Below are 56255 nucleotides of genomic sequence, written 5' to 3' on the forward strand. Positions count from 1 at the left end.
ACAGGAGGCGATCGAACGCATTCGAGAGCTGCGCTATGAAAAAGACGGACGCAATTATCTGTGGATCAACGACTTCAAGCCGGTCATGATCATGCATCCGTATGCCACACAGCTGAACGGGAAGTCGCTTACCGACTACAAAGATCCCGACGGAAAGCATCTGTTCATGGAGATGGTCGACGTCAGTAAACGAGACGGAGCCGGTTTCGTGAACTACCGATGGCAGTACTTCGATGAGAAAGATAATATCGTCCCCAAGGTCTCCTATGTAGAAACGTTCACACCCTGGGGATGGATTCTCGGATCGGGCATCTATGTGAATGACGTGCAGGCCGAGATCAACGAACTGAAGACCGTGATTACGCTCGGCTTCATCGCCGTCGCCGTCATAAGCTCCATTGCCGTTTTCTTCTTTTCGTCGCGCATCGTGCGCCCCATCCAGCAGCTGCGCATCGCCTCTCGTCTGGTCGCCGGCGGAGACCTGCGCTCCCCTGTTGCCGTCGACTCATCCGATGAGATGCTCGACCTTGCCACCGATTTCAATCAATTGATAGAATCCATGCGAGATGTTCTCGGCGTCATCGTGCGACATTCAACGGAGCTTGCGGCGTCAACGGAAGAGATGTCGGCTACATTGAATACGTTCACGTCGCAGGCTCAGAATCAATCGGCAAGCACAGAACAGATCGCCGCCACGACCGAAGAGCTCTCGGCCGGGATGGACAATGTGAAGAAAAGCACCGAACATCAGACGGCTTCGGTACTATCTCTGATTCAAACCGTTCGCGGCCTCTCGGACAGCATTGACGGCATGGCCCGCCTGATCGCCCAGGCGCAACAGGAAACGGGTCAGATCACGGGCCTTGCGCGCGAAGGCGAGGATTCGTTGCGGCATCTGAACGAATCGATGAACAACGTTCTGCAGAGTTCAAGCTCGGTTACCGGCATCGTTCAGATCATCAACGAAATATCGGATCGCATCAACCTGCTCTCCCTGAATGCCGCTATTGAAGCCGCACGAGCCGGCGATTCGGGGCGTGGCTTCGCCGTCGTCGCCGAAGAGGTAGGCAAGCTTGCCGAACGCACGTCGTCGAGCATCCGCGATATCTCGCAGCTTGTTGAGGTGAACAATCAGCAGCTTAAAGAAGGCATCGGCCAGCTGCAATCGACGACGCGATTTATCACCGAGATTCTCACCGGTATCGGGCGCATGAACGAACGCATGACCGATCTTAAAGGAACGATGACGGATCAGACTCGCGAAAACGAGGCCGTGCAGACTCAGCTTGAGAACGTCAGCAATCGCTCCGATGAGATCAAACATGCGATCGGCGAACAGAAGAACGCCGTTTCAGAGATCGCTCAATCGGTGTCGTCGATCAACGACGCCATTCAGAGCGTCGTTTCAGCGGCAGAGCAGATGACGGCGACCTCAGAACAGATAGCCGCCATGGCCGAATCCATGCGAGCGAAGGCTACGTTCTTCAAGGTGTAGGATCATCGACGCTGAAGCGGAAGTGACCGGCTTCACATCCGCTATAGGTACACGCTGTTAGTTGATTTGCCTCATTGCTCGACGCAGTAGAGGCGAAGACCTGTCGCATTGCATGCAAGCGTTCCAGAACGGATAAACTCACTATCCGTCAAACTGGCGTTGGCATATCCGCTACCATCCGCTTCAGCTGCCGTCCAGTTGTTGCAGGTATCATACGCTGAGATTGTGGTCCATGACGATGAGCCGAAACCGGTCCAGACGTACGTCGGATTGCTTCCGATCAATTGGGCGTTGAGCGTTCCAAATGCAAAGACTCCATTCCAGTTGGCAGTGAATAATACGTTACCATCAGGGTTTAAGTACGTAATGTTGGGCCGCAATACCCAATCACGATGCTCGGTGATGCCGCCGGTCGTGCAGTTTGCCGACGTGCATGCTCTACGGTCATTGTTGCTTGAAACAAGCATTGCCTTGAATCCTTCACCGCATTTAGTGTCGGCGCCGCTGATCCCCCCCAGGTTTCCGGTCCAGCCACTGGCAGTCAGTTTCACGATCTTATTCGGTTGCTGCACCAGGGCTTGAATCTCGGATTGCAGCAGTGCTCGCTCATAGATGCGAACATCCGATATACTTCCGAAAAACGCCTCGTCATTACTCTGATTCCGGCCTATAAAAACGCCTGAAACTGGAGTGTTTACCGTCGTAACACTGAAACTGCCGGCCGCCGCGCCGTTCACGTATAACTTCCAGATTGTCGGGGATTCGCTTACAAGCGTAACGTGCGTCCAGACGTTTAAAGGAATTGTGACAGTGGAGCAGAATGAATCAAAGCCGCTGATCAAGAAACAGAGCCTCTGTGACATTCCGTCGATATAAAGCTCATACCCTCCCGACGAGCTGTGACCATTCAAGACTATGGTATTGACTCCGACATTACCATAGTCTTTCGGAAAAATCCAGGCGCCCAGAGTAATACCGGCGGTTTGGTTCGTGGCGACTCCGGCATGATCCAGGCGACCGCCGCCAAACGCAATGGCCGAAGATAATCCGAAACGATCTACGCCTGGAATCACCGTACCCGATGATTGCAGATCTCGATGGAAGCCGCTCACATCCTTTCCAGGGGACTCGCCACCGTTACTTACAAGATCCCACCGGCCAACGAGACCATCAGGAACCTGCGTGGCCAGATATCTAATCTGACGGTCGGGCAATACGGCTGAGTAGATGCGCACATTGTCGAGCATTCCGGTGATTCCGCCGAGACCGCTAACCCATCCCGAGAGATAGAAATTTGCAACGTTCGTCGCCAGTGGCGCATCGCTTCGGTCCGCTGTGCCGATCAATGCGCCGTTCACATAAAAAAGCAGCTTCGTCTGGTCGCCGTCATAGACAACACAGATATGCGTCCAGGCATTGCGGTGGAAGGTATGCGGTATAAAATCGTCCCTGTCTGCGCCTCCGAAGAATCTCAGCTGCATACCACCCTGACGACGTATTCCGATCCCGAATGCTTTATCGGTCGTGTTGCTACCATACGAAACAAGATGCTTGTTCGTATTGTCGGGCGGTAGATCGGTCAGTCTGACCCACTGGCATACGGTGCGCGATTCGCCGAATGCCGGCAGGCCCGAAGCACTGGCCGAAAGGTATGATGCGCTGAAGCTCAGAGATCCGCCTGCGTCGCCGTCGGCCCCTGTCGCTGCCTGCACTGTTCCGGAAAGCGGGCTGCCCGCCCGCGACGAATCGGTCGAATTACCCGAGTTGTACCAGCGCACAAGCCGTCCTGTATTGAAGCCCGTCGTCGATTGATACGAGCCCGATGCATAGGCCATGGCCGTATTGCCCGCATCTACAACGGCGCTATTATTAATTCGTATCTTATACGTGGCCTCGTACCACATGTAATCCGGATGCGGCGCCACGGTAACAATGTTACCCGAAACGCTGACCGATTGCAGAGGAACACAGCTGACAAAGTTGTTGTGTACCGGAACCTCGGTTGTACTGCCGGTTTTCACCATGGAAATCTGAATGCCCTGCTGCGAACAATCCGTCGATGTGCCGGCCGCTGCTATGGTCGATGACATATCTTTATTGAATTTTATTTCGATCGGCCCTGCACCCATGTCGTATTTCAGCGTGGCGTCGTTATCATCAACGCTCGTCGACATGACGATGGGCGAACAGTCGAGCGACAGGGCGAGATTTGACGTGACCGTTCCCGCAATCAATGAAGGGTTCGACCACGTGCAGGTCTGGTTCGCCGGCGAAGGCGTGTTAAAGCTGTAGGTCTGGCCGGTCTTTACGGAGAAGTAGTAATCGCCGTTCGCCGTAACCGACGCAGACGGTCCACCTGTGCCGGGATTCAACGTAAAATTTCCGGCAGGCGAGATGCCGAAGCCGGTGACTGTTACGCGTATCGTCCGGTCAAGGGAGCAGCTGATAGAGACTCCCGATACGTTCGCCCCGGCCATCGTACCGCTGCCTCCGCTTACCGAGCAGTTCAGCGCCTCGTTATCAAGAACAGGGGGTTGTAGCAATGTTACGCCGTAAGACGTACCGCTTGCCACAGGCGTCACAAACACAAAAGACGTCGAGCCCGGCTCAATCGTCAGCGTCTCTGCGCCGTTCTGTAATTGAAGCTTTTGCGTATAGGTGCCGGCCGCATAACCCGTGACGGCGCCGCCGACCGTAAACGTGTTCGTCACACATTCGATCTCAATGCCTGAAATGGCCGATCCCAGATGCATCGAGGCGTCTGTGAGTCGATCATCCCATGTCTGTCCCATGGCGTCGACAGCGCCGCTTGATACGATCGATCCGTTGGAATTGCCTTCGTCGACAATCGAGCATGTCTGCCATTTATTCTGCGGATTCGTAAGAATACGCATTTCAAAGGCGGACCCGTAAGGGATCGCCGTCGATGTGAACGTGCCTCCCGTCGAATAGTTGATCGTCTGCGACGTGCCATTCGCCGTTATCCGAATTCGTAGCGGAGTGCTGCCTTCATAGCCAGTGACCTCGCCCGTAATCGGATAAGAGTTCGTCGCACAATTCACCGGAACGACGATATCATAAGATGTGACCGAAGCGGACGGTGTGCCGATGGTGCAGTTCTGCCCCGTCGCCTGAGTATCAATGGCCAGAGCATAACTATCGCCGCTACGGATCTTCGTCGCAAACGGCGCCGAGATTCCGTTCGCCGTCACTGCAATCGTCTCACTGCCTGCCGACGTCGCCGGATAACTCTCAAGCCCCGTCTCGGCCGGATAGGTTCCAAAATCGCTTTTGATTACGAGCGTGTTTCCGCTTTTCAAACCGGTAACATTCACTCTGATTGCATAGCGGTTCGTAATGCACGATACGGATGGCGTAATGATCTCTCCCGGAAAGCCTCCTGAATATGTATCCGCTCCGTCCGTGACGCTGCATGTTTGATGAGGATTCACCGGCTGTGTGCCGACCGTGACCGCATACACTGGATCGGTAGCGACGACAGGCGTGCGAAAGGCGAAGCGAGTGGGCGCCAGTATCTCTCCGTTGATAGTCAGCGGATCGGCTCCCCGATTGAGAAGGACCATACCCGTGCCTATCAGCCCCGGCTGGACGTTTACCAATAGAGTGACCGCATCGGAACAATTGACATGCACGCCGCTCACATCTCCGTTGCCGATCGTTCCAGACCCGCCGGCGACGGTGCAATACTGGCTGCCGTCCTCCTCGTTTCGCGGGTAGGCGGACACAACAATGTTGTAAGCAGTATCAGTGCGTAACTTTCGATTAAACACAAATTCGCTGGCTGGCGAGTTCAGCTCCACGCTATCGCCGGAGTTTGAGAGCACCAGGCCGTTCATCGCAAGACCGCTGACGGCTCCTGAGATGCTGTAGAGAGGCGGGTTGATGGCGTCAAATAGGAAGAATTCGGGGATTCTATCGGATATCGCTCTGGTACACGATACACTGAACAACAGAACAATGCCTGCGAGAAACGTCAGAGGCCCGTATCCTGTGTATGCGCACGACTTCATTGCTTCGATAGTACTACCTGTTCAATTCGCATAACCCGATTCCATTATCTGGGAACAGCCCGGGCTTCCATCTTAACAATCAAGACTCAGCGGAAAAGGAATCACGGGAAGCTGTCGCTTAAAAAGGCTTCAGATACAAAATATGTCAATTTTTTTTCTATAGCAGACAGGAATGAGGCGTGCAGGTACATACGTTTTATATAAGAAGGCTTGCACATTTGCATAACATGAAACAATGCAAGAATTAATTGCTTGAATGTGGGATACGAGTTATCCACCCGTCAATCTCAAAGACAGGTCGCATTTGAGATTGACGGGCCTTCGCTTACATGCTCAATGCTGTCGAGAGTCCCGCTCCTTCATTTCGACGGTTTTGTCCAGTCAAGAGGATGATCGATCTTCTTTGCAAGCGTCTCGATACCGGCATTGTCATGGAATTCCAGCCCGGCCTCTTCCTTTTTCACGCTCTCGCCTTCTTTCACAAAGCGAATGGCGCTATGCTCCGCCGCAGTTACGGCCTCTTCGGCGATTCCATCGGCATGAAAGTGCACAGTACCATTGCATGTGCAAGCATATGTCGACGTTTCACTCTCCACCTTCATGCAGAGCGACGTTCCACGAACCGCCGCCACGGCAGTCGGAGTAACCACCTCAAGCTTCTGCTCGTTTGCATTCTTAACAGCGGCAAACCAGCCTTTATTCAGTTGAACCTGTGAGGCCTGTAGATCGAGAACCGCCTTCGTGTTTGCGCCGAGACGCATGATGAGGCCCTTAGCAAAAACGATCTCTGCCGATGAGGCATCCCCCGTTTCAATCTGATCGCCCTGCTTAACAGTGGCGTCAACGGCAAGGGGCTCGCCGTTACGTGTAACCGCTCCGGTCAGAAGAAGCACACGCCCATCAGTCAGCCCTACCGGTGCGGTGGGCTTCTCGCATTGGATGAGAAGGGAAACCAGGAAAAATCCCAGAAAAATAGAAATCTGTTTTCGTTGCATCCATGCAAAAAGCACAGGATGAGACGAAGTATCAACTATTTTTTTGATCATTCTTTTTCATTCCTCCGAGCCAACGGGATTTCAGCTGCAAGAAGCGGAATAACATACAGGCATGATACGGTGAGCAATAGATAACGCACTGCATGCCAGACATCGCCGCCCCATCCCCCTACTGTTAGAATCGCGCCCGTGCCTGCATACAGCAGCCCGAGTAACCCTGTGCTCGCACTGAGCAGGGTCAGGCGCGCATACAGTGAAGCTGACGGGGCAGGCACAGCAGGCAGGATCAGCGACACCGCCGCGCCGGTGAGCAGACCGACGCTTCATTCTCCACTCACGCCGCCAGAATCGCAGCCTATGCCCTCCGTCGAACTCGTTCAAGGATCAATGGGTAAACGTAAAGCCCCGTAAAAACGACGAGCCCGTACCGCAGAATACGCAGGAAACCGCCCTCAATTCCATCTCTGGGAAAGATGGCCGACAGCGATAGATACACTACAAAGATGAGAGCGAGACCGGGAAGCAAAACAAACAGGCGATTGCGAAAGAGCACGGGCATCGTATAACCCGGATCCTTGAGCGATAGAGAGGCATAAAGACCGAACAGACATCCGGCGACGTTCAAGAAAGAAGTCAGCTTGAGTGGATGCAGATCCTTGAAGCGCACCCCGCTATGCGGCGTCGATGCGATACTCAGACGAGCCGTTTCATTCCACTCGGAAAGCACAGGCAGATGCAGCGTGGTGGCAAGCAGGGCCCCCATCTCCAGGAGCATGACGGCGATCATTGCAGTTACAAAAAATCGGCCACCGTGAGTCAGGTTCGCGAAAAACACGCGAACGTTCGTTTCATAATGGATCACGGCATAAAGCAACGCACAACCGATGGCCCAGCCGAGAATGGTATCTTGAATAAAATGAACGCCCAGCGCTATACGCGAAATACCGATCAGGAAAACCCACAGAGCGGTGAGCGCTATGACGGGAAAAGCATGCAGGCGCTTCTGCTTTATAAAGAAAAAAGCGAGATACCCCCAGACAACGACGGCATTCTGAGCATGACCTGAGGGAAGTCCGAACGTATCTTCAAAGGCGAAGACGTTCATGAGCGTTACCCAGAACGGTCGCGGTTCATGAAAAGCCAGCTTCAATAGCACGTTGATGGAATGAGTGAAAAGCTGTGCCACAAGCAGAGTGACCCCGGCCCGGCGATTGATCGTGTAGAAAACAAAAGGAATCAGTATCAGATAAAACAGCTCATCGCCGGCGAAGGTAACCGGAAGAAGCCATCGCGGATCACCGAGTACCGATTGCAGCCAGAGGTTGACCTGGCCGGAGGAGTCCCATATCCAGAAAGGCATGAAGAGATTCTGAAAAAGGCGGCCAGTCTGTCAATAATATGGCGGATCAAAAGAAGCGCCGCCGCAAGATCGCTATTGCACAAACAGGCAGGCATGCGAGAAAAAAGAGCGGAAAAAAAAGCAGAACATGATATACTGTCTGGATTCACGCCTCTGGCATAACGATTCAGAGGCGCACTCTTCTGTGAGGTTCAAAATATGGATAAGATACTTGGAAAATTCGACGGAATCATCTACTCCGCCTTTCGCGCGGTCGCAGGTTTTCTGTTCATGCAGCACGGTATTCAAAAGATCTTCGGAGGCCTGGGCGGTACGATGGCTCAATCGTACGCCAGCATGATGGGGCTTGCCGGCTTCATCGAACTGATTGCCGGAATCCTTATTATGGTCGGTCTGTTTACCTCGATCGCAGCATTTCTCTCAAGCGGTCTGATGGCGGCAGCCTACTTCCTGGCGCATGTGCCGAAGGGCTTCTGGCCGGTGCTGAACGGCGGTGAACTGGCGGCTCTGTTCTGCTTCGCCTTCCTGTATATGGCCGCTCGCGGCGACGGGACGATCAGCCTGGGCAGAACCATCCGCCGGGGATAACCAATTCCAGTAGCGCGACAGGCACTGCCAGCAGTGCCTGTCGGGAGCGATTGCCGTTACTCGTCGTTAATCTGAAAGCTGGCCACATGGCCGAGCATCTCACGTGCAAGAGCGTCCATCGCCCGAGCCTGTTCGTACATCTCCTGCGCTCTTCGAGCCTCTTCGTCCATGATCGTGCCGACGGTATTGATCTCTCGCGCCACCTCGTCGACGGCGACAAGGTTCTGCTGTATGCTCTTTGAGATTTCCTGCGAAGCGATGGATTGCTCCTGAATCGAAGATCCGATCGAGGCCGTGATCTCGTTCAACTTATGGATCATCGTGTCGACTCGACCGATGCTATCCGTGGTAGCCTTTGAATTTCCCTGAATCTCCTGCACGCGGTCGCGCACATCCTGGGCGTCTGACGACGTGCGACCGGCCAGCTCCTTCACCTCAGAGGCGACGACGGCAAAGCCCTTGCCCGCCTCGCCGGCTGCGGCCGCTTCGATCGACGCATTGAGCGCAAGCAGGTTCGTCTGTTTCGCAATACCCGAAATGGACTCGATCACGGCTTCGACCTTTTCGGCAGAGGCGGCCATTCCACGGGCAGCTTCGGCGGCCTGGTTGGATAACTTTCCGGATTCGCGATGCACCGTTACCGCCTCTTCCGCCTGGCGAGCGATCTCGCTGATCGTCGTCGACATCTCGGTAACGGAGCTTGCAGTGTTTTGAAGATTCTGGCTCATCTCTTCGGCTGCGGCGGCGATGGTCGATGACTTCTCATTCAAGGCTCCGATATCGGATTTCATCTTTTCGCTCGACGACGTCAGGTGGCCGGAACTCTCTTCCATACTGCGAGCGGCGACGACGATGCGACGGATCAGTCCGACCTGCGTTTTCACAAGTACGCCGATATCTTCTTTCAGCGAAGAGATCTCATCTTCGCCGTCTTTTGCCATCTCAATCGTAAGATTCCCGCGAGCGATCTCGGGAAGGACGACGTTGATGTCGAGAATACGACGTACGATGTTGCGCCCGATGCGCGTACCGCCGATGATCGATCCGACAGAAAGAACGGTCACCAGCACGACAAGCGTGATAAAGATCGTCAGGGCGATACGCTTCTCTGATGCCGCGCCTTCGATCAGGGCGGTGCTTAACGCCTTCTCGGCCTTGAAAAACAGATCGATGCGCGCGGTGGCCGCATCGAACCATCGCTCCGCTGAAACGCCCTTATCGTCGAACTCATTCGAGATGGCAATATTGCGATAGCGCTGAACGTCGGCTTCGTCTTCATCTTTCACGTTCGCGCGAAAGATGCTCTCGGCTTCGACGCCCCCGGCTTTATAAAAAAGCTCTCTGTAGGCGTTCTGTCTTGAGATGACGTCAAAAAACGCCACCTGCATGCCCGGACCGAATCCGCCGCGGCTGAACGTATTGTTCAGGATGGCGCGCTCCTTCCCTGCATTCTCCTTCATCGAGAGAAAAGCATGAAAGGCGATCACTTTCAGAGAATACTCGCCGGAGCGCACTTCACGATCCGACTCGAGGATGCCGTCGAGGAAAATCGCAATCGTATCGGTGTAGTATTTAACGACGTCGCTTCCGCCGATCTTCAAACCGTCTACGGAGGCGCGCATTGTATCAAGCCGTCCAAGAGCATCGACTCCTTTTTCGATGGCTCGTTTCATGTCGGCCGATTCGGTTTCAAAGCCCGATAAGAAGTTCTCGAGATTGCGTCGCTTCTCGTCCGTATCCTTTCGCTGTGATGTGAGTTCCGAACGGAAAGATTTGCCTTCACTGCCGAGAAAACCCGATGACAGGCCTCGTTCTTTTTGCAGCTCATGAATCAATTCGCTGGAATAGGAGGCAAACTCGATAATCGAGTTCAGTCGATTCATGTCGCGGATGACGCTCCATTCCGAGATAAGAAGATAGGCCGATAAAACGAGAAGTCCGCCGACGGCGGGCGCCAGACTGAGAAGAAACTTCTTCCTTATATTGATGCGCGATAGAAAACCCATGAACTCCCTCGATGGCCGCAAAACGGCCTTTTTGTAGTATCGACTCTTCAACTGACGATCTGCAGAAGAAAATGTCGCAGGTTTTTTTAACCTTCGAGGCTACGGAAACCCACGCCTCTCCTGCGCTCTATTTAGCCCGACTTCGCAGGCGTCTTTGCAGGCCCTTGCGACCCGGCAAAAAGATGCCCTCTTCTGAAAGGCGGACGTCTTCGACGGAATAGAACGCCCCCGGATTATGCAGGCCGATCAACTGCACCACTTCGGGCAGACGACTGCGATCAATCACACTGAAAAGAATCTGTACAGGGCCGCGAGCCCCCCGCCCCGTCACGATCGTTACGCCAAACCCTGCCTCTCTCAAGGCGTCGGGCAATCCCGTTTTTTCGCGTTTCGTGATGATACGCACAACCTGACGACCGATGGCCAGACGCGATTCGATATAAACGCCGGTCAGATTGCCCATCGTAAAGCCTGCGGCATAACCGACGTAGATCGTCCACGGCGGATCGCCGATCAGCACCTGACGGACGGCGATAAGCCAGATAAGAACCTCGAAGAATCCGAAAAGCGGCGCCAGAAAGCGACTTCCGCGAGCGATAAAGACGATGCGTAAGGTGCCGGCTGATACATCGAGCACCCTGGCAAAGAAAATCAGAAGCGGTATAACAACGTATTCGTAGACTTCAGAAGACATCACTGCTCTCCAGATTCGCTATGCGGATAGAATGCGCGGCAAACGACAGAGGTTTCAAGCCGGATTAAGAGCCTCCGGGTAAGAGCTCTTATTGGAAACTCTTAATGCGCCTCGTCCCAGTTTGCTCCGCGGCCGCCATCGACACGAAGCGGCACCTTAAGCTTCATGGCCGACTCCATCTCGCCGCGGGCAAGCGCCTCGACGGCGTCGGCCTCATCGGGCGGAACGTCGAAGAGCAGTTCATCATGCACCTGCAAGATCATGCGTCCTTTATAAGAGGCCGATTTCATCTTCTCATGAATGCGGATCATAGCGATCTTGATGATGTCGGCGCTTGTTCCCTGTACCGGAGTGTTCACCGCGATGCGGGCCGCTCCCTCTTTACGAAAGCGATTCGTCGAGTTAATGTCAAGCACCTGACGCCGACGGCCGCTCAGCGTCTGAACATAGCCGTGCTTCTCGGCATAGGCCGTCATCTCATCCATATATCGCCTCACTCCAGGATAACCCTCGAAGAAACGATCTATATACGCCTGAGCGACGTCGCGCGGAACTCCGAGATTCTGAGAAAGGCCGAAAGCGGTGACACCGTAAATAATAGAGAAATTCACCGTCTTCGCCTGCGATCTCATATCGGGCGTCACCGATTCTTCAGAAACGCCGAACAGAGCGGCCGCCGTCCGTCTGTGAATATCAAGGTCGTGAGCGAAGGCGTCGATCAACGCCTTATCGCCGGCGTAGTGCGCCATGATGCGCAGCTCGATCTGCGAATAGTCAAGCGAGAGAAGCACGTTGCCCTTTACAGGAACAAAACCACGCCGGATGGCCCGTCCCGTCTCTTCGCGGATGGGAATGTTCTGTAGGTTCGGATCGTTTGACGACAGGCGCCCTGTGGCGGCGATCGTCTGCGAGAAGTTCGTATGTATTCGCCCCGTATTCGGGTTAAGCATAAGAGGCAGGGCGTCGACATACGTGCTTTTCAGCTTCGTGTACTTGCGATGATCGAGAAGATGATCGACGACGGGATGTAGCCCGCGAAGGCCTTCAAGCACGGATTGATCGGTCGAATAACCTGTTTTCGTCTTTTTTTCGGCGGGCAGCTTCATCTTATCGAAGAGTATGGTCTGTAGCTCTTTCGTCGACTGGATGTTGAACTCACTTCCCGTCTCTTCGTAGATCTTTTTCTCGAGGGATTTGATCTTCTTCTCGTAATCCTTTGACAGCTTCGCAAAATACGGAGCGTCGATGGCGACGCCGGCCATCTCCATATCAGACAGCACCTCGATCAGAGGGATCTCAATGTCATCGTGAACCTTATCAAGCTTTTCTTTCTTTAAACGAGGAGCAAGAACGTTATACAGGCGATAGGTGATATCGGCGTCTTCGCAGGAATACGTGCTGACGCTCTGCGGATCGACCTGATCGAGCGTCAGCTGTTTGCGTCCGCTTCCGGCGACGTCTTCGTATTTGATCGTATCGTAGTGCAGATGGGCGATGGCCATATCGTCCATGTTATGGCCGCGCACGTTCGGGTTCATGAGATACGATGCGATCATCGTATCGAATCCGATCGTCGGCATATGAATGCCGTGCCGCTTGAGAATGACATGATCGTATTTGATATTCTGCCCGAAATACATACGCTTCGGATCTTCAAGCATCTCTTTTAATAGAGGCAGGGCTTCAGCAAGAGAGATGCCCTTCTGCTGAAAAAGCGACTCTCCTGGAGGCAGGGCAATATAACGAGCCACATGCGGCTTCGGCGAAACGGCGATACCGACAAGATCGGCCTGCGTCGGTCGGATGCCTGTCGTCTCGGTATCGACGCAGAGCATCTTACAGGCCTTCATCTCTTTTACAAGGTCTTTCAGCTCATCCAGCGAATCGATAAGCCTGTAATCGACCTGCGCGGCATCAAAACGACTGAGCCCTTCTCTGGAACTGTCAGCAGCCTCCAGAGATTCAGGCTCCGCATTTTCAGACGACGCATCTGCAGACTCTTCCACGGATTTTTTCGCCGATGACTTCGCTGACTTCTTCGAAGATTGGCTGGAGGATTTCTTTGAACCTTTTGCCGCCCCTTTTCCTGTTAAACTATCGGTTGCCATTTCGGATGGCTTCGCGCTCGATTCGTCGCCCTTACGATAGGCCTTGAGAAGCTCCTGATAGATCTGTCGGTAGCCGCGCTGAAGAAAAAGCTGCAATACCCGTTCGCTAACGTAGTCGGGCGTCGTCAGCGAGGATTCGTCGAGCTTCGCGACAATATCGAGATCGGTGAGGATGGTGGCGAGCTTTCGCGAGAGAAAGACGTTCTCGCGGCTCTCTTCAAGCTTTTTGCGCAGTCCATCGGGTTTGATCGCATCAAGGTTCTTATAAATACCGTCAATATCGTCGTACTCTGAGATCAGCTTCTCGGCCGACTTCGGCCCGACGCCTTTCGCTCCCGGAATGTTGTCAGAGGTATCGCCGACAAGTCCCATATAATCGGGAATCTGCTTTACCGATACGCCAAGCTCTGACTTCACCCAGTCAGGGTCGATCTCGATGAACTCACTCACGCCCTTCGTTCCGCGAAGCATATGAACGTTCTTATTTAGTAATTGAAAACAATCCTTATCGCCTGTGAGCAGAAGGACACGATGCTTCTTTCCAAACCTGGCGGCCAGCGCCCCCATAATGTCGTCGGCTTCGTGGCCAGGCGAGATAAGAATAGAGAAACCCGCTTCTTTCAGCACCTCCTTGATCTCGTCGATCTGGAATCGCAGGTCTTCGGGCATGGGCGAACGATGCGCTTTGTACTCCGAATAAAGTTCGTTACGAAAGGTCAGGCCGGATGGGTCCCACGTTACGGCCGTCTTCGTCGGACGGTGGCTCTGCAGTAATTTGAAGAACATTCGAAAAAAACCGTGTATGGCGCCGGTGGGCTGGCCTTCGGCGTTTAGCAGGTTCTGGCCCGACATGGCATAATAGGCCCTGTAGGCGAGAGCATGGGCGTCGATAACGAGCAGGTCGGTCTTTTCGGACATGAGAACGGAATGCCGCGAACGGAGCGTCTGTCATTCAATATTCTTGACAGAATGCCGAAACCGGTTTTTTGTATCTCATCCGTCTTCGCATTGAAGCGATTTCCTGAAGAGGTGCAATCTTGTTAAAGAAAAAGAAGGTCGAAGACAGGCTCGTCGTTTATCTTGAGGGCCGGCTCGACGTAACGGTGGCCACCGAAGTGGAAGAGCAACTGATCAAACTCATCGACGACGAGGGCGAGAAGCATATCATTCTGAACCTGGAGCAGGTGGAGTATATGAGCTCGTCGGGCTTTCGCGCCTGCATCGCCATTTTACGAAAGCTGAAACAGCGCGACGGCTCGCTGAAACTCTGTAACATCCGCCCCTCCGTGAAAAGGATCTTCGACGTCATCGAGCTGACATCGCTGTTTGACATCTTCGATAGCGAAGACGCCGCTCTGCAATCCTGATATGGGTCTGCTGGACCGTATCGTCGCCACAAAGTCCGAAGAGCTGGAGCGGTTCATTGCCGGCCATACCGATCCTGACGCCTACAGGGATTCGGTGCGTGCCTCCCTTCTGCCGGCCGGCCGCTTCGCCTCGGCTCTTCGCGAGAAGAAGCTGCCCGCACACGGGCTTTCGGTCATCGCCGAATGCAAAAAGGCAAGCCCATCAAGCGGGCTTATCCGGCCGGATTATGATGCTCTGGCCATCGCGAAGACCTACAGCTCGCTTGGAGCGGCTGCCTGTTCGGTTCTGACCGATTCGCAGTATTTCCAGGGATCACTGGCCGACGCCGAAGGCGTGGCGAAGGCCGGTATCGTCACGCTTCGCAAGGATTTCGTGCTTTACGAAGAGCAGATCTTCGAAGCCGCTCGCATCGGCGCGGCGGCCGTTCTTCTCATCGTCCGTCTGCTTGACGACGTTACCCTTCGCTCGCTGCTCGATACGGCGCATTCTCTGAACCTTGACGTGCTTGTTGAAACGCATAACGGCGAAGAGGTGCGACGAGCCCTCGAAGCCGGAGCACAGATCATCGGCATCAATCATCGCGACCTCGACACGTTGAAGATCGACCTCTCGCTGACCGAGCAGTTCGCCCCGCTCATCCGGCGGCGCAACTCTGAGGCTTTGATCGTCGCCGAATCAGGAGTCGAAGATCCGGAGTATCTGAAACGCCTGCATGGTATCGCCGACGCCGTTCTCATCGGCACCTACTTCATGAAAGACGAGGATATCGGCGGCGCCTGGCGACGCCTGTTCGGATAACGTTAGCGTCGCGTATCTCCAGGCATGACCTCGATTTCTTTTCTCCAGATCGCCGGCTGCCCGAACGAACCTTCCAGCAGACCGACGTCATAGCAGCGCTGATACGATCGCTCGCAGGTAAACGCCACCGTGTCGTCGGGTTCTATCGTAAAGTAGGCATACGGCCGGCCCTCAGAGTGTAATTGTGCTTCAAGAGGGGCAAAAGGCGAGAACAGCCGTGAAAGAAAATTCCATGATGATTCGGTTTCTGAGAACATTAAACGAGACTTCATTCCCGTCGGCACGTGATTGATACAGAACGATCCATCTCTGTCGGTTTTCCCGTGACGTCTGAACATCTCATGCGCGCCGAGATAAATCTCGAACCGGCTGGATCTCGCATCCTTGATCTTCACACGGCCTCTGACGCAGACGGATGGATAACGCTTCAGCTTGAGCACGGGAATTACGACGCCGGCCTCAGGATTGAGCTGGCAGGATGATCCGCCTGTCGGCGTGGCCATCTCGGCGCTATAAGCATAGTATCCGTCAGAATCTGCAAAAAATGCGTTGAGATCGATAGCGGCGCCGGGCTTCACATCGATACAGCTTCCGGGAACGGCGACGGCTGGCTTGCTATATAGATCATAGGGGTAGCTGATTCCATTGTAATCTTTTCCCCGGCCGCTCATTGATGGAGTGAAAAGCTTTGTGCCCTTCTCATCTTCAAAGGACTGCACCCAGATGGCGACCTTGTTTCTGATCGGTTGATCGATATTCCACCAGGAGAAATGTTTGAGATCGGCGCGTCCCCAGTCCTTCCCGGACCGGCTTCCGATGACGACCGCACCCTGCTCTATCCACAGACCCGTTTTTGTATCGAAGCTCCACAGCGGTACGCTCTTGCCTTGCGGCTTGCCGTGCAACGGAACACGCACAGTCACAGACTTCACAGGCTGTAGCTCTTTTTCGTTGGAGCCGTCCTTTTCTTTTTCGAAGACGGCGATATTCCAGACGCCGAAGCTTTCAATCTGAGACGACCGGCCGGTTAACTCCCGGCCTGCGAACTCGCCCGGCATCGCTTCAAGCGCCGGCCCGCTTACGTCGACGCTGGCAAAGCGAATCGTCAGCTCTTTCTTCGACGTTTCGAAGGCATGGGCAGGGATCTCAATCTCGATGCCTTTTCCTGTAATCAGGTTCTTCTTATCGGGGCGAAACTCTCTTTGCTCGTAAGGCTGCATCATAACACGCGACGTTACGGTCTCATTGGTCTTGATTTCAAGCGTGCGATAAGAAGGCAGATAGCCCGGATGCATCACCTCAATCGTATAACGACCGACCGGAGCGCGATCCAGCATCGCCCATCCGCCATGATCCGTTTCGCGGCTGTGTCTCTTTACAGTGAGCCGTGCGCCCGAAAGAGGATGCCCGAATACGTCGATCACCTGTATAGAAACGCTGCCGGTCGGGCCGTCACACCCTGCGAAGAAGAGCAGGAGTGTTATAAGAGAGATTGTTGTATGGAGCCGCATGTTCATAAGACGCATGCGGCCTGCACGGGTTCACACAATGTTTTTTTGCGTTGCATCCGCAAAAAACAGGAACCTGATTCTATTTCTGCCATCAAAAATCAGAATATTCAGGTAACCTGAGTCTTGCGCACAATACGGGCAAGTATTCCCGGAGCGAAGCGGCTGAGCAATATTCCAAGGCTTTCTTTAGAGCCTGCAATGACGCTTTCGCGTTCTCCCTTTTCAATGGATTGCAGAATCCTTTGCGCCAGCTCAGCGGGTTCCATGCCGGCTGCCGTCGAAGAATCCATCGTTCCCTGAGCGCCGCCTGTGGCCGTCAGCGCATTCAGCGAAACGTTCGTGCGCACATATCCGGGTAGAATTACCGTCACTCCAATTCCTTCGTCATGCAGCTCGGCGCGAAGCGAATCGAAGTATCCATGAAGCGCATGCTTGGAAGCCGCGTAGCTGGAACGCAGGGGCGTGGCCACCTTGCCGACCACGCTGCTGATTACAACGATGCGCGAACCGGATTTCATCAGCGGTAACGCCTGTCGTGTCAGCTCGATCGTACCGAAAAAGTTTGTGTCAAAGATGCGGCGGCTGATCGAGAGATCGGTGTCTTTCGCAAGCGATCGCTGACTGATGCCACCGTTATTCACAAGCACATGCACGCCGCCCCATCGCTTTTGCACGGCCTCGATCGCCGCCGGAAAGGCCGAGGGATCAGCGAGATCCAGCGGCACAACGGCCGATCGGTCATCGGTTAGTGAGGCCTCACGACGCACGCGTTCCAGCTCATCCGCTCTGCGAGCCGAGAGCACCACGTTTGCATTGCGTCGGGCGAAGGCATGCACAAGCGCCTCGCCGATGCCCGACGATGCCCCCGTTATCCATACCGTTCTGTTTTCAAATGACATCTCTTTCCCCCTGTCTTTATGTTCACCGTCGATTCTGGCGATGCAGATCATTCTGCCGCCGCGCTCCATCGCCGACAAGCAAAAAGAAACGCTTGCCAGAGGCTCGAATAAGTATTCTTCTGCGACAGCGATCCGCAATTACGGACGCTGACGAAAAACAAAAAGAGGTTTCTATGCAAGAGAGTGTTCTGACAAAGCTATTCCTTCCTCTGTCGCTTGGCATCATCATGTTCGGTATGGGGCTCAGCCTGACCGTGCAGGATTTTCGCCGCGTCCTTCTTTATCCTAAGGCCGTTATGATCGGTCTCGTGAATCAGATCATCATACTGCCGCTTCTGGCCTTTGCCATAGCAAAGACCTTTCCGCTTTCGCCCGAACATGCCGTCGGCCTGATGATCCTGGCCGTATGTCCTGGCGGAGCGACGTCCAACCTGATCGCGCACCTTGCCCGCGGTAACGTCGCCCTTTCGATCACGCTGACAGCATTTTCGAGCACCATCACACTACTGACGATTCCCTTTCTTGTGAATTTCTCGCTCGACCACTTTCTCAGCCGTTCGCAATCGATCCACCTGCCCGTTCTTGAGACAATGGCGCAGATCTTTACCGTCACGCTTCTTCCCGTCGTGCTGGGCATGATCGTGCACAGGCGTTATCCGAAGCTGTCGCACCGGGCCGAGGCGACGGTGCGCCGCGTATCGACCGTTCTGCTTGCCGTTATCGTTCTGGCCGCCATCCTGAAAGAGCGGCATCATGTGGTACAATCGTTTCTCCAGGTGGGCCCGGCCTCGCTTGCATTGAATCTGGCAAGCCTGGCGATCGGTATGCTCTCGGCGAAGTTGCTGCTCGACGATCTCAAGCAGAGCATCTCCATCTCGATCGAATCGGGCATCCAGAACGGAACACTCGGCATCATGATAGCGGCGACGCTTCTGCAAGAACCGGCCATGGCCATTCCGCCGGCCATTTACAGCCTTGTCATGTTCCTCGTCGGCTTTGTCGCCATCGCCATCTTCAGTAGGATGGTGCAGCGCTCCGAACAGAATCAGCCGGCCGGAGCGTAATTTTTTTCTGCGCCTCGGCCGGAGTGTCCCCCTGTCGGAGTATAGATATACAATGCCTGCCTGTGAAACGAGTCTCAAACCGTCGTTTCAGGCAGGTCCATTCTATCACCACCAGAGGACACTATGCCTGTCGAAAATCTTCAAAAAGAGCTGCTGCGCGACTTTGTCGAAGAAACGCTTGAACGAATTCTCGGTTTTCTCGATCAGAAGGAGTCCGTATGGCAGGACTGAGCGCTGAAAATCCGTTTAAAGACGTTTTCAACCGACGCGTGCTTGAGGCGTTAGGTCGCCGGATTAAACGAGAGCATCCGGCCTTTGACGATACGCTATTCGTTCAGCTGAGCATGCACGGCCTGAAAGAACTCGGGCTCTTTGAAAGGTCGGATCATATCTGCGAATGTCTCAAGCAAACGTTACCCGACGAATTTCCGGAAGCCGTTCGCATACTCGTCGCCGCTCTTGACGATCCGCTGCCCGATCCCGGGAAGACGGACTGGGATTCATTCATCGTTATGCCGCAGACGCGCTTTGTAGCACGGTACGGTCAGGGCCATTACGATCTGTCGATGGCGGCGCTCTATCAGATGACGCAGCGCTTCACGGCAGAAAACGATCTGCGTACGTTTATCGAACTTGACTATCAGAGAACGATGAAGCTTTTACAAAAGTGGGCGAAAGATCCGTCGCATCATGTACGTCGTCTCGTCTCTGAGGGAACGCGCTGCAGATTGCCGATGACAGGTCGCATCCGCCGATTCATTGAAGATCCACGGCCCGTTTTCGAGCTGCTGGAATTGTTAAAAGACGACGGGTCGCTTTATGTGCGCCGATCCGTTGCGAACAACCTGAACGACATAAGTAAGGATAACCCGGATCTGATGCTCGATCTGCTTGAACGATGGTCGGTTGATGCAGGCGACGATCGTCGATGGCTCATTCGCCATGCGCTGCGTACTCTCATAAAGAAAGGCAACGCTCGCGCCTTGAAACTGGCGGGCGCCGACACGACGGCAAAGGCGTCGCTATCCACTTTACGAATGACGACGAAACGCATCAACATCGGCGAGACGGCTCGATTCGCATTTCGGATAACCTCCGAAGCGAAAAAAAAGGCCACCTATATCGTCGATTACGACCTCTTTTTCAAGAAGAAGGATGGATCGCTGAAACCGAAGCGCTTCAAGCTGCGACGCCTCACTCTGCAACCGGGTGAGAGCCGCCTCGTCGAAGCGCAGTTCCGCGCCGTTCACACCTCGGGCCGAACGATCTACCCGGGACGCCACGAGATCGAGGTACATGTTAACGGAGCAGGCTCCGGTCGACTGAGCTTCCAGATCGTCGAATGAATACAGCCTTGACATGATCGCCGATGTCGGGCATCGTTGCCGCATGAATCGCCCTCTTCTTGTTGCAACGATGCTTCTATCAACGACTGCGCTGCACGCCGCTCCGACGCTCTGCCAGAAGGATGAAGTCGTCGCCTTCTCGTGTCAGACCGACAGCAAGAACCGCATCGTATCGCTCTGCCTGTCAAAGGATTTTGGAGCGAAAAGCGGCTTTATCGTCTATCGCTTCGGACCGGCCGAGAAGCCCGAGCTTGTCTTCCCGAAATCGAAAACAGGCACGCAGAGCCAGTTCACCTACGACATCAGCATCAGCGCCGAGCATATACGCGAGGCCTCGACGTCCACCGTCACATTCAAGAACGGCGGAGCGACCTACACTATCTTTCGCGAGATATTCGACGCTACCGTTCAGTCAGAAGGTATACGAGTCCTCTTCAAAGGAAAAGAAACGATGATGGCATGTACATCCGAAGCTGAGGAAGATCTGAGCCGCCTTTCTGTTCTGTGGAAGATGGAGCGCCGCTGTGGCTGGATTGATAATCCGACGCCCGGGAACTGGTGGATCGAAGATAGCGAAGCAAGCTGGACGATCAGCGCCCAGGGAGGCTATCAGGCCGACGGTGAAATGCCCGACTTTGAATCCAGCTGGGTTCGCACGAACGGCTACCACGGCTATGGCTGTGCATGCATGACGGCCCAGGTCGATCATAAAAATAAGCAGATCAAACGCTATAAAGACGTGAAGGTATTGCCCTTACAGCGATGCAAGTCCGACAAAAAGTTAAAAAAACGCTGACCTTTTTTAACATCTTTCTTTGAACAGCAAGGCTGATTTTGCTTTTCTTAAAGCATGGCTGGTGTAGCGTGTCTGCATGGGCTGAATGCCTGCTCCGGTATTGGGCCCGTGGCCGAATCCGGAGTCGATCCTGCGTGGAGTCACCTTATGAAACGTCGCACTGTCCTTGCCCTTCTTTCAGGCCTCCTTTTGTCGCTCTCCGTAGCCGGCTACTCAGCGCTGCATTCCCGCCCGGCAGGTTCGCACGCCGATATCGTCTACAAGGTAGTCGGCGACCAGAAGATCCCTCTCGATATCTATCTGCCCGAAAAGGCGAACGGCAAAACGCCCGTCGTGGTTTTTATTCACGGTGGAAGCTGGATTCGCGGCGATAAGTCGATCCTCGGCCGACACTATTTCAAGACGCATCGCGATCGCTTTCTCGAAGAAGGCTTTGCCGTCGTCTCGATCAACTACCGCCTCAGCTCACCCGGCGGACCCCATTTTCCGGAGCCCATCGTCGATTGCAAGGATGCGGTGCGCTGGGTTCGAAAGAATGCCGATCTGTATAATTTCGATGCCGAAAAAATCGGCCTCTGGGGCGTTTCAGCGGGCGGACATCTTGCCATGATGGTCGCCTATTCCGACGAGCAGGATTATAAAGGAACGCCCGAGCTTGCGGCTTATTCATCAGAGGTGAACTACGTCATCAATCACTACGGTCCGACGCATCTGCCCACGCTTTTCGAGGTCGAGACCGGCAAGGAGCCCATCGGGTACGCACGGCATATCGTCTATTCGATCCTGGGGCCGAAGGCGACCGCTCCGCTTGACGAGCGAGCGCAGATCTTTACTCAATACTCACCCGTAACAAACGTACGCAAGAAGGTGCCGACGCTCACCTTTCACGGCAGCGCCGATCCTGTCGTTCCCGTTAACCAGGCCCACATTCTCGATTCCGCTCTGAAAAAAGTGGGAGTGCAGAGCGACCTGGTCATCTATGAAGGCGAAGGCCACGGCTTTATAACGATGGGCCAGGAAGGGCGCAGTGATCTTCTGCGTCGTGGCATTGAGTTCGCGAAGCAATATTCGAAGAACCATACGGCAACGGCTCTGTCTCGATAAAATACAGGTAAAGCGGAGGGCGTCAACCGGCCCTTCGCTCGACTCCGCAGCAACGGCAATGCTTTGCAAATTTGTACGTCGTCCCGCCACAGGAAGAACAGGGCTCCTGCTGCACGAATCCGCAGGAGGAGCATGCCGCATCACCATGCGGAAGTCTTTTACCGCAGTTCAGACAGCATCCTTTTGCAATGCGCCGCTCGATCAGTTTTTCGTGGCTAAAAAGCTTCTTCTGGAAGAAATACACAAGATAACCGGCCACGGCGACGACAACGAGGATAACGCCGTAATGCCAGAGCGCAACGAGGTTCCATGAGAGCAGCAGCTCCCATAGCTGCTTGAGCAGCCTCTTCGGCAGAATATCGTAGATCATCCAGAAAAGCTTCAGGGCGACGGGAATGGCTGTTACGACAAGCAGATGCGAAGAGATCAGCGTCTGAATGCCCCGCCCTTTCTTGAAGCTTCGGTTAAACCAGAAATAAAATCCTATGAGCAGCGGCAGCAAAAAGGAAAGCTGCATAAGCAGAACTTTGACCGGAAACCAGAAATGACCACTGCGCGAGGCCTCACGAATGGCCTCCTGATCGCTCTTGCCCAGCGCCCCGATATGAGAGCGAAAGGCGGCGATCTTCTCATTCTTATCCACGGCAGCATCCATTGTCTGGAGCTGCACGGTTAGATGGTTGAAGCGGTTCAATGTCGCTTCGTATTCCTGACGCACCTTCGCCACTTCAGCCGGGTTCTGTCCGCCTGCCTGCGTCGTATCATACGACACCTTTACATCATCGAGTTTGCCTTGCAGATCATCTCGTTCGTCGTCAAGACGATCGCGTGCGTCGACAAGCGCGAGCACCTCTTTATCTCCACCAAGAGATCGCAGCTCTTCGAGTAACGGAATACAGGCAGGATAGTGATCGGTCGGTCGCCCTGAGTCGCCGTAGTCCTGAGCGTTTCGCTCGCTCCGGATCAGCGAGGTGATCTTACTGCGCTCATTCGTGCTGTTCCAGTCTTCACGCAGCACCATCTCCCGACAGGATGACGGTATGTATTCTTCGGGCGATGTCAGCTGAGACGTATGGTCGTCAAGGCCTTGAAAAAGCGCCATCAGAATCAGAAAGTCGAGAAAGAGCACGATGATCAACGAGGCCTTTCCGATGGGCTCGTTTTCACCGGCATATGTAAGGTTCTGACGGGCGTTATTGGAAGCCCTCTGGATTATGGCGACAATACGACTCATACCTTCCTCGCGAATAGAATACGGTTTTATCAATATTGGACGTAGAGGCAGGAAAAAGGTTCGCTACGTCAGAAAAAAACGGTGCAGCGAACCGATTCCGACTGTGGCCGCTTCATCGATACCGGCCTCGCCTGCGAAGTAGTTCCACCTGCGCACGGCATCCTCCACCTGCCTTATGATATCGAGAGGCTTCTTTACATCGGCGGCACGAGACGCTGCGAGAAGATCATCCAGAACAAAGAGGTCTCGCTTTCCGTTACAGGACATCTGATGGCTGTCGATAAAGGGATTCCCTGGTTTATAGCTGAAACAAATATCATAAGCGGGTGAGATCTGCCACGACCCATCGCCATACATTAAGAAGGCATGGTTTTTCGCATGATCATCCTGGTTGCGAGCGCAGATGTTGAAAACCATGCGACGAAACATCTCATTCAGCTCGTCCTGCCCGAGACGCAGTTCACGCATGGTTTGGAACAGACGTTCGTAACCGCAACTGCCCGGCGGATCTCGATCGACATGCGCGATGCCGGCGAAGGTCGCTACGTGCACCTTCTGATTGCCATCGACACGATCGAATCGCTTCGTCATGAAATGCATTCGATTGCCGTCGGGAAGAAGTCTGCTTTCCATCACATTGATCCCGGCAGCAAAGGCCATCTCGTTGTAAGCGTATTCGATTCGCCCGATCTGATGAGACGTGGCCAGCTCTTCGTTATCCACTTCGTCGAATTTCAGTATCCAGTGCTCAAAGCCTGCCGGCACATCGCTCTGGCCAGACAGCACCTCACCCGTCGCATCATTGACGGCGATGATAGCCTTCGCCTTCGCACCACCGGCGCTGGTGCCGACGGAGATCAGAGAGGTTAACGCCTGATCCTGGATACGCGCTCTTTTTGTATTCTGATCGGCAAGCACAGACCGGGCCAGTTCGACAAGTTCACTGATCTCAACGGGAACGGAGCGCTTCTGAAAGTCCTCTGCCAGATCAGGCTCATATTCGAGTGCGCCCATCCCCCTGCTTCCAACGTAACAGAGCCTCTCCAGCGGATTCAGATCGTTCAACCGTTTGCCGTGCCGAACAAGATAGGCATCCAGCATACGATTACCGAATTTTTCGGGCAGACTATCTGCGATCACACCGGGCAGGCCCTGAAAGGTCTTCGTCCCTGCCAGCTCAGGGAAGCGAAAGATGCGCCTGGACAGCGGCATCATCAAAGGGCTGACCTCAAGACCACTTCGAATAAAGTCTTCGTCGTATTCGAAAGCAGCCTGGCCCCCTTCCTGCCACGCAAGAGCGCCCACTCGTTTTCCCCATAGAAAAACGGCAAGAGCCTTCATTTGCTGTTCTCTTGCTGACGGCCTTGCTTTCGGTGAGCCGGACGCTCCGCTTCGGGCCGCACTTTCTGGCGCCGACTTCGACGCCCGTCCTGTCTATTCGCGTCCAGAAGCTGCAGGGGAGACGGCTGCGGACGTTCAAGCAGAGGAAGCAACCAGTCCGTAAAACCGACGGCGCGGCTGAGCCGGATCAGCGTCGATAGCCGGACGTCTTTGCCGGCAAGGGCAGCACTGACTGTATTGCGATTGAGACCGGCCAGGGCGGCCAGTTCCTGCTGATCAAGGCCGCTCTGTCGGGCCCTCAACTTCAGATTCTCTGCCACCGCCTCAAGCAAAGATTCCATGGGAGCGTTTGGATTCGTTTGCATAATACTATAGGCAGAAAACTATATCTCCACCATATCTGCATAGTATATTATGCAGATAGAAGGTCAAGTAAATTCGGCAATCTCGAGCTCCTTTTTGCCTCCGGCCTGCCCTACGATCATCGTAAAAGGCCGTCGGCATGACCATCATCCGATTGCTGATCTGCGAGCAGTGGCCGAATAGCTGTATGCTTTGGTCACTCCCTCTTGATCGGAACAAAGCAGAACACAATCATCAGCAGAAACATCAGCGCGACGGCGATAGCGAAGATCTCGTTCAGCACCGACCGATAGACGAAGGCGGCCATACCAAGCGCCGCCGTAACGATCGAAGCAAAGGCGATGGATATGGCAAAGCGGCTTCCGTGAATCCAGTATGGAATCAGGCACAGAAACGAAAGGGCCAGGCCTCCCCATTTCTGCCAGGTGAAGATCTGAAGAAGGCCAAGCTCGCCCTGAATCTCTGCACTCTGATAGCTCTCGCTTCGCAGCTTCCCTGTAATAGAAAGCAGCTGGATGTTCTCGAGAAGATCGCCGAGCAGGACGACAACGCTGAGCAGCATGACGATATAGAGCATGCGAATGCCGCTCAGGCGATAGGCCGTCCATGCAAACCAGAAAAGGAATCCGGAATAGAGGATCATATAGACGAAATCGATTCTGTTGCCGAGATCCATGGCGGCGATGATGGCACCGGCATCGGGCCCGCTGAAAAGCGTCTCGACCTCAGCCGGAGTCTCGATAAACTCAAAGGCGATGACGGGCGTGATAAACCCTCGCGGCATCGGACCCGCCTTCGCCGGAAGTACAAGCATAAGCAGAACGCTTGTGAGCGCAACGGCGATACCGAGCCATCCGACGTTCTTGAAGGGCCTCGCGTTCATACATTGCCTCCGTTGGTTCTATTCGGGCGGCTCTTTCTGGACGGTTTTAACCGCCCGTCTTATCTCGATCGGCGACCTTTCGCGCCTCAAGCAAAAAAGCCAGGGCCTTATCTTTATCGCCCGAGAAAAGATGCAGCAAACTGAGATCGACAAGATCCTTCATGTCGTCTTTTGCAAGGCTTTTCTGCTGCCTTTTTTTTCGCTCTTCAATGCGGGCCTTGAGCCGTTCGGTGCGCTCTTTCAGACGATCAGAGACCTCTTCAAAGAAGGCCGAGGTTTCGCGATCCCGCTCTCCGCGAGCCTGCTTCAGGTGTTCTTCAAAAGACACGTACTTTTCATTCGATGACGTAACCTGCTTCAACTCTTCGAACGATTCCCGGTAACGACCGAGCTTCATCAACAGAGCTGCGTGCAGATTGAGCAGAGCGGCATCGTCGGCCTGTTGTTTGAGGTAGGCCTCGCAGATTTTGAGCGCCTCTTCGTTTCGATCCTGCTCGCCGAGAACGACGACCAGCCCGAGAGCGGCGATGCGACTGGAAGGGTTAAGCGTCAGAGCTCTCTGGAACGACTGCGCCGCTTCGACGTACTGCTCCTGACTTTCGTGTATATAGCCGAGCAGAAGAGCGGCGCGAAAGAAATCGGGCTTCAGCTGCAATGCGCGACGAAGATGCTGGATCGCCCCCGCATACTCTTTTTGCCTGAAAAGCTCGCTTCCCAGGTTAAACAGGATGGTATCGTCTTCGCGAAGGGCAAGGGCCTTGCGATAACAGGCTACGGCGCCGACGCGATCCTGCCTTTTTGAAAGAATGGCGCCGAGATTGATCCAGGCGGCGCGGTTCGTCGCGTCGGATTTCAAGAGGCTTTTATAGACGGCCATCGCCTCGTCTTCACGCCCCGCCTTCTGAGCGGCGACGGCCTTTCGAAAGAGCTCAGACATCAGCGCCGGATCTCCAGACTGAGATCCAGGAATCGCGTCGTATGCGTCAGGTAGCCCATACTGATGCCGATGCCCTTCAGACCGGCAAGCTCGGGGAAGCGTTCGGGCTTCCATCCGCCCGAGAGCTCGATAAAGGGGCGATCGTCGACGGGAAGCGTTTCAATTTGTTCGATGGCACGACGAATCTTCGCCGTGTCCATGTTATCAAGAAGCAGCACGCGAGGCCGGCATGAAAGCGCCTCGTCGAGCTGATCAAGTCGATCGATCTCGATCTCCAGCGGAACGGACGGATGTGCCGCCCGGATGCGTTCAACGGCCAGGGTTATGCTGCCGGCCGCCTCGACATGGTTATCCTTAATCATGGCCATATCAGAGAGATGAATACGATGGTTTGTTCCGCCTCCGCAATATACGGCATACTTCGCCGCACGTCGGTAACCGGGCAGCGTCTTTCGCGTATCAAGGATGGCGATGTCGGGGCCGGCCTTTGCGACGACGGCAGCCGTCGTCGAGGCGATGCCGCTTAAATACTGCAAGAAATTCAGAAGCGGGCGCTCGATGCGCAGAATACCGGGCAGCGATCCTTCCATAGAAAGAAGCGTATCGCCGGCAGAAAAGCGATCGCCGTCGCGCAGCGTCTGAACGATCATCAGATCGTAGCCCGTCATCTCGCGAAAAAGATCAAAAAGAAAACGACTGAGCGCCATACCGCAGAAGACGCCCTCTTCGCGAGAAACGATCGTTGCGAAGGCCGTCTCTTTTTTATCAAAGATGGATTCTGAGGTAACGTCGCCCTCAGGAGCATCCTCGGCGATGGCAAGTCGAATCAGCGTTTCGACGTCTTCGAGTCGAAGTTCGCGGGCCGGGTTCGTGTAATGCGGACGTCTATCCATCAGAACTGCTCTCCCTGCCGTCGGAATCGCTCGGGCATCGGTTCGAGGGTAACGCGCTTGAGAGCACGCCCACCATCCCGGCTCAGGACCTCGATTTCAACCTGCGTGCCCGGCTTCAAAGAAAGGATGCGTTCTTTGAGCGTATACGGGCCGATCACTGGATAGCCGTTCGCCGAAACGATCAGGTCATAGGGCCTTAATCCGGCTTTTTCTGCCGGCGAGTCAGGATAAACCTCTGAAACCATAACGCCGTCAAGGGTCTCCATATAGAGAATCCCCAGATACGCCGGGCCCTGGGCCTGCTCAGCGGCCGGGGCGGGCTTTTTCTGCTCAGAAGAACAGGCGAAAAGAAAGGCGACCGAGACGGTCATTGCGAAAACGAAAGGAAAGCGATACAGAATTCGATGCAGCCTCATACGATACCGATACCATCGGCCGATCTTCGCAATTCCTGAAGAATGCTGAGGCCTTACCGTCGACCGGATTTCTTCGATTTCTTAGCGCCCTTTTTTGCGGTCTTCTTCGCGGCGCCTTTCGCGCCTTTCTTTGACGATTTCTTGTTACCGCTTGCTTTTCCGCTCTGATCCCACAGCTTTCTGTAGGCCTGATCGGAGATCTGTTTGGGTTTTAATCCGTACTCTGCTCCGAGATCGACCGGCGATTTACCGGCGCGATACTTGCGTTCGATCTCGCGTTTCGCATTTTCAGGAAGGTCTGACCATCTTTGCATCGTCCGCCTCATGAGAATGATTTTACTTAAGAGCCTGTTCTGGAGCAGGCTCTTAGCTCTTCCAGACCGGACGGCAAAGCGGCACTCCGCATCTTTCGCGACCCGACCCTCCGTATATTTAGCAGCCCCCGAAGAAAAATCAAACTTTTTTTTCGTAATGATTCTTTTCGCGAAGTAAAAAAACGGTTGGAAGCGATACGTTCTACTCTTCCGTTACCCTGAACGTTCATACAACGGAGCAGCACAGTGACAGGACCAGCTAAGAAAGAATCATGGGGATCCATGCTTGGAGTCATCCTTGCCGTTATGGGAAGCGCCATCGGGCTCGGCAACTTCCTGCGATTCCCTGGCCTTGCCGCGAAATACGAAGGCGGCGCCTTCATGATTCCGTATTTTGTCGCCTTGCTTCTGCTGGGAATTCCCATCGCCTGGCTTGAATGGACGATGGGTCGCGCAGGCGGCCAGAAAGGATTTCATTCCACCCCCGGCATCTTTCGCGTTATCTGGCCTCATCGCGCATCCCCCTATGTCGGATTCCTCGGCCTCATCGTTCCCGTAGGCATATACATGTACTATGTGGTGATCGAGGCCTGGTGCCTCTATTATGCATATCAATACGCCATCGGCACCTTCCCTCTGCATGACGGAGCCACCGCATACCAGAGCTTCTTCGCCGACTTTACCGGCCAGAGCGCGAACGGCATCCTCTTCGGCTTCGAACATTCCAACTTCATCGTCTTTTTGCTCATCTGCTATGTACTTAACATGATCATCATCTATCGCGGACTTGCCGGCGGCATCGAGCTTGTAAGCATGATCGGCATTCCGGTGCTTTTCGTTTCGGCCGTTGCCATCCTGGTCCGGGTGCTGACCCTCGGAACGCCTGATCCGGCGTTGCCCGAACAGAACGTGTTGAACGGACTGGGCTTTATGTGGAACCCGCAAACGGAATCGAAGAGCTTTCTTGAAAGCCTTTCGAACGGCGAGATGTGGCTTGCGGCGGCCGGACAGATCTTCTTTACGCTTTCGGTCGGCTTCGGCGTTATCATCACGTATTCCAGCTATTTGAAGAAAGACGATGACGTCGTTCTTTCGGCGACGACGTCGGTGGCCGGTAACACCTTTGCCGAGGTGGCGCTGGGCGGCATGATCACGATTCCCGCCGCCTTTATATTGCTCGGTCCGGCGGCGGCAGGCGGCGGCACCTTTCAGCTTGGATTTATTACCCTGCCTCTTGTGTTCGAACAGATGCCGATCGGTTCGCTTTTCGGATTCCTGTGGTTCTCGTTGCTCTTTATCGCCGCCATCACATCGTCGATCTCGATGTTGCAGCCGGCCATCGCCTTTTTTGAAGAGGGAATCGGCACCAGCCGTCGGGCAAGCGTAACGCTGCTGAGCTTTGTTACGTTTGTGGGCACGGTTGTCGTAGCATATTTCTCGAAAGGCCTTATCGGTCTCGATCAGATGGACTTCTGGATCGGTACAGTCTGCATCTTTCTTCTGGCGACGATTCAGGTCATCTTAGGCGGATGGGTTTTCGGAGCCGATCGCCTGATCGCCGAGGCGCGCAAGGGATCGGTGCTCAGTCTTCCGCGCTGGATCGCCTTTGTCATTCGCTTCGTTTCGCCGGTGTATTTGATCGTCGTCTTTATCGTCTGGCTGTATCAGAACCTCGGCAGCTATATCGAAACGCTGAGCAACGACGATAGCGCCCGCATGACCTTCCTTTTTATTCTTTTCCTGTCAGGGTTCTTCATCACACTGATCGCGCAGGCCGTGCGTCGCTGGAAGCGGCAGGCCGGGGAGGAACGATGACCATAGGCGGCTGGATTATTATGACGGCATCGCTCGTCTTTGTTACGGCGTTCTTCGCCGGATCTCTTTATCTTGTGCTGAGACGCAGGCCCGACGTAGAGCATCTGCATTCGACGTTCGATGAGACCCCTGATATGGAAGAAGAGAAGGACTGACCGCCACGGTTTCGACTTGTCGTCTGCTCAAGCGGTGAAAAAAGGTCGCTGTGAGCATCGTTGAAGCCGAAATCCTCAAAGACGAGCCGGGTATCCATGTCGTCTATCTGAACAATCCCGAAACGCGCAACTCCATGACCCTTGAGATGGGCCTGGCGTTTCATCGCACGTTTCAAACCCTGGCCTCGCTGGATCCGCTTCCGCGTGCCGTCATCATCACCGGGCGAAACGACGTCTTCTCGGCCGGCGGCGATCTGAAGCTGCTGAAAAGCTTCTCTGAAAAAAGCCGCAACGAGAATCGCGAGTTCATGCAATCCTTCTATAAACTCTTCCTGACCGTGCGTGATATGCCCTTCCCCGTTCTGGCCTGTGTGAACGGACATGCCGTCGGCGCCGCCCTCGCCCTTGCGCTGGCCTGTGATCTGCGCTATTTTCTACCCGATGCGAAGTATGCCTTCAACTTTGTAAAAATCGGAATCCATCCTGGCATGGGATCCAGCTTTCTTGTGAAAGAAGTCGCCGGCATGGCCCAGGCGCAGGAGCTTCTGTTAACGGGCCGTTACATCAGCGGCGCAGAGGCCATGCAGCGCGGACTCTGTCACGGCGTCTTTTCTGCCGACGAAATCTTTGATCGCACCGTCGATCTTGCGCGAGAGATCGGCTCGGCCGCTCCTCTTGCCGTGCGCCTTCTCAAACGATCTCTGTATGCATCCGGTGATCTCGATCAGGCGCTGCAGAGAGAGGCCGAAGCGCAGGCCGAGAATTACGTCAGCGCCGATTTTCGCGAGGCCATCGCCGCCATCGAGGATAAGCGCACGCCACTCTATGTGGATAAATAGCGCAAGGCCGTTACCATGTTGCCCGTATCTGTAACCATCATTACGTATAACGAAGAGAAGAACATCGCCGACTGCATCCGCTCGGTCGAGTCGATCGCCGACGAGATCATCGTGCTAGATTCTTTCAGCACCGATCGCACCGAAGAGATCGCCCGCAGCTTCGCAAGAGTACGTTTCGAGAAACATGCCTTCGACGGCCATGTACAACAGAAGAACAGAGCGCTCACGCTCTGCAAGAACGAATGGGTTCTTTCGCTTGACGCCGACGAACGCCTGAGCCCGGAGCTGGCCGCTGAGATCGCCGCGCTTGATGCGGCAAAGATCGCAAACGAAGGCATCTCGGGCTTTCGCATGCCGCGGCTAACGTATCATATGGGTCGGGCCATTCGACATGGAGGATGGTATCCGCAGCGACGCTATCGCCTTTTCAAGCGCTCGGTGGCGAAATGGGAGGGTGAGAATCCGCATGATTATATCGTCATCGACGAGACGGGAAAAGGCGCCACGCTGAAAGGCGACCTGATTCACTACAGCTTCGTCGACCTGTCACAGCAGATCGATACGATCAATAAATTCTCTTCTATCGTCGCCTTTAACCGACACGAGGCCGGGCGTCCCTTTCAAGTGATGAAGACGCTGATCAAGCCGTTCGGCAAGTTTATAGAGATCTATTTCTTCAAAGCGGGCTTTCTCGACGGCTTTCCGGGCTTCACCATCGCCGTCGCCTCAGCCTTCTCGACGTTCCTGAAATTCGCCAAGATCTTCGAGATCGATCGCAAGTATATCGAGCGTCCGTCTAACCTGCGAGCTGACTACAGGGCTCAGAAGAAAAAATAGCGGCCGGGAAAGAAACAGGCAGAATCCGAAACGTAAAAACGGAATCGAAACCGCAGAGCACAATCGAAAGCATAATCGAAAAAACAAAACGAACATCATCTGAAATATCTGACAGACTGAAACGGAAAACACCATGAAACTGCTCTCTACATTACTGAAACCAAAGATCCTAAGCCTTATCGCCGCTGCCGTTATCCTTCTCGGTATTGCCGCCTATATTCCCGGACGCCCGACCGGCGACGGCATGAAAAACGTCGAATTCGAGATCGAACGCGGCACGGGCATGTCACGGGTCACAAAATCGCTCGTCGACCAGGGTCTGATCGGGAACGAGCTCTTCTTTCGCATTATGATGAAGGCGACGTTTCGCGACGGAGCGTTAAAGGCCGGCATCTATGAACTGAACGACGGCATGAGCGCCTATGAGATCGGCTCCATCCTGTCGTCGGGCAAGGTTCAGATGATCAGGGTTACGATCCCCGAAGGCTGGACCAATAAACAGATCGCCGAACATGCGGCCTCTCTGGGCCTCTGCGCCACGCCCGACGAGTTCATGGCACTGACACAGAATCCTGAAACGCTGAAGAAATACGGCATCCCCGGCAAGAATACGGAAGGCTATCTTTATCCTGAGACCTATTTTCTTGCCCGCGGCGTGAAGGCCGACCGTCTGCATGAGGCCATGCTCGATCGCTTCTTTGCAACGTTAGCCGACGCCAATCCTCCGGCCGATCTGAAGCCCGAAGATCTTTTCAAGGCCGTCATCCTTGCCTCGATCATTGAACGAGAGGCCGTGCATCGCGAAGAGCTGCCGAAGATGGCCGGCGTTTATTTGAATCGCGTAAAGAAAGGCATGCGCCTTGAGGCCGATCCGACCATTCAGTATATTCTCGGCGATCCGAAGAAGAAGCTCTACCTGAAAGACCTCGAGGTGAAATCGCCGTATAACACCTATCGCAACAAAGGCCTTCCTCCGGGGCCCATCTCAAACCCCGGCATCGAAGCGCTGCGGGCCGCCTTTCATCCCGAAGAGCATGACTTCCTGTTCTTTGTCTTGAAGCCCGATCAGACGCATGAATTCACAAAGACCTACAAAGAGCATCTGCAGGCGAAGAAGATCTTTCTTGATGGCAGGTGATGGCAGAGAGGAAGGATGAGTGGACTTATTCAAGCAGGGAGCGGCAATAGGCCTCTCCCTGTTTCGTAGCGGAAGCGCGAATGCCTGTTTGGTTAACACCAGGAACAACCCAGTTCTGAAGATTCGCCAGAACATCTTCATATCCTTCATATTCAACTGCGCTTAACTCTCCATAAGGTTCTCTGCAAAAATAGAGCTTTATTAAGCCTCGCTGGGTCAAATCAGCGATAGCAGGTCGCATTTCCTCTTCCGTAATCTCTGGTTGATCAGCAAACTCCCAGAGAAGCTCCCACAATCCGACGTAATCTTCAATTGCAGCAAACAGGATGGTTTTTTCGAAGCCTGTATTCATGAGTTTCTCTGTAAGAATCCTTCATTACAGACGTCTCTTGCTTAGGGCTGAGAAAACCCAGCCCACAATTGTGGGAACAGCCAACACACAGGCCACAACGACGTAGTTTACAGCTCTTCCAGCTCCTTCTAAAATAATAAGCGAAGCGGCCAACAACACAGCCCATACGCAGAGAGAAAGATAGGCGAAACGAACCAAAACCCGGATTCTTCTCGTAAGAGCACTCATGGAGCCACTCCTTTTTCCGCTCTCGGCTGAGCGATCACGTAAGGCCCATCAGAAACATACATCATGCTGTAATCATAGCGGTCATCGGAATAGCGCTTGCTGGCTGATTCATAGTTGCCCTCCGTCCACGAAGCTACATCGACCATTTCATCAAAGCTGCGATAGTATTGATCGTTATTCGGCCCGGTGAATCGAACCGAATAATGGTAATCTATATTGCCACACCGAGTCCACGCTTTTAGCGACTTCACGCCGGCCAGATTTTCGTAAATGTCTCCTTTCACCTGCTTCAACCATAAACCGTCAACGAAGGCCGTATAGTCGAAAACGCAATACACAGCCATTACAGTGAAGAAGATATGCCAGGCGATAACTCCGCCGAGAACAACCAGAAGGCGTTTTAACGTGCTTTTAAAGTATTTCAACGCTTAAACCCAGTTTTCAACTCGCAGCCCTTTAATGCGTTTGAACTCTCTTATATTGTTCGTAACCAGAACCATCTCATGCACCTTAGCCTGGGCCGCTATAAGCAGATCATAGGGGCCGATGGGCTTTCCTGATGCTTCCAGTGAAGCTCGAATCTGACCGGCCTCTTCTGCCTCTGCTATTCCAAAAGGCATAACCGCAAGGAAATTCAAGAAATCACGGAGCGTCCGGGTATTCTCAAGGGGGCGGGCGCTTTTGCTGACGCCGTAAAAAAGTTCCGTAACGGTGATTCCAGAGATTGCGACCGCATCAAGACCGACTTCATGAAGCTTCTTTTTCACGGCCGGGGGCCGCCGATTAATGATATAAATGCATATATTGGTATCAAGAAGATACTGCTTCATTCTGGTTCCACGAATGATCGTTGATCATACTGCTCAGGCTGAGATCGCTCAATCGGACCAGAAAAACCTTCGAGCACAGCCCACAGGCTATCCACTCCGGTCGCTACGGGAGATAGAATTACAGTATCACCTCTTCGAGAGATGTACACCTCTTTCCCGGAAAAGCGGTATTCCTTCGGCAGACGAACAGCCTGACTGTCGCCGTTCTTAAAAATCCTGGCTCGATCCATATATATATGGAGGCATATATACAGAAACCGTCAACTGCTTTTTGGCCTAATCATCACCCCCTCATCACAGCCTCAACTCATACAGGCTGTAATCCAGCCCCATCACCGGTGGCGCCTCTCGCAGGTAGACAAAGCCCCTGCGCAAATACAGAGGTAGAGCTACCTCCATAGCCGTGCTTGTATGCAGATGGATACGCCCGTAGTTCTGCCGGCGGGCCGTTTCGATGCAGTGGTCGAGCAGAGCCGAGCCGATTCCCTTTCCATGAAAGGCCGGATCAACGACAAGCATTCGGATAACGGCACAATCCGCATCAAAGAAGTCAGGACGCGGCCCGCCCGGAGGCGTCAGCGCAACGGAGCCGGCGACAGTACCATTATAGAGAGCCACAAACATCGGCATCTCAGCGGCAAGCCGGCTTGTCGTAGCGATACGATCGCGCATGGCCGACCAGTCAGTATAGCGATGGGAGAGAAGACCGAAGGCAGCAACGGATATCTCGTTCACGCGGGCTGCGTCGGCGAGCTGGAAGTCGCGGATCTGAATGGGGCTGGCTGTCATGGTTTGTAGCACGAGTTTTGAGGGAGCATGTCAAGTTATTTCACAAAAGGAATGCGCTTCATCCCTTCGGCTTCATAGCGGCATAGATCTTTCTCTGCTGCGCAGTTACCTGAATTGGAGCAGGATTCATAGCAGCCTTTATAAATTTATATGCTTCAGGGCCTGTAAGCACTGGGATCTTTTCAAGCTCAATAGCGGGCATGTGAGTCTCTCCACAAAATCACCCAGCTACGCGTTCCGTTCGTCGTCAAGGCTATTAAGGTCCGCAGAGCCCTTGCCTCTATGCCGATGACTGCTCTACCTTCTCTCCAGATCATAGCGAGATTGCAAATTGAGCCAGAACTGAGGCGATGTTCCAGAGAATTCAGAAAACCTCAACGCAGTCTCGGCCCCAATAGAACGCTTGCCACGAATGATCTCGCAATGAGCCGGTCTTCATACGTTCTCCTTACAGGACCTTTCTCATTCTTTTTTCCAGCGAATCCGGGATTCTGATACTCAGGTTGGATTCTTCGACCCCCTGTTTCCCACGCCCGCCACTTCTCCGCTCGAAAGAAATGCAGAGGTTCAGATCCAGTGCACGAGCATAATCGACCAAATCGCCGATTCGAATGGATCTCAGTGCGGCCATCTCGAGTTTCGAAATCCGCCCCTGAGTACACTGCATTTTATCGGCCATTTCGGCCTGAGTCAATCCGGCGGCATTTCGCAGAACGCCCAGCATCCGTCCGAGGGCTCTTTCCTCAATGGTCCTCTCAACCTCTTCCTGGAAGCCAGGATCATCGGAAAGAGAGCGGACCATCTCCCGTACCGATCTGTAACCTCTTTTCATGTCGTATCTCTCCTTCTAAGACTGCCAACGAATTCCTTGCAGAATTGAATGTCTGACGGCTGGGAGTTCTTATCGCCGATTGTAATCAGGTGCAGAACACAATCCGTTTCTGCTGCAAAGACATAGAGGCGTGTCTCCTTCTTGCGACCTTTGCTCCCAGTCTGATCGACGGCCAGTACTCCCATTGGCTCCCGATGCAGAAATCCAGCCTGAATCAAAGCAGGCCTTGCTCCGGAATCGAGCGCAGCCCGCAGATCCTCCAGATTGGCAAGTATGGCCAGAAGTTCTTCACGATGCTTCTTTTCATATTCCCGAAATCTGCGAATGTATTTGCCCGATGGCATCAACTCCCACATGCGGAATATTCCCCTTTGGAATATTCCGCAATGGAATTTTCATTGCCCGTAGAAAAATCCCGTTGCTGCACCTACTGGTTCGTCTTCCGGCCTTTTGATTATAGAAAAAAGTCTTCCTTATGAATTTTTTGATCGAGCAGGCTGGAATGAAATCCTGTGCCACCAATACCGTTCCCACCGCACCCACCCGAACCGGGCCTGGCGCTCCACCCAACAACAAAGCGCCACCCGCACAGTGAGGGATGAGGTGCGGTGGGAACTTTCTTTTTTTCTTTGACATCACCGTTTTCCGGCCGACCCTCAGAACAGGATGAGCGAGCAGAACAGAGCAGAACAGAACGCCGATCAAACGGCGGGGGCGAAGCTTCAGCTTCTGCTCCAGCAATTGAAGCTTCTCGAGAACGAGAAGAAAAAGCTGTATACGGAGTTCGAGAAGCGCAAGCGCCAGCGTGAGGCGCATCAGCGTGCGCTTGAGGCGGAGCGTGGTCGCACCGAGAAGCGTCTCGGACGGCTGGAGCGCATCCTCGATGCGCTGAATAAGGCAGTCGAGCGCATCAAACGTATCGTACAGCGCCTGAAGCTGATTCAGCAGCAGCAGGAGCATCTGGCCGACGAGATCCTGCGCCGTCTTGAGGGCATCCCCCGCCCCGATGAACGCCGCACGTCCGTGCCACGCAACCGCGCCCCGGTAATCGAGAAGCGTCCGAGCCGCTATCCGGCGCTGCCAGGCCTGCGTCCGACGGGTACGGTCGCCGAGGCAGAGCCCGAGACTCCGGTAGAAGCGGAGGTTGCCGATCTGTCGCCCGATGAGGCGCGCGAGGCTCGAGAGGCGCTGCTCGGTATTTTACAGGAAATCCAGTCCTTCCGGCAGAAACGGGAAGAAATCGAAAAGGAAGTTGACCGTCTCAGAACTCTCTGAAGTATGGCGTACATTCTTTCTTTTCGGAATTGTTATGAGCACCCATCTTCTCAAGTCACAGAGAACGCCCTATGTGCGTAACGAAGAGATCCAGCAGAACTGGATTCTCGTCGACGCCGAGAATCAAACCCTGGGCCGTCTTGCCTCTCTGATTGCCTACCGCATTCAGGGCAAGCACCGTGTAGACCAGTCTTTTCACCAGACGGTGGGTGACTTTGTCGTCGTCATCAATGCCGGGAAGATTTCCGTCACCGGCAACAAGATGGATCAGAAGATCTATTATCATCACTCCCGCTATCCGGGCGGTCTGCGTGAAACGACGCTGGCCGACAAGATGGACCGTGATCCGGCCTTCGCCCTCGAAACGGCGGTCAAGCGCATGCTGCCCAAAGGCCCTCGTGGCCGTAAGATGGCTCTGCAGCTGAAGATCTACGCCGGAGCGGAGCATCCGCATCAGGCACAGAAGCCGACTCCCGTCGTGCTGAACGAAAACAAGCAATAAGTCAGGTAGAATCGTATGACAGAAACAACGAAAACCCGTCCGGCACGCACCATATTCGTAGGCCGTCGTAAAACATCCGTAGCTCGCGTGAAAATCGTCGATGGTAGCGGAACCGTTACTGTGAACGGAAAGACCGTCGAGCAGTATCTGCCCGTTCTGCGTATGCGCAAGCATGCGACGCAGCCTCTTGATGTTGCCTCTCTGTCGACGAAGGTCGACGTGCTGGTGAACGTCAACGGTGGCGGCGTCGACGGACAGGCCGGCGCCATCCGCCTCGGTATTGCCCGTGCTCTGATCGCTCGTGATCCCGCTCTGCGTCCGCTTCTCAAGTCGAACGGCATGCTGCGTCGTGATCCGAGAATGGTAGAACGTAAGAAATACGGTCTGCGCAAAGCACGTCGCGGAACGCAGTTCTCGAAACGCTGATCGGCGGCCGAAACGCTCAACGATCTTGCACAAAAAAAGGGCTTCCGGGCCCTTTTTTTATTTTCGGGCCCTGCTCCCGATCGGAGTCGTAAGGCTGCGGAAGATGCAGGCCGAGTTTTGTTTTTGCTCCTGTGCTTATTCTTATCAGGGGCTTTTTTGAGACTGTATCTCATTAAGGCTTGACGAATGCGGCCATCCTGCCGTTTCTGGAGGCATCATGAATCTCGATCTGCTCTTGATCGGAGCCATCATCCTCGCAGCCCTTCTCTACCTCGGGCATCTTGGCATCAAATCCCTGCATTCTATGCAGAAAAAAGAATCCTCTGCCTGCGGCAAATGCGGCTGCTCGGAGAAGGTCTCATGAGCGCCCTTCACCGTCTGCTGCCCGGGCAGAGCGGTATCATCGAAGGCTATGAACTCGAAGATGAGTCCGTTCTGCGCCTCGGCGAGATGGGCCTCATTCCGGGCCAGCAGGTGAAGATTCTTAAAGTTGCTCCTCTTGGCGATCCGATCGAGATCGAAATCATGCACTACCGCCTCTGTCTGCGCAAGCGCGAGGCGGCAAAAATCCAGGTCCGCCCCCTTCCTTAAAAAAATGCAGAGCACAGAGACCCGCACCATTCATATCGCCCTTGCCGGTAACCCCAACACCGGCAAGACCACTCTCTTCAACGCCCTCTGCGGCACGCATCAGAAGACCGGGAATTATCCGGGCGTAACCGTCGAAAAAAAGACGGGCTACTTTCGCGAAGGGGGGATGCAGTTCGCCGTCGTCGATCTTCCGGGCCTCTATTCGCTGCGTCCGTCGGCGCCCGACGAACGCATCTCGGCCGACATCCTCACCGGTCGTCAGAAAGATACGGCGTTGCCCGATCTCGTTCTTGTCGTCGTCGATGCGACGAACCTTGAACGCAATCTGCATCTGCTGGCACAGTTAACCGAGATGCAGCTTCCCGTCGCCGTCGCCCTGACGATGACCGATCTTCTTGAAGAAGAGGGCATTCTACTGAATATCGAGGCGCTGCGAAATCGACTCGGTCTTCCTCTATTCGATGTGAACGTGCGCAGCGCGCAGAGCATCGATCGGTTGCGTCGTTCGCTGGCCGATCTGGCGCAGAACGCCGCTTCTTTCAGGGCAAAGCCGTTAAGCGAAGGCTATCTTCCCGCCGCTCTTGAAGATCTGATCGCAAAGGCGAACGAGAGGCGGCCGGCCGGCGTGCGGGCGCTCTCGCGCTTCGAGCTTCTGAATCTTATCTTTTTTCCGTCTGACACCGACGCCTGGCTGCGATCCAGCAACGGGCTCATGTCTTCGCCCGACTTCCTATCCTTCGTGCAAGAAACGAGAGAACAGGCGAAGGCAGTGGGTGCGGCCGCTCCGTCTATGGTCACACAGGCGCGCTACAGAGCGGCGGCCGAGATACGCGAAGGCTGTGAGAAACGCTCGGCGGTGAAACGTCTCAGCCGCACCGATCGCATCGATCGAATACTCACGCATAAGTTCTTCGGCCTTGCCGCCTTTATCGGCGTGATGGCCGTCGTCTTTCAATCGATTTATACGGGCGCCGCTCCGCTGATGGATCTGATCGACGGCGCATTCGGATCTCTCGGCGACGCGGTCGGTTCGATCGGATGGTTAACTCCGCTTATGAAGTCGTTCCTGGTGGACGGCATCATCGCCGGCGTCGGTTCGGTGATCATATTTGTGCCGCAGATCGCCATCCTCTTCGCTCTGATCGCCTTTCTTGAGGATTCGGGTTATCTTGCCCGTGCCTCTTTCCTGATGGACCGCCTTCTCGGATGGACGGGCCTGAACGGACGCTCCTTTATTCCGCTTCTTTCAAGCTTTGCCTGCGCCATTCCCGGTATCATGGCGGCGCGCGTCATCGCCGACGAGAAGGCGCGCAAGGCGACGATCCTTGTGGCGCCTCTGATGTCGTGTTCGGCGCGACTGCCCGTCTACATCCTCTTTATCGGGGCCTTTATCGAGCCCGTTTACGGAACGATCGCCGCCGTAACCGCTCTCTTTGCGATGCATCTGCTCGGCATCGCCGTCGCCCTGCCCGGCGCCTTTATCCTGAATCGCGGCATTCTGCGCACGCCACAGATGCCTTTTATTATGGAGATGCCCGCCTACCGCCTGCCCGTTCTGCGTAACGTTTTCTTTCGCGTGAAAGAGGCCGTGTGGAATTTCACAAAGCGAGCCGGAACGATTATCTTCGCCTTCTCGGTCGTCATCTGGGCGCTTTCGTACTTTCCCCGTAACGAGAAGGCAGCCGATGCCTATGTGGAGCCGCTGGCGCTGCAACTCCAGGCCCTGAATACGGCCGCACACGTCGATGATCCGCAGAAGGCCGTTCAGCTTGAGATCGATAAAGAGATGCTCATCACGCAGATGGCTAACGATCGAGCGGCCTTTTATTTAGAGAACAGTTATCTCGGACGTATGGGCCGCGCCATTCAGCCCTTCTTCGCTCCTCTTGGCTTCGACTGGAGGCTGTCGGTGGGAATCGTAAGCGCCTTTCCGGCACGCGAGGTCATCATCGCCACGCTGGGCATCATCAACAACGTCGGCGCCGACGCCGACGAGGAATCCGACGATCTGCGCTCGTCGCTGCTTAACAGCACCGACGAAAGCGGAGCGGCTCTTTATACGCCGCTGACGGCGATCACGCTGATGGTCTTCTTCGCCCTCTGCGCCCAGTGCATGAGCACGCTTGCCATTATTCAGAAGGAGCTCGGCCACTGGATCTACCCGGTCGGAGTCTTCGTTTACATGACGGGCCTGGCCTATGCACTGGCGTATGCGGTGCACGAGATCGGCCTCTGGCTGATCGGCACCTGACCGGTCCGGAGTTCTGTATGCAACTTGCCTTTCGTCGCTTTGAGGGCCCCGGCGCTCCTCTGATTATTCTGCATGGCCTTTTCGGTTCGAGCAAGAACTGGGCGACGCATGCAAAAGAGCTGAGCGCCTTTTATGATGTTTATACGGTCGATCACCGCAATCATGGCGACTCTCCCTGGAGCGACGAACATACGATGAAGGCGATGGTCGCCGATATCGTCGCCTTTCAAAACGAACAGATCAGGCGACCGGCCCTCTATCTCGGCCATTCGATGGGTGGCCTTGTGGCCATGGGAGCGGCCCTTCTGCATCCCGATCTTGTGAAGGCGCTCATCGTCGCCGACATCGCTCCGCGGGCCTACGAGCCGCATCATCAGCGTGAGTTTGCCGCTCTGCGAATCGACGTCTCTCAGATGGCGACGCGACAGGACGTCGATCGGGCCATGGCGGCGGTGCATCCCGAAGCGAGTGTGCGTCAGTTCTTACAGATGAATCTCGAACGTGAAGGCGACGGATTCCGCTGGAAGGTGAACGTCGATGCGCTTGAGAAGGCCGAGTATCTTGCGGAGTTTGATACCGTCTTCACGGCCCTCGATCAGACATACGGCGGCCCGGCTCTCTTTCTTGGCGGGCGCTCCTCTACTTACATAAGAGAACAGGATCATGCTCGCATTAAGGAGCTTTTTCCACACGCAGAGATTCGCGTTATCGACGGCGACCACTGGCTGCATTATTCGAACTATGCAGGGTTTATGCGCGAGGTAAGCGGCTTCTTGAAGCGGATTGCGTAAAGGGCCCGCTGGAAAAGTGCGAAGGCAGTATAGCGAATTGCTTGACAGAGCTGTAGTAGAAATCATGAACTTACCTTAGCCTGAGCTATCATTGCTACCCATGACACGATTGAAGCTTAAAAATTTCGGCCAGATAAGAGATGCAGAGGTTGCCTTCGGCGATCTTACTGTTCTTGTAGGTCCGCAGGCGACAGGCAAAAGTCTCTTCCTTCAGCTCCTCAAGTTGATTATTGACAAAAAATCAATTCATTCAGAATTGAGGATGAGAAACGTGATCTGGGATGGAGATCCAGAGGCCTTTTTGAATCTCTATTTTGGAGATGGGATGCACTCGATCTGGAATAAAAAGACAATAGTCCAGGTTGACAGTAAAAAACGAGAGCTAAACTTCTTTGCCCGACCATATGCATCCGCTACAGCGGAAGAACTCTTCTTCATTCCGGCTCAGCGCGTGATGAGTCTCAAGGAAGGGATGACGCAAACCTTTTCGGATTTCCGAGCAGGAGACCCTTATTGCCTCCGTTCTTTTGCTGACACGCTGCACAATCTGGTGCAAAATGAGTTTGCTCAGTTAGAAACTCTGTTTCCAGTCAGTGGTCGTCTTAACGAAGCATTCCGGGAACCGATCGAGAAGAACATATTCGGAAAATTCCATTTGCAGACTGACTCAGAAAAGTATCAACGTCGTATCGTCCTGAGGACTGAAGAGCGTGATCCTTTGCCTTTCCTCGTGTGGTCTGCTGGACAAAGAGAGTTCGTTCCACTGTTGCTCGGTCTCTACTGGCTTATGCCCTCCGGAAAGATGACCAAGCGCGACTCGGTATCGTGGGTCGTGATTGAAGAACCCGAGATGGGACTTCATCCCAATGCCATTTCTACGGTCATGTCACTTGTTCTTGAACTTCTTGCTCGCGGATATCGCGTAACAATCTCCACTCATTCTCCTCAGGTGCTTGATGTTGTCTGGGCTCTCCAGTTTTTCAAGCAGAACGGTGGAACGGTTAAGGATGTTCTGAATATCTTTGAGCTAAAGAATAACGCAAAAACCAAAGAAGTAGGCACAGCTGCTCTTACGAAAGATTTCAAGGTCTACTTCTTTGGTACGGATGGCATCGTACGAGATATATCAAATCTCGATCCCGGTGCTGACAACGAGACAGAATCGGGCTGGGGTGGTCTCTCCGGTTTTTCGGGCCATGTCGGCGACATCGTGTCGGCCGTGGCAAAACGCGCGCAGAGGGCTGAGGAATGACGTTCAAGGAGGCGGTTGAGAAGGCAAAGCCCCCTGTGAATACGGCCTATAAAAGGCAAAAGGATGCCTTGAAAAGAGACCACGCCAGAAAGATTTCCGTCAAAGAAGGAAGCATTTCTGGTAGCATTGATATAGACTCGGCACTGGCAACGATCAAGGCCGCCCGGCAACCGCACCGCTGGGATTATGGATTGGGCTATCGTGCAAAGAGCGGAGCGGAGTACGCCGTATGGGTCGAGGTACATAGCGCAGAAACGTCAGAAGTCACAGAGGTAGAGAAGAAGCTCGCCCGGCTGAAAGAGTATCTCATTTCCTCTGCTCCAGAGCTTTACGACCTCACAACCAAAAGGGGAAATCCAATCCGATTCGTCTGGCTAGCCAGTAAGGGTATAAACATTCCAAAACACACACAAGAAGCCAGGCGATTACGGCAACACCCGGAGCTTGACATGCCCCGGAAGCGGCTCGAGCTTCCCTGAATATCTATATCTGACAGCACGATCGCCGCATATCAGCCTGCTATTTTCGTCTATACGATGCAAGGGTCTGCTTGAGCTCTTTCAGATACGCGGCGAACTCGGGTAATTCTTTCACCGCTCCATCAAGATAACGCATGGCCTCGTCATAGCCGCTTCTATACTCGATCTCGCGATATCTATAGATCACCAGATGCGGATCATTGCCGCTTTCAATGGCAAGAAGCCTGCTCTCATTCAGCGCCTTCTCGTCGGGCGTCAGATAGCCGTTCATGCCGCATTGCTCGATCTCGTGAACAAAGAAACGAAGAAGCGCTCCGGCCTTCGATGCTCCGGCTTTTAAGTTATACCAGGGGATGTTCTCGCCGATCAGACGATAGGGCTGACCGGAAGGCCAGGGCCTCTGCCGGCAGAGCAAACCGTTGCCCTTGCTCTGATAGAACTGGAAGTTTACGACGGCATCGGTCTTGCGATCATGGATCAGCTCAAGCACAAAGACATCGGCGCTGTACTCGGTCAGAAGAAAATCTCGAATCAGGCCGCGGCCATCGTCTTCGTAGATCTCCTGAATCAGACGGCTCTGCATCGGTGCAGCGCTCAGACAGCGAAGCAGCGCCGGCGCAAACTCTACAGCCGGCAGGCCGATACACTGGAGGCGGAAGTCGAAGACGGGCATGGTTTACGCTCTGGACAGTTTAATCCGGAATCAATGAAGATCGCCGCCAGATCTGGAAATGTTCGATCATATCAATGGGCCTGGGTCCGTTATCGGAATAGTGAACGGTGATAATGTATTGCGGAGGCAGAACATGTGCCGCTGAAGACGACGCCATAGGACGCCAGATCACAGAAGCAGGCCGGCCCCCCTCAAAGACAGCCAGCGCATCTCTGTAAAGATTCCATCGGCTGTAGTATGCACGCACGCCGGCCAGTGTGGCGATTAGCAAGAACGGTAGTAAAATAAATTTCTTGCCCTGCATACTTTACTGCCACCTTCTGCATTCAAACTTCAGGTCCATGTAATGGAAACTCGGTGAATCCAAATCAGGCTTAACCCAAAAACTGTATTCAGTAGAGCCACCACACAACTCATTCATCGGTATCGAAAAAGGCAGATTCGCTTCCTGAAGCTCCCCATCGACACAGCGCTTCCATTCTTGATGATCGGATTTTTTTGATCCGCACTCTGTGCTATAAGTGAAATTTATTCCTGTCGTAGCCTCATCATCGCTGCCGATAGATAGACTTTCTGCATCCGGCAAAACGATTCGGTATGACAGGGATGGCTCAATGAGGTTCCACAAATGAAGCCGGGCTGGCTTGATATCTCTTGTTTCGTCCCATACCCCAAAGGCTCCTTGTAGGACAGCAACCTTTCCTGCCTCATAGCCAGCGAGCTGGCCGGCTGTAGCCATCAACCACTCGCTGGCCTGCAACTCGCATTGACCACGGCCTTTCGTCGTCTTTCTAACGCCGATACTTCCCTGAACAACGATCACTGTAAAATCGCGGCCAACATAACACTCAGCATATGGATAACCGGCAGCCGTAAAATAAAGGCACCGGTTGAACTCGGGAAAAGGACATCGCGATTGGCGGACCTGAATCCTGTACGGCCCATAACGCTTGCTATCCTCATCAAGAGAACGACCGAGGCTTCCTGACTCTATATCTGCACGTCTGATCCAACCGCTCGGTCCTGAATGCAAGTCTTCGGAGCCAAGCCGATCATGCAGACTTTCATCCATAATATGAAGCCACTGCTCTTGATCTCCGAAAAACCTCGGTTCTATCATTAAAGAGAGATCGGCACGCAGGTTCGTGCCTGGTTTCAGTGAAAGCAGGACAGTCGAATCATCCCTCGGTTCACTGAATAGAGGAACAGGCTCCATTCCGGCAACAAAGAAAGCGGATTCATTATCTTTGATCTCTTTCTCCTCTCGATACTCCGTACACGAAGTCAGCGTGAGAAATGCGATCAATAGCCCAAGCTTCATCACGGCATCCGGTAATAGATGCCGCTGAAGTAGGCCCGTACGCCATGATAATAGGAGCACTTCACCTCGCTTACCTCGATAGCTCGCTCCCGTCTTAAAAACTGCAGCTCGCAGACATCGTCCCCTGAGCCTGATTTGAAGTAATACTCATCTTTGAGCGGAGGCATGACGCCTTCGAATTCACCGACGTGCGACGTCGGGCCTCGAACGGCCTCCAGCTTGAAATGCCACCGGCCGCCCTTCTCTACGATCTGTAAAGAACCGCCGAAGCCGTCGTCGTAGTTGCCGGCATGGCCCGTCGGCGCCTTCTCTCTCCAGGCCTTCTCTAAATAGTCGATGCGCGAAAGCGTCAGATCGGTCAGGCATTGAACTCGATCGGCGGGGTTTTCAAGTGACGGATTCATCGCGCACATGGAATCTCTGTATTCGAGCCAGTTGCGCTGTTGTTCGAGTAAAGCCTTCTGGAGAGATGCGGAGAGCTTCTCCCTGATCTTCGGATAACGCTCGTTCAGCCTGTGATCGGCTGCTGCAAAGGCCTTCGCCTCGCAGAGGATGCGCGTCTCATCTTCGAGCTCATTGCATGCCGGCGGAGCGGCATAGAGGTTTGCGGAGAAGAGAAGGAAGAGTAAAGAGATGGATAGGGATAGGATTTCAACTTTATTCATTTGCGTTTACCTCACCGCGAAACCATGCGTTGGATTCTTTTGTATAGAGTAATACGACAGCAGAAATCTGTGCAATCTGCTGTAAGGCCACCAGTAAACCGATCATCTCACCCTTGCCAAGAAGCATGACGGTCAGTGCAGCTCCTTGCAAAGTCCCCGGAATTATCAGGAGCGTGAAAATGACACGAGCCCACTTTCGCCTCTGCCAGATCATAAACCAGAGGAAGGCTATGAGTCCCAGAAAAAATGATAGAATGCCCAGAGTCTGCGGACGTTCCAATAGACGACCAATCGAGAACTGAGTGAACAGGATAACCTGTCCGATCGCCATGACACCGATTATCATCAGAACGGCGCGTTTCACCGACCTCGGCCGTATCAACAGCTGGCCTTCTGTTACCGTCGATGCCGGCGGTCTGTAGTGCTCTTCGATGTTCATTATTTCTTCTTATGGTAACGTTTCATGGCTTCAACGGAGCCTCAGCTCGATCAAGCAGGCTTTCCGGAGATTTCAGGTCCTCGAGATAGTAGCTCGACACGGCATATAGCGTATCGTTATACCTCACATAATAGATGCCTGCCTCGCCGGCCGCTTCGATGTCAAGCTGCACGACGCCGGGCTCGGTCGAACCTCTATGATAGGTGATCTCGATGCGAGCCTGCTCTTTTGTGGCGCCGGGCGGAGTCGCCTCGGGAAAGCTGCGTGCCTTCCAGCGCACGATATCGTCCAGAATCGGGCGAAACATATCTTCGCGCAGCTTGCCCGGCCGGGGCTCGACCATCTGCCATTCCGATCCGGCACGGGCAAGGCGCACGGAATGGTTGGGCTGCAAATAGGCAAGCGAGGCGATGCTGTTCACGTCGACTTCAGGGGGCAGGATGGCACGGTCGCGAAAGAAAAGCTCATCGCCCGAGCCAAGCCTTGCGCGCAGATTGCCGTCAAGCTCATGGATATCGCTTTTCCCTTCGAGCATGACGTATGTGGCGTCGCTGCGCTGGCTGGACTTGCCGACAAGCAGCATGCGACGATCGCCGCCTTCTTCGATGGTCAGCCTGACGGCATCGTCGCCTAACTGATAGGCCGCCCTCGCATCGCCTTCAAGGGCGAAGCTGTACTGCGATTGCATGACGGTCAGAGTGCGCAAAAGATCGCGCATGCGGTCGGCATCGGCGGGAAACGAACGCCCGTCGGCCAGGCTCAATTTCCAGCGATACTCGACCTCGGGCTTGCTATCGGTGCCTTCTTCTTTATGAACAGGTAAACGGTCAGCTTGCCGCTCCAGACGCATCTTAGCCTGTCCGTATTGAAACTCAATGGCGGTGATGTCGCCCTTCTCAATATCAAGAAAGGAGTCGGCGCTGCCTGTAAAAAGCGTACCGGGCAGAACAAGCAGAAGCAGCAACAGCACGTTCGCAGCGACTAACGAAAGCGCCAGGTTTTCCTTGAGTAATGAGATCATTGCCTTCATTTCAGATTCTCCTGATTCGAATCCGACCGATCCTCTTCCAGATCGGCGGCCTCATCGTCAAGCGTGAGGCCGCGCTTCTGGTTGCGTCGCGCAAGACGACGCCATCCGTAAAGACCGAGCAGCAGCGGAAGCCCCAGAATATGAAACCACTGAAAGATCGGTTCAAAGGCCGAGCCGAGAAAGTACATAATAAACTCGGGCGGATCTTCAAGCAGCGGGATGGTCGGAATGCGCGAACGGGCAGCCTGCAGATCGGTGTCGCCCTGAAGATGATCGAGCAATCCGGCAAGAAAGGCGGCGTTCAGCTGAAAGATCTGCATATTCTGTTCGTTACGCAGAAAGATATCTGAAACGACGTAGGGCGTGCCCAGCATGAGGATCGTCGATTCCGTTCCGCTCTGCTGTCCGGGACGGAACTTCGCCTTCTCGTCTTTCACGGGTAACTCTTCTCTCTCGAAGAAGGCGCTTCGAAAGCGGCCCTTCACCTCGACAAGAAGAGGCAGCGGACGATCGGAGCGCAGATCGGCCGGATCGCTTCCCATGCGCTGCATGTCTTTCAGCGCAAGTGACGCCGCCTCGCGAAAGATCACGCCATCAGAGCTATAAAGCAGCGTGCGATACCTCGCATCGGGCTGCACGTTCGGATTGAACTGTACATCAGAAAACCAGGGCAGGATCACCTGTCCCGTATATTTAAAGATCGGATCATCGGCGAAGTTACCCGTTTCATGCGAATAAACGGCCCAGGACGGATTCTTCATGCGCTTCAGATAGTTGCCTTCAATATCAAGCTCCGGTGCTGCAAGCGCCGGCTCGAAGAGGATGCGGCCTTTCAATTCAAGACCATAGGCAAGCAGCCAGTCGTTCAGATCTTTCAGCGGCATCTCTTCGATCGAAGCCTGTCCTCCGCCTGAGGCGAATCCCATCTGTAAAAGACGCGGATCGGGACGCGAAAGCTGAAAGTCGAAGCTACGCACCATCAGCAGCAGGTTGCCTCCGCGCATCAGGAACTGATCGAGATGATATTGCGCCTTCTCATCGAGATGCGGCAAGCCGGTGACGATGAGAGTCTCGACGCCCTCGGGCACGGGCTCGCCGGCCAGCACATCGGTCCACGGACCCGAATCCCCCTCAATAATAGAACGGAAGGCGAACATATTCGTCTTCTCTGGCGGAGCGTCTCGCCTCCATACGGTCGTCTGTAATGATCCGGGCGCCTGCAAGAAGCCGATACCGCTGCGCGGCTCTATATTCGTTAGCCGCTTGACCTCTCGCAAGAAGCGATATTCGAAATCGCCGATGATGCGTCCCTGTTCGACCAGATCCACGATGGCAGATTGTTCTCCCGACTGTATATAGACGCCGAAGTATCCCATGCGCACGGAGGCCTCGTCGTCTTTTGCCTGTTCAATGGGGATGCCCTGAATGCCGCGACGCTCGGCCTTTGCACGCTCGTCTTCATCGGTCGGATCAATATAATGCAGGCGAATGCGACTGCCGCCGATGCGCTCGATCTCGTCGAGCTGATAGAGGATGGGCTGTAGCTCGCCGTAGATCTCGCCGGGCAGCTTCTTCGTAATATAGGCCTCGACAAGGATGGGCTGGCCGGGACGCGAAAGCACCTTCTCGGTCGAATCTGAGACGGAGTTCAGGCCGTCACGCGTGAAGTCGAGACGCCAGGCCATACGCTGTGCTACAAGATTCAGAAGCATAAAGAGGATAACGACATTGACGGCGATAAAACGCGTATCACGATTCAATGAACGAAAGAACGATTTCAGATTCATACGCGGGCCTCCTGGCGAAGACGCAGCACGTTCAGAACGACCATCAATGCCATAAACGATAGAAAGAAGATCGTATCAGAGAGATCGATGAGGCCGCGGCTGAAGCTGTTGAAGTGAAAGCTCAAAGAGAAGAAACTCACAAAGGAGGCGACGGCCGGCGGCAGATGTTGACCGATCAGATACAGGTTCATCAAGAAAAAGGTCAGGCTGAAGAAGAAGGTAATCACGAAGGCGACGATCTGTTCTTTTGTGAAAGAAGAGACAAGCATGCCCAGGCTAACGTAGGCGCCTCCCATCAGAATCGAGCCCAGATACAGAGCAAACGTCGCACCGACGTCCAGACGCCCCATCATCCAGATGCTGATCGTCAGCGGCAGCGAGGCGAGAATGAGCAGCGAGACGTAGGCCCATGCTCCGAAAAGCTTCCCGAGCACAAGATCAAGCTCGGTAAAGGGCATCGTGCGCAGAAGCTCGATCGTGCCGCTGCGACGCTCCTCGGCCCACAGACGCATCGTCACGGCGGGAATCAGCAGAATAAACGTGAAGGGCAGGAGCTTCATAAACGACTCCACCGAGGCGATGCGAGCCTCCCAGAAGGCCGGAATCGATCCGAAGATGCCATAGAAAAAGAATACGAGATTCAAGAAGAGCATCACCACGGCGAAAACGTAGCCGATGGGCGTGTTGAAATAGTTCTGAAACTCTCTTTTAAAGAGAACGGATATAGAGTGATTCATATCAGGCTTCCTGTGTAAGCTCGCGGAAGATCTCGTTCATCGATCTTGAAACGGGAGTGAACTCGCGAATCTCGAAGGGCTCCCGCCGAACGGCGGCGAAGAATTTCTCGGGCTCGACCTTGAGCGAGCATGTATAACGCATCCAGCCGTCTTCCAGCGGCTCGCTCTCGACGTCCGAAACGAGCTGCGTCGCCTTCAGGGCTGCGGCGATATCGGACGTATGCCGCCCCACAAGCATATAGCGGTTAGACTCCTTCAACTCGGCGACGCTGCGGTCGGCGACGATGCGTCCGCGGTTGATGATGATGGCGCGTTCGCAAATGTCGTCCACCTCCTGCAAGATATGCGTGGAGAGGATAAGCGTGCGATCGCGACCGAGTTCTTTGATAAGCGCCCGTATGGACTGGATCTGATTCGGATCAAGGCCCGACGTCGGCTCGTCAAGAATGATAACATCGGGATCATGAAGCAGCGTCGCTGCAAGGGCGACCCGCTGACGAAAGCCCTTGGACAGAAGACCGAGCGGCGTGAAGAAATGCGAGCCAAGCTCCAGCCGCTCCACCATAGTGCGGCCGGCCTTCTCAAGGGCGTCGCCCTCTATGCCGCGGGCCCGGCCCGAGAACTCGATGAACTCCGATACAAGCATCTCATTATAGAGAGGCGTCGTTTCGGGCAGATATCCGATACGGCGCTTGATCGCAAGGTCAGAGTCGGTCGGGTCAGAGGAATCACGCCGGATTCCGCAGATATCGATCTCGCCCGACGTCGGTTGCAGATAGCCGGTGATGGCGCGCATCGTCGTCGTTTTGCCCGCTCCGTTTGGACCGAGCAGAGCGGTGATTCCGGATTGCGGGCCGACAGAGAAGCTGAGATCGTCTACGGCCCGGAACCTGTCATATTGAACGGTAAGGTTGCGAACTTCGAGCATCAGGGACAGTGCAGGCAGGACCGTTCAGGCGCACAACTCGATTTCAGGGATGGCAGACGATGCGCGCGACGGCCCGGCGAGCTACGCGCTTCTTCGCAGTCGACCTTCTTCGCGCAGATACTGGAACCGTCCGATCAGGTGCGCCCCGGCAAGCATCGCCTGCTCGCTGTGATACAACGCTCGCTCTTTATCAAAGCGTGACTTAAAGGCCCGCAGAGTCGCTTCATCCTCTATGCTCGCTATCATCGAGAGGAGATGAGGCAGGTTAAAGGTCGGTTTTTCATGTGACGGTTGCCACGCCTCCACGGCCTCGACAACGGGGGCGGCTGTCGTTGCACGCTGCTCTATCGAGTGCGATGCATGCCGTGACCTTCGCGGCATAACGTCTCGCAACGCTTTCGCAGCCGCTCTGATATGAGCGGGCGTGGTGCCGCAGCATCCGCCGACGATATTCAGCCATCCCTGCTCGGCCATCGACCGGACAAGATCGGCGAACTCCCCGGCCGATTGATCATAGGAGCCAAAGGCGTTGGGTAACCCGGCATTGGGATGCACGCTTACGCGAAACGTGCTCGCTCGATGCAGATCATGAACAAACGGATAAAGCTCCTTCGCACCGAGAGAGCAGTTGAGGCCGACAGAGAAAAGAGGCGCATGCGAGATCGATATCAAGAAGGCCTCGATGGTCTGCCCTGAAAGGATACGTCCGCTTGCATCTGTAATGGTGCCCGAAACCATCACCGGATAACTTTTCCCTCTTCGCTCAAACGTATTCATCAGAGCATAGATCGCAGCCTTCGCATTGAGCGTATCGGTAACGGTTTCAAGCAGAAAGAGATCCACACCGCCATCAAGAAGGCCCTCTATCTGCTCCTGATACGCCTCTACCAGCTCATCAAAACCTACCGATCTGTAGCCGGGATCGTTAACATCGGGAGAGAGCGAGCCCAGCTTCGTCGTCGGGCCCATAGCTCCGGCGACGAACACAGGCCTCTTATCAGCGGAACGCGCCGCTTCACGCGCAAGAATAGCTCCCTGCCGGTTCATTTCGTACGAGAGATGAGCCGTCTCATAGTCAGTCTGCGAGATACGATTTGCTCCGAACGTGTTCGTTGATAGAATATCGGCGCCGGCCAGAACATACTCTTTATGGATTTGCAGAATGAGATCGGCCGCCGTCAGGCAGAGCAGATCATTGTTCCCTTTCAGTTCGATACTATGGCCTTTTAACAGAGGACCGCGAAAGTCGTCTTCAACGGGGCCGGCCTGTTGAATCATCGTGCCCATGGCTCCATCAAGGATGAGAATACGTTGATCGGCTTCAATTTCTATTCTATGCATGGCTTATCCTGCGTATCAAGGTAGCAGCAACACGTATATCACGGCAATTCTATTTTTCCCGCTATGAGCAGCTTGTTGAACTGATCGACGGGCAGAGGCCTCGCGAGAAAGAATCCCTGGCCGTAATCGCATCCCTGATCGATCAGGTAACGCAGCTGTTCGGCCGTTTCAATGCCCTCGGCGATGACGTCGCAGTTCAGGCTGTGTGCAAGGTCGATAATACTTCTCGATACCTCACGGCTCTGTGTTCCCACGTCTGAACCGATGCTGCTTACGAAGCTGCGGTCGATCTTCAGAACGTCGAAGCGGAACTTGAGCAGATACTGTAACGACGAATAGCCGCTGCCAAGATCGTCCAGCAGCAGCCGGATGCCCATATCGCGTAGAAGCTGCAACACGGATAACGTTCGATCGGTGTCGCTCATCAGCACGCGTTCGGTAATCTCGAATTCCAGTAACGAAGGTGAGACGCCCGTTCCGGCAAGCAGGGCGCGCAGCTGACCGCCGAAGGCCGGATCCTGAAACTGTTTCACAGATACGTTGACGGCGATGCCTGGAGCGAATTCAAAGTTACGCTGCCAGCGAGCAAGCTGCTCGACGGCGCTTGACAGGGCAAATCCGCCGAGCGGATAAATGAGGTCGTTGCGCTCCGCCTCGGCGATGAACTTCTCGGGCGAAACGGAGCCCAGCCGCCTGTGATTCCATCGTAGAAGAGCCTCGGCCGAGACGATGCGGCCCGTTTTCAGCTCGACGACGGGCTGATAATGCAGCTCGAATTCCGAGCCGCCAAGGGCGATGCTCTCGACCGAACGACGCAGATACGTACCGAACCGCATGCTTTCGCGCGCATCGTTCTGCATCTCTTCTGAGAAGAAGGCGAACTCGCCTCCGCCGTCCTGGGCCGAGGACCGCGCCCGCAGCTGCGCCATCTCGGCCGCCTGTAAGAGTTCTCTTGAATCCGAGCCGTTATCGGGATACACCGAGATGCCGGCCGAGGCCGTTACGTTTACGGCGCTGCCGCCGAATCCGTAGCTACCCTTCACCGAATGCAGGATACGCGAAACAAGGCTGCTGATCTCGCCGGCGTTCTCCTCTTTTTCTATCAGGATCATGAATTCGTCGTTGCCAAAACGGGCCAGCGTATGCACGGGCGAAAGAACCCACTGAATGCGTTCGGCGACGCGTCGCAGTAGCTCGTCGCCGGTCTCATAGCCCGTTACCCGGCTGATCTCGGTGAAGTTGTCGATGTCGACAAAGACGACGTAAAGCTTCGCTCGATCGTTACCCGCCTTCTGAATGGCATGTTCGAGTCGATCGAAGAAGAGAAAGCGATTCGGAAGGCCCGTAAGAGAATCATAATAACGAAAGCGGTCGATCTGCTGTTCGTAATATTTTTCCAGCGTCATGTCTTCCATGGTCATGACGTAGTGCGTGATCAATCCGCGCGTATCGCGAAGCGAAGAGATGTTTATGCGAGCGGTGAAAAGCTCGCCGCCTTTTTTACGATTGATCAGCTCGCCGCGGTAGTTCTTTCCCTGCCCGATCGTCTTCCAGAGCTCCTGATAGACCGTCTCTTCTTCCATGCCGCTTTTTAATATACGCAGCGTTTCTCCGCGCGCCTCAACGGCAGGATACCCGGTTAACAGCGTGAAGCGGTCGTTCACATATTCAATGACGCCCTCGGCGCTTGTGATAACGCAGGCGACGGGACTCTGTTCCAGGGCCTTTGCAAAGAGCTGATTCTGTCTGAATAAATCAAGATGTAGCAGTCGCTCACGTAAGATCGTGATGCCGTAGCCGATCTCTTCGCCAAGCTCACGAAAGAACTGGCACTGCACTGCAAACTCGTAGCTTTCGGTGTCGATCGGCGTGTCGCTTTCGATCAAATAAACGGAATCCCGACGTTCAAGAGACGTCAGCGGAACGATAAAGCCGCTTCGATCCTGCCACTCCGCACTCTGCACCTCGCCTTCGAGGATCGCCCGATTCAACTCGGTCTCGATTCCAGCGGGGGGCCCCTGAAACGGCACGGCGAGGGCGCCCGTATAGGCGGCAAGCGGCTGCCAGCGGCCCTCTTCAAGGCGATAGGCAGACGCAGAGCGGTAACGCCCGGTCTGGACGAAAATCTTGCAGATCTGTTGCAGAAGCGACGTCTCGTTCTGCGCATACAGGATCGTCTGACGGCAAAGAGCCTGCAAACGCAGTCCCTGTTCCCCCAGCTCCCGCTCTTCCTCCGGAGCTCTCATTCCACCCGCCTATCTCTTTTTTTCGCAGGGGCCGCTGTGCGACTCACTCGGTTGCATCTCATCCGCCTTTCAATCGGCTTCTATACTAAATGAGATGCATTCTTAATCGGCATTGTGACGCTCCCCCTCTACCGGAACAATCCATTTTTTCGGAGTTCAGAAGGCATGAGAATTCACCGTTTGCCATCGCGGCAAACGGACCGGGATTATCCGCATCTGCGAAAAAAAATTGACCGGAACGCGAAGATGATGCATAGTTCAGGGATGAGCGCCCACGCAACCCTGCTTCCAACCGAAAAGATCCAGGCCATCGAATCGCCGCCCATGCTCTATAAACCGGCCACACCACTTGCCTGTACGGTGCTTCGCAACGAACGACTGACCCCCGAAGATTACAGCGAAGACGTGCGGCATATCGTCATTGATCTGCGCGACAGGGACTATGTATACGCCGAAGGCCAATCGATGGGCGTCATGGCGCCGGGAACAACGCCAGACGGTAAAGCGCATCGAGTGCGTCTGTACTCCATCGCCTCGCCGGGCGCCGGCGAGCCCGGCTATGAACGAGCCGTCGCTCTTTGTGTGAAACGGGTCGTTTATGAAACCGAAGAGCAACGGATGGAGGGTATCTGTAGTAATTTCTTATGCGATCTGCGCGAAGGCGACACCGTTCCCATCACAGGTCCGAACGGTAAAAACTTCGCCCTGCCCGCCGACGATGAAACCGATCTTCTGCTTTTCGGAACAGGCACGGGCATCGCTCCGTTTCGATCGTTTCTGATGAATCTGCATTCGCGACCGAAGCCTTACGGCGCGAACGTGCATCTCTTCTTCGGAAGCCGGCTGAAGATCGATCATATCTATGCCAACGATCTCAATGATGATCTTCTCAAGCACTCGCAGAACGAGCGTTTCCAGATTCACTCGGCGCTTTCGCGCGAGAATCCCGCACAAAAAGTCTATGTCGCCGACCTTCTCAAGATGAAGCAAGAACTGATCGAGCCCATCCTCGATCGCAAGAACTTTGCCATTTATATCTGTGGACTCAAAGGAATGGAGAAAGGCATCGAGGCCTTCGTGCGCGACTATCTCTCACGAAAATCGGGCAAGACGGTCGAAGACGGCGAATGGGCCGAACTGAAAGAGTCGCTGAAAAAGGCCG

General features: G+C 54.4%; 58 protein-coding genes and 1 pseudogene (2 of these 59 running past the window's edge). 23 read left to right on the forward strand and 36 right to left on the reverse strand.

Annotated elements, in window-relative coordinates:
• Positions 1-1495: the 3' portion of a methyl-accepting chemotaxis protein gene (locus tag LEPIL_RS03460; protein WP_002769964.1), read on the forward strand. The gene continues 227 nt to the left of window position 1, outside the view; only the last 1495 of its 1722 coding nucleotides appear in the window; the start codon falls outside the window, past its left edge; it ends in the stop codon at positions 1493-1495.
• Between the two features lie 71 nt (positions 1496-1566).
• Here the strand turns inward: LEPIL_RS03460 and LEPIL_RS03465 are convergent, their stop codons facing one another.
• From LEPIL_RS03465 to LEPIL_RS21555, 3 genes are all read right to left on the reverse strand, one after another.
• Positions 1567-5526, reverse strand: coding sequence for a LamG-like jellyroll fold domain-containing protein (locus tag LEPIL_RS03465; RefSeq protein WP_002769966.1), 3960 nt, complete (start codon positions 5524-5526; stop codon positions 1567-1569).
• Positions 5527-5885: 359 nt separating this feature from the next.
• Positions 5886-6521 carry a FecR family protein gene (locus LEPIL_RS03470; protein ID WP_078123290.1) on the reverse strand — a complete coding sequence of 212 codons (636 nt, stop codon included), beginning with the start codon at positions 6519-6521 and terminating at the stop codon, positions 5886-5888.
• A 355-nt stretch (positions 6522-6876) separates the two neighbouring features.
• Positions 6877-7881 (reverse strand): phosphatase PAP2 family protein, encoded by a 1005-nt coding sequence (locus tag LEPIL_RS21555; RefSeq protein WP_002769970.1) that lies wholly within the window; start codon positions 7879-7881, stop codon positions 6877-6879.
• 198 nt (positions 7882-8079) lie between these two features.
• Here LEPIL_RS21555 and LEPIL_RS03480 point away from each other — a divergent pair, with 198 nt between their 5' ends.
• Positions 8080-8469 (forward strand): DoxX family protein, encoded by a 390-nt coding sequence (locus tag LEPIL_RS03480; RefSeq protein WP_002769972.1) that lies wholly within the window; start codon positions 8080-8082, stop codon positions 8467-8469.
• A gap of 56 nt (positions 8470-8525) precedes the next feature.
• Here the strand turns inward: LEPIL_RS03480 and LEPIL_RS03485 are convergent, their stop codons facing one another.
• The 3 genes from LEPIL_RS03485 to polA all read right to left on the reverse strand — a co-directional run bounded on the left by LEPIL_RS03485 (position 8526) and on the right by polA (position 14195).
• A complete protein-coding gene (locus LEPIL_RS03485; RefSeq protein ID WP_002769974.1) occupies positions 8526-10475 on the reverse strand; it encodes a methyl-accepting chemotaxis protein in 1950 nt (649 codons plus the stop codon).
• A gap of 127 nt (positions 10476-10602) precedes the next feature.
• Positions 10603-11169, reverse strand: a complete 567-nt coding sequence (locus LEPIL_RS03490) for a DUF2179 domain-containing protein (RefSeq protein WP_002769975.1) — start codon at positions 11167-11169, stop codon at positions 10603-10605.
• 101 nt (positions 11170-11270) lie between these two features.
• Positions 11271-14195 carry a DNA polymerase I gene (gene polA, locus LEPIL_RS03495; RefSeq protein ID WP_002769976.1) on the reverse strand — a complete coding sequence of 975 codons (2925 nt, stop codon included), beginning with the start codon at positions 14193-14195 and terminating at the stop codon, positions 11271-11273.
• A gap of 119 nt (positions 14196-14314) precedes the next feature.
• Here polA and LEPIL_RS03500 point away from each other — a divergent pair, with 119 nt between their 5' ends.
• Positions 14315-14644, forward strand: coding sequence for an STAS domain-containing protein (locus LEPIL_RS03500; RefSeq protein ID WP_002769977.1), 330 nt, complete (start codon positions 14315-14317; stop codon positions 14642-14644).
• Position 14645: 1 nt separating this feature from the next.
• Positions 14646-15443 (forward strand): indole-3-glycerol phosphate synthase TrpC, encoded by a 798-nt coding sequence (locus tag LEPIL_RS03505; protein WP_002769978.1) that lies wholly within the window; start codon positions 14646-14648, stop codon positions 15441-15443.
• A gap of 2 nt (positions 15444-15445) precedes the next feature.
• On the opposite strand, the gene LEPIL_RS03510 is transcribed toward LEPIL_RS03505, so the two are convergent.
• Both LEPIL_RS03510 and LEPIL_RS03515 read right to left on the reverse strand, forming a co-directional pair.
• On the reverse strand, positions 15446-16969 hold the full coding sequence (locus tag LEPIL_RS03510) for a carboxypeptidase-like regulatory domain-containing protein (RefSeq protein ID WP_040918267.1): 1524 nt from the start codon (positions 16967-16969) through the stop codon (positions 15446-15448).
• A gap of 92 nt (positions 16970-17061) precedes the next feature.
• Positions 17062-17853 carry an SDR family oxidoreductase gene (locus LEPIL_RS03515; protein ID WP_040919454.1) on the reverse strand — a complete coding sequence of 264 codons (792 nt, stop codon included), beginning with the start codon at positions 17851-17853 and terminating at the stop codon, positions 17062-17064.
• A gap of 173 nt (positions 17854-18026) precedes the next feature.
• Here LEPIL_RS03515 and LEPIL_RS03520 point away from each other — a divergent pair, with 173 nt between their 5' ends.
• The 4 genes from LEPIL_RS03520 (at position 18027) to LEPIL_RS03535 (ending at position 22163) form a co-directional block, all read left to right on the forward strand.
• Positions 18027-18917 carry a bile acid:sodium symporter family protein gene (locus tag LEPIL_RS03520; protein WP_002769981.1) on the forward strand — a complete coding sequence of 297 codons (891 nt, stop codon included), beginning with the start codon at positions 18027-18029 and terminating at the stop codon, positions 18915-18917.
• 218 nt (positions 18918-19135) lie between these two features.
• Positions 19136-20263 (forward strand): DNA alkylation repair protein, encoded by a 1128-nt coding sequence (locus LEPIL_RS03525; protein ID WP_002769983.1) that lies wholly within the window; start codon positions 19136-19138, stop codon positions 20261-20263.
• 43 nt (positions 20264-20306) lie between these two features.
• Positions 20307-21059 carry a DUF4087 domain-containing protein gene (locus tag LEPIL_RS23755; protein ID WP_211208609.1) on the forward strand — a complete coding sequence of 251 codons (753 nt, stop codon included), beginning with the start codon at positions 20307-20309 and terminating at the stop codon, positions 21057-21059.
• A gap of 147 nt (positions 21060-21206) precedes the next feature.
• Entirely contained in the window at positions 21207-22163 is a 957-nt protein-coding gene (locus LEPIL_RS03535) for an alpha/beta hydrolase (protein WP_002769985.1), read from the forward strand.
• Between the two features lie 22 nt (positions 22164-22185).
• Here the strand turns inward: LEPIL_RS03535 and LEPIL_RS03540 are convergent, their stop codons facing one another.
• The 8 genes from LEPIL_RS03540 to LEPIL_RS03575 form a co-directional block, all read right to left on the reverse strand.
• Entirely contained in the window at positions 22186-23397 is a 1212-nt protein-coding gene (locus LEPIL_RS03540; RefSeq protein ID WP_002769986.1) for a zinc ribbon domain-containing protein, read from the reverse strand.
• 63 nt (positions 23398-23460) lie between these two features.
• On the reverse strand, positions 23461-24738 hold the full coding sequence (locus LEPIL_RS03545; RefSeq protein ID WP_002769987.1) for a type II toxin-antitoxin system HipA family toxin: 1278 nt from the start codon (positions 24736-24738) through the stop codon (positions 23461-23463).
• Entirely contained in the window at positions 24735-25103 is a 369-nt protein-coding gene (locus LEPIL_RS03550) for a helix-turn-helix domain-containing protein (RefSeq protein ID WP_078123277.1), read from the reverse strand. The genes LEPIL_RS03545 and LEPIL_RS03550 overlap by 4 nt, the downstream gene beginning before the upstream one ends.
• A gap of 194 nt (positions 25104-25297) precedes the next feature.
• Complete coding sequence (locus tag LEPIL_RS03555; protein WP_002769991.1) at positions 25298-25984, reverse strand: hypothetical protein; 687 nt, start codon at positions 25982-25984, stop codon at positions 25298-25300.
• A 46-nt stretch (positions 25985-26030) separates the two neighbouring features.
• A complete protein-coding gene (locus LEPIL_RS03560) occupies positions 26031-26921 on the reverse strand; it encodes a tetratricopeptide repeat protein (protein WP_002769993.1) in 891 nt (296 codons plus the stop codon).
• The gene (gene nadC / locus LEPIL_RS03565; protein WP_002769995.1) at positions 26921-27814 is read right to left on the reverse strand and encodes a carboxylating nicotinate-nucleotide diphosphorylase; all 894 of its coding nucleotides are present in this window, start codon (positions 27812-27814) and stop codon (positions 26921-26923) included. Before nadC ends, LEPIL_RS03560 begins: the two co-directional genes overlap by 1 nt.
• Entirely contained in the window at positions 27814-28230 is a 417-nt protein-coding gene (locus LEPIL_RS03570) for a PDZ domain-containing protein (RefSeq protein WP_040918269.1), read from the reverse strand. The genes nadC and LEPIL_RS03570 overlap by 1 nt, the downstream gene beginning before the upstream one ends.
• 53 nt (positions 28231-28283) lie before the next feature.
• Positions 28284-28544, reverse strand: coding sequence for a hypothetical protein (locus LEPIL_RS03575; RefSeq protein WP_002769996.1), 261 nt, complete (start codon positions 28542-28544; stop codon positions 28284-28286).
• A 246-nt stretch (positions 28545-28790) separates the two neighbouring features.
• On the opposite strand from LEPIL_RS03575, the gene LEPIL_RS03580 reads away from it, so the two are divergent.
• The 5 genes from LEPIL_RS03580 to mltG all read left to right on the forward strand — a co-directional run bounded on the left by LEPIL_RS03580 (position 28791) and on the right by mltG (position 33328).
• Complete coding sequence (locus LEPIL_RS03580; RefSeq protein WP_002769997.1) at positions 28791-30359, forward strand: sodium-dependent transporter; 1569 nt, start codon at positions 28791-28793, stop codon at positions 30357-30359.
• Positions 30356-30514: a hypothetical protein gene (locus tag LEPIL_RS23295; RefSeq protein WP_002769998.1), complete on the forward strand. Its 159-nt coding sequence runs from the start codon at positions 30356-30358 to the stop codon at positions 30512-30514. The genes LEPIL_RS03580 and LEPIL_RS23295 overlap by 4 nt, the downstream gene beginning before the upstream one ends.
• Before the next feature lie 50 nt (positions 30515-30564).
• A complete protein-coding gene (locus tag LEPIL_RS03585; protein WP_002769999.1) occupies positions 30565-31353 on the forward strand; it encodes an enoyl-CoA hydratase/isomerase family protein in 789 nt (262 codons plus the stop codon).
• Between the two features lie 15 nt (positions 31354-31368).
• Positions 31369-32190 (forward strand): glycosyltransferase family 2 protein, encoded by an 822-nt coding sequence (locus LEPIL_RS03590; RefSeq protein WP_002770000.1) that lies wholly within the window; start codon positions 31369-31371, stop codon positions 32188-32190.
• Between the two features lie 133 nt (positions 32191-32323).
• Positions 32324-33328, forward strand: coding sequence for an endolytic transglycosylase MltG (mltG, locus tag LEPIL_RS03595; RefSeq protein WP_002770001.1), 1005 nt, complete (start codon positions 32324-32326; stop codon positions 33326-33328).
• Positions 33329-33353: 25 nt separating this feature from the next.
• Here mltG and LEPIL_RS03600 read toward each other — a convergent pair whose 3' ends face one another.
• The 9 genes from LEPIL_RS03600 to LEPIL_RS23305 form a co-directional block, all read right to left on the reverse strand.
• Entirely contained in the window at positions 33354-33680 is a 327-nt protein-coding gene (locus LEPIL_RS03600) for a hypothetical protein (RefSeq protein WP_002770003.1), read from the reverse strand.
• A 224-nt stretch (positions 33681-33904) separates the two neighbouring features.
• Positions 33905-34333, reverse strand: coding sequence for a hypothetical protein (locus tag LEPIL_RS03605; RefSeq protein WP_002770007.1), 429 nt, complete (start codon positions 34331-34333; stop codon positions 33905-33907).
• Positions 34334-34336: 3 nt separating this feature from the next.
• The gene (gene vapC, locus LEPIL_RS03610) at positions 34337-34738 is read right to left on the reverse strand and encodes a type II toxin-antitoxin system tRNA(fMet)-specific endonuclease VapC (RefSeq protein ID WP_002770009.1); all 402 of its coding nucleotides are present in this window, start codon (positions 34736-34738) and stop codon (positions 34337-34339) included.
• Positions 34735-34968 carry an antitoxin gene (locus LEPIL_RS22805; protein WP_002770011.1) on the reverse strand — a complete coding sequence of 78 codons (234 nt, stop codon included), beginning with the start codon at positions 34966-34968 and terminating at the stop codon, positions 34735-34737. Before LEPIL_RS22805 ends, vapC begins: the two co-directional genes overlap by 4 nt.
• Positions 34969-35032: 64 nt before the next feature.
• Entirely contained in the window at positions 35033-35527 is a 495-nt protein-coding gene (locus LEPIL_RS03615; RefSeq protein ID WP_002770013.1) for a GNAT family N-acetyltransferase, read from the reverse strand.
• A 58-nt stretch (positions 35528-35585) separates the two neighbouring features.
• Complete coding sequence (locus tag LEPIL_RS23300) at positions 35586-35729, reverse strand: hypothetical protein (RefSeq protein WP_002770014.1); 144 nt, start codon at positions 35727-35729, stop codon at positions 35586-35588.
• 95 nt (positions 35730-35824) lie between these two features.
• The gene (locus LEPIL_RS22810) at positions 35825-35944 is read right to left on the reverse strand and encodes a helix-turn-helix transcriptional regulator (protein WP_143464652.1); all 120 of its coding nucleotides are present in this window, start codon (positions 35942-35944) and stop codon (positions 35825-35827) included.
• Between the two features lie 31 nt (positions 35945-35975).
• On the reverse strand, positions 35976-36329 hold the full coding sequence (locus LEPIL_RS03620) for a helix-turn-helix domain-containing protein (protein WP_157135017.1): 354 nt from the start codon (positions 36327-36329) through the stop codon (positions 35976-35978).
• Between the two features lie 333 nt (positions 36330-36662).
• The gene (locus LEPIL_RS23305; protein ID WP_157135018.1) at positions 36663-36995 is read right to left on the reverse strand and encodes a hypothetical protein; all 333 of its coding nucleotides are present in this window, start codon (positions 36993-36995) and stop codon (positions 36663-36665) included.
• A 30-nt stretch (positions 36996-37025) separates the two neighbouring features.
• Between LEPIL_RS23305 and LEPIL_RS03630 the strand changes: the two genes are divergently transcribed.
• The 9 genes from LEPIL_RS03630 to LEPIL_RS03665 all read left to right on the forward strand — a co-directional run bounded on the left by LEPIL_RS03630 (position 37026) and on the right by LEPIL_RS03665 (position 43926).
• Positions 37026-37634 (forward strand): hypothetical protein, encoded by a 609-nt coding sequence (locus LEPIL_RS03630; RefSeq protein WP_002770028.1) that lies wholly within the window; start codon positions 37026-37028, stop codon positions 37632-37634.
• Between the two features lie 34 nt (positions 37635-37668).
• On the forward strand, positions 37669-38136 hold the full coding sequence (gene rplM, locus LEPIL_RS03635) for a 50S ribosomal protein L13 (protein ID WP_002770030.1): 468 nt from the start codon (positions 37669-37671) through the stop codon (positions 38134-38136).
• Between the two features lie 15 nt (positions 38137-38151).
• Positions 38152-38562: a 30S ribosomal protein S9 gene (rpsI, locus tag LEPIL_RS03640; RefSeq protein WP_002770032.1), complete on the forward strand. Its 411-nt coding sequence runs from the start codon at positions 38152-38154 to the stop codon at positions 38560-38562.
• 217 nt (positions 38563-38779) lie between these two features.
• Positions 38780-38926 carry a FeoB-associated Cys-rich membrane protein gene (locus LEPIL_RS23310; RefSeq protein WP_002770033.1) on the forward strand — a complete coding sequence of 49 codons (147 nt, stop codon included), beginning with the start codon at positions 38780-38782 and terminating at the stop codon, positions 38924-38926.
• Complete coding sequence (locus tag LEPIL_RS03645) at positions 38923-39153, forward strand: FeoA family protein (RefSeq protein WP_002770035.1); 231 nt, start codon at positions 38923-38925, stop codon at positions 39151-39153. The genes LEPIL_RS23310 and LEPIL_RS03645 overlap by 4 nt, the downstream gene beginning before the upstream one ends.
• Positions 39154-39157: 4 nt before the next feature.
• On the forward strand, positions 39158-41404 hold the full coding sequence (gene feoB / locus LEPIL_RS03650; RefSeq protein ID WP_002770045.1) for a ferrous iron transport protein B: 2247 nt from the start codon (positions 39158-39160) through the stop codon (positions 41402-41404).
• Between the two features lie 17 nt (positions 41405-41421).
• Positions 41422-42195 (forward strand): alpha/beta fold hydrolase, encoded by a 774-nt coding sequence (locus LEPIL_RS03655; RefSeq protein WP_002770047.1) that lies wholly within the window; start codon positions 41422-41424, stop codon positions 42193-42195.
• Positions 42196-42295: 100 nt separating this feature from the next.
• Positions 42296-43447 (forward strand): AAA family ATPase, encoded by a 1152-nt coding sequence (locus LEPIL_RS03660; protein WP_002770049.1) that lies wholly within the window; start codon positions 42296-42298, stop codon positions 43445-43447.
• A complete protein-coding gene (locus LEPIL_RS03665) occupies positions 43444-43926 on the forward strand; it encodes a hypothetical protein (protein ID WP_002770051.1) in 483 nt (160 codons plus the stop codon). Before LEPIL_RS03660 ends, LEPIL_RS03665 begins: the two co-directional genes overlap by 4 nt.
• Positions 43927-43966: 40 nt before the next feature.
• On the opposite strand, the gene LEPIL_RS03670 is transcribed toward LEPIL_RS03665, so the two are convergent.
• The 11 genes and pseudogenes from LEPIL_RS03670 to LEPIL_RS03720 form a co-directional block, all read right to left on the reverse strand.
• Positions 43967-44599 (reverse strand): hypothetical protein, encoded by a 633-nt coding sequence (locus LEPIL_RS03670; RefSeq protein WP_002770053.1) that lies wholly within the window; start codon positions 44597-44599, stop codon positions 43967-43969.
• Between the two features lie 19 nt (positions 44600-44618).
• Entirely contained in the window at positions 44619-44903 is a 285-nt protein-coding gene (locus tag LEPIL_RS03675; protein ID WP_002770055.1) for a hypothetical protein, read from the reverse strand.
• A 3-nt stretch (positions 44904-44906) separates the two neighbouring features.
• Entirely contained in the window at positions 44907-45920 is a 1014-nt protein-coding gene (locus tag LEPIL_RS03680; protein WP_002770057.1) for a hypothetical protein, read from the reverse strand.
• Positions 45920-46585: a lysozyme inhibitor LprI family protein gene (locus LEPIL_RS03685; RefSeq protein ID WP_002770059.1), complete on the reverse strand. Its 666-nt coding sequence runs from the start codon at positions 46583-46585 to the stop codon at positions 45920-45922. The genes LEPIL_RS03680 and LEPIL_RS03685 overlap by 1 nt, the downstream gene beginning before the upstream one ends.
• On the reverse strand, positions 46578-47024 hold the full coding sequence (locus LEPIL_RS03690; RefSeq protein WP_002770061.1) for a hypothetical protein: 447 nt from the start codon (positions 47022-47024) through the stop codon (positions 46578-46580). Before LEPIL_RS03690 ends, LEPIL_RS03685 begins: the two co-directional genes overlap by 8 nt.
• A gap of 22 nt (positions 47025-47046) precedes the next feature.
• Positions 47047-48054, reverse strand: a complete 1008-nt coding sequence (locus LEPIL_RS03695) for a DUF4340 domain-containing protein (RefSeq protein ID WP_002770063.1) — start codon at positions 48052-48054, stop codon at positions 47047-47049.
• A complete protein-coding gene (locus LEPIL_RS03700; RefSeq protein ID WP_002770065.1) occupies positions 48051-49841 on the reverse strand; it encodes a GldG family protein in 1791 nt (596 codons plus the stop codon). Before LEPIL_RS03700 ends, LEPIL_RS03695 begins: the two co-directional genes overlap by 4 nt.
• Complete coding sequence (locus tag LEPIL_RS03705) at positions 49838-50578, reverse strand: ABC transporter permease (RefSeq protein ID WP_002770067.1); 741 nt, start codon at positions 50576-50578, stop codon at positions 49838-49840. Before LEPIL_RS03705 ends, LEPIL_RS03700 begins: the two co-directional genes overlap by 4 nt.
• A gap of 1 nt (position 50579) precedes the next feature.
• A complete protein-coding gene (locus LEPIL_RS03710) occupies positions 50580-51506 on the reverse strand; it encodes an ABC transporter ATP-binding protein (protein ID WP_002770069.1) in 927 nt (308 codons plus the stop codon).
• Between the two features lie 372 nt (positions 51507-51878).
• Positions 51879-52847: pseudogene (locus tag LEPIL_RS03715) on the reverse strand (homocysteine S-methyltransferase family protein); the annotation flags it as partial.
• 38 nt (positions 52848-52885) lie between these two features.
• On the reverse strand, positions 52886-55093 hold the full coding sequence (locus LEPIL_RS03720) for a putative bifunctional diguanylate cyclase/phosphodiesterase (protein ID WP_002770073.1): 2208 nt from the start codon (positions 55091-55093) through the stop codon (positions 52886-52888).
• A 264-nt stretch (positions 55094-55357) separates the two neighbouring features.
• Here LEPIL_RS03720 and LEPIL_RS03725 point away from each other — a divergent pair, with 264 nt between their 5' ends.
• Positions 55358-56255, forward strand: partial view of a ferredoxin reductase domain-containing protein gene (locus tag LEPIL_RS03725; protein WP_040918275.1) — the 5' portion only. Its footprint extends 26 nt past the window's final position; the window shows 898 of its 924 coding nt (coding positions 1-898); it begins with the start codon at positions 55358-55360; its stop codon lies beyond the right edge, outside the window.

It is taken from the genome of Leptonema illini DSM 21528, from assembly GCF_000243335.1.
In the GTDB taxonomy this organism is placed as follows: domain Bacteria; phylum Spirochaetota; class Leptospiria; order Leptospirales; family Leptonemataceae; genus Leptonema; species Leptonema illini.

Coding starts and splice junctions, on each gene's coding strand:
- LEPIL_RS03620 (WP_157135017.1), bottom strand. CDS start 36,329: ATGGTCCGCTCTCTTTCCGATGATCCTGGCTTCCAGGAAGAGGTTGAG.
- LEPIL_RS03675 (WP_002770055.1), bottom strand. CDS start 44,903: ATGCAGGGCAAGAAATTTATTTTACTACCGTTCTTGCTAATCGCCACA.
- polA (WP_002769976.1), bottom strand. CDS start 14,195: ATGTCCGAAAAGACCGACCTGCTCGTTATCGACGCCCATGCTCTCGCC.
- LEPIL_RS03705 (WP_002770067.1), bottom strand. CDS start 50,578: ATGAATCACTCTATATCCGTTCTCTTTAAAAGAGAGTTTCAGAACTAT.
- LEPIL_RS03525 (WP_002769983.1), top strand. CDS start 19,136: ATGGCAGGACTGAGCGCTGAAAATCCGTTTAAAGACGTTTTCAACCGA.
- LEPIL_RS03685 (WP_002770059.1), bottom strand. CDS start 46,585: ATGAATAAAGTTGAAATCCTATCCCTATCCATCTCTTTACTCTTCCTT.
- LEPIL_RS03535 (WP_002769985.1), top strand. CDS start 21,207: ATGAAACGTCGCACTGTCCTTGCCCTTCTTTCAGGCCTCCTTTTGTCG.
- LEPIL_RS23295 (WP_002769998.1), top strand. CDS start 30,356: ATGACCATAGGCGGCTGGATTATTATGACGGCATCGCTCGTCTTTGTT.
- LEPIL_RS23300 (WP_002770014.1), bottom strand. CDS start 35,729: ATGCCCGCTATTGAGCTTGAAAAGATCCCAGTGCTTACAGGCCCTGAA.
- LEPIL_RS03600 (WP_002770003.1), bottom strand. CDS start 33,680: ATGAATACAGGCTTCGAAAAAACCATCCTGTTTGCTGCAATTGAAGAT.
- rplM (WP_002770030.1), top strand. CDS start 37,669: ATGAGCACCCATCTTCTCAAGTCACAGAGAACGCCCTATGTGCGTAAC.
- LEPIL_RS03550 (WP_078123277.1), bottom strand. CDS start 25,103: ATGCAAACGAATCCAAACGCTCCCATGGAATCTTTGCTTGAGGCGGTG.
- LEPIL_RS03545 (WP_002769987.1), bottom strand. CDS start 24,738: ATGAAGGCTCTTGCCGTTTTTCTATGGGGAAAACGAGTGGGCGCTCTT.
- LEPIL_RS03490 (WP_002769975.1), bottom strand. CDS start 11,169: ATGTCTTCTGAAGTCTACGAATACGTTGTTATACCGCTTCTGATTTTC.
- LEPIL_RS03570 (WP_040918269.1), bottom strand. CDS start 28,230: ATGAGGCTGCATCGAATTCTGTATCGCTTTCCTTTCGTTTTCGCAATG.
- LEPIL_RS03485 (WP_002769974.1), bottom strand. CDS start 10,475: ATGGGTTTTCTATCGCGCATCAATATAAGGAAGAAGTTTCTTCTCAGT.
- LEPIL_RS22805 (WP_002770011.1), bottom strand. CDS start 34,968: ATGGATCGAGCCAGGATTTTTAAGAACGGCGACAGTCAGGCTGTTCGT.
- LEPIL_RS03515 (WP_040919454.1), bottom strand. CDS start 17,853: ATGTCATTTGAAAACAGAACGGTATGGATAACGGGGGCATCGTCGGGC.
- LEPIL_RS03670 (WP_002770053.1), bottom strand. CDS start 44,599: ATGCCCGTCTTCGACTTCCGCCTCCAGTGTATCGGCCTGCCGGCTGTA.
- LEPIL_RS03700 (WP_002770065.1), bottom strand. CDS start 49,841: ATGAATCTGAAATCGTTCTTTCGTTCATTGAATCGTGATACGCGTTTT.
- vapC (WP_002770009.1), bottom strand. CDS start 34,738: ATGAAGCAGTATCTTCTTGATACCAATATATGCATTTATATCATTAAT.
- LEPIL_RS03505 (WP_002769978.1), top strand. CDS start 14,646: ATGGGTCTGCTGGACCGTATCGTCGCCACAAAGTCCGAAGAGCTGGAG.
- LEPIL_RS03465 (WP_002769966.1), bottom strand. CDS start 5,526: ATGAAGTCGTGCGCATACACAGGATACGGGCCTCTGACGTTTCTCGCA.
- LEPIL_RS03560 (WP_002769993.1), bottom strand. CDS start 26,921: ATGTCTGAGCTCTTTCGAAAGGCCGTCGCCGCTCAGAAGGCGGGGCGT.
- rpsI (WP_002770032.1), top strand. CDS start 38,152: ATGACAGAAACAACGAAAACCCGTCCGGCACGCACCATATTCGTAGGC.
- LEPIL_RS03645 (WP_002770035.1), top strand. CDS start 38,923: ATGAGCGCCCTTCACCGTCTGCTGCCCGGGCAGAGCGGTATCATCGAA.
- LEPIL_RS03710 (WP_002770069.1), bottom strand. CDS start 51,506: ATGCTCGAAGTTCGCAACCTTACCGTTCAATATGACAGGTTCCGGGCC.
- LEPIL_RS03555 (WP_002769991.1), bottom strand. CDS start 25,984: ATGAACGCGAGGCCCTTCAAGAACGTCGGATGGCTCGGTATCGCCGTT.
- LEPIL_RS23755 (WP_211208609.1), top strand. CDS start 20,307: ATGAATCGCCCTCTTCTTGTTGCAACGATGCTTCTATCAACGACTGCG.
- LEPIL_RS21555 (WP_002769970.1), bottom strand. CDS start 7,881: ATGCCTTTCTGGATATGGGACTCCTCCGGCCAGGTCAACCTCTGGCTG.
- nadC (WP_002769995.1), bottom strand. CDS start 27,814: ATGGATAGACGTCCGCATTACACGAACCCGGCCCGCGAACTTCGACTC.
- LEPIL_RS23305 (WP_157135018.1), bottom strand. CDS start 36,995: ATGTCAAAGAAAAAAAGAAAGTTCCCACCGCACCTCATCCCTCACTGT.
- LEPIL_RS03695 (WP_002770063.1), bottom strand. CDS start 48,054: ATGAAGGCAATGATCTCATTACTCAAGGAAAACCTGGCGCTTTCGTTA.
- LEPIL_RS03615 (WP_002770013.1), bottom strand. CDS start 35,527: ATGACAGCCAGCCCCATTCAGATCCGCGACTTCCAGCTCGCCGACGCA.
- LEPIL_RS03510 (WP_040918267.1), bottom strand. CDS start 16,969: ATGCGTCTTATGAACATGCGGCTCCATACAACAATCTCTCTTATAACA.
- LEPIL_RS03575 (WP_002769996.1), bottom strand. CDS start 28,544: ATGCAAAGATGGTCAGACCTTCCTGAAAATGCGAAACGCGAGATCGAA.
- LEPIL_RS03720 (WP_002770073.1), bottom strand. CDS start 55,093: ATGAGAGCTCCGGAGGAAGAGCGGGAGCTGGGGGAACAGGGACTGCGT.
- LEPIL_RS03470 (WP_078123290.1), bottom strand. CDS start 6,521: ATGCAACGAAAACAGATTTCTATTTTTCTGGGATTTTTCCTGGTTTCC.
- LEPIL_RS03680 (WP_002770057.1), bottom strand. CDS start 45,920: ATGAAGCTTGGGCTATTGATCGCATTTCTCACGCTGACTTCGTGTACG.
- feoB (WP_002770045.1), top strand. CDS start 39,158: ATGCAGAGCACAGAGACCCGCACCATTCATATCGCCCTTGCCGGTAAC.
- LEPIL_RS03520 (WP_002769981.1), top strand. CDS start 18,027: ATGCAAGAGAGTGTTCTGACAAAGCTATTCCTTCCTCTGTCGCTTGGC.
- mltG (WP_002770001.1), top strand. CDS start 32,324: ATGAAACTGCTCTCTACATTACTGAAACCAAAGATCCTAAGCCTTATC.
- LEPIL_RS03630 (WP_002770028.1), top strand. CDS start 37,026: ATGAGCGAGCAGAACAGAGCAGAACAGAACGCCGATCAAACGGCGGGG.
- LEPIL_RS23310 (WP_002770033.1), top strand. CDS start 38,780: ATGAATCTCGATCTGCTCTTGATCGGAGCCATCATCCTCGCAGCCCTT.
- LEPIL_RS03540 (WP_002769986.1), bottom strand. CDS start 23,397: ATGAGTCGTATTGTCGCCATAATCCAGAGGGCTTCCAATAACGCCCGT.
- LEPIL_RS03655 (WP_002770047.1), top strand. CDS start 41,422: ATGCAACTTGCCTTTCGTCGCTTTGAGGGCCCCGGCGCTCCTCTGATT.
- LEPIL_RS03590 (WP_002770000.1), top strand. CDS start 31,369: ATGTTGCCCGTATCTGTAACCATCATTACGTATAACGAAGAGAAGAAC.
- LEPIL_RS03660 (WP_002770049.1), top strand. CDS start 42,296: ATGACACGATTGAAGCTTAAAAATTTCGGCCAGATAAGAGATGCAGAG.
- LEPIL_RS03480 (WP_002769972.1), top strand. CDS start 8,080: ATGGATAAGATACTTGGAAAATTCGACGGAATCATCTACTCCGCCTTT.
- LEPIL_RS03665 (WP_002770051.1), top strand. CDS start 43,444: ATGACGTTCAAGGAGGCGGTTGAGAAGGCAAAGCCCCCTGTGAATACG.
- LEPIL_RS03690 (WP_002770061.1), bottom strand. CDS start 47,024: ATGAACATCGAAGAGCACTACAGACCGCCGGCATCGACGGTAACAGAA.